This is a genomic window from Pseudomonas sp. NBRC 111143 (genome assembly GCF_001320965.1).
In the GTDB taxonomy this organism is placed as follows: Bacteria; Pseudomonadota; Gammaproteobacteria; order Pseudomonadales; family Pseudomonadaceae; genus Aquipseudomonas; species Aquipseudomonas machongensis.
Genome location: NZ_BCBT01000024.1, coordinates 1 through 55,840 on the forward strand (window position 1 = coordinate 1; position 55,840 = coordinate 55,840).

A 55,840-nucleotide genomic window follows, 5' to 3' on the forward strand; every position below is an offset into this window, starting at 1 on the left:
CTCGGCGGCCAGGCCAAGACCATCCTGATCACCCACCTGCAGCAGACCGGCCGTTTCAACGTGCTGGACCGCGACAACATGGGTGAGATCCAGCAGGAAGCCGCAATCAAAGGCCAGGTCCAGCGCCTGAAGGGCGCCGATTTCGTGGTGACGGGCGACGTTACCGAATTCGGCCGCAAGGAAGTCGGTGACCACCAGCTGTTCGGCATCCTCGGTCGCGGCAAGACCCAGATTGCCTACGCCAAGGTCGCGCTGAACATCGTCAACATCAGCACCTCCGAAGTGGTCTATTCGAGCCAGGGCGCCGGCGAATACGCCCTGTCCAACCGTGAAGTCATCGGCTTCGGCGGTACCGCCAGCTACGACTCGACCCTCAACGGCAAGGTTCTCGACCTGGCCATGCGCGAAGCGGTGAACAAGCTGGTCGGCGCTGTCGAAAGCGGCCAGTGGAAGCCGCAAGCGCAGTAAGACCCTGCAGCAAGACGACAACGACAAGGAAGCACGTAGATGAGCATCACCCGCTCGGCCTGGCGCACTGGCGCCGGGCTCCTGCTGGCCAGCGCCCTGCTGGTCGGTTGCAACTCGCAGAAGCCGCTGTACCAGTGGGAAAGCTACCAGCCGCAAGTGCGCGAATACTTCAACGACCAGTCCAAGGAAGAACAGGTCATCGCCCTGGAACGCGACCTGGAGAAGATCAAGGCCAAGAACGGCGCCGTCCCTCCTGGGTATCACGCGCAACTGGGCCTGCTCTACTCGAGCCTGGGCAAGGACGACCAGATGATCCAGCAGTTCCGCACCGAGAAGGCGCTGTTCCCTGAGTCGGCGGCGTACATGGACTTCCTGATGAAGAACGCCACGCAAGGAGCGAAGCAGTGATCAAGCGCCTTACCCAACTGATCGTCGGCGCCTGCGTGCTGGCCCTGTTCGCCGGCTGTGCCGAGCGCAAGACCACCGACTACGCGGCCTTCAAACAGAGCCGCCCGAAGTCGATCCTGATCGTGCCGCCGCTGAACAACTCGCCGGACGTCAAGGCCAGCTACAGCATGCTCGCGCAGGTCACCTACCCCCTGGCCGAAGCCGGTTACTACGTGATGCCAGTGGCGCTGGTCGCCGAGACCTTCCGCCAGAACGGCATGACCACCCCGGCTGACATCCATGAGCTGCCGATGGCCAAGCTGCACGAGATCTTCGGCGCCGATGCGGCGCTGTACGTGACCGTCAGCGACTACGGCACCCGCTACATGGTGCTGAGCAGCGCAACCATCGTGACCGCCAGTGCCAAGCTGGTCGACCTGAAGTCCGGCACCACGCTGTGGACCGGTACTGCATCCGCCTCCAGCGAAGAAGGCCGGCAGAACCAGGGCGGCCTGATCGGCATGCTGATCACTGCGGCAGTGAACCAGGTCATCAGCAGCGTGCAGGAAGACGCAGGTTACCCGATCGCCGGTATCACCAGTGCCCGCCTGCTGTCGCCGAACCCGAACGGCGGGATCCTGTATGGGCCGCGCTCGCCGAAGTACGGCACGGACTAAGCGGCGACTGCTTCGCGGGCAAGCCCGCTCCCACAGGGGTTTACCGCCGTTGTGGGAGTGGGATTGCCCGTGAACGATCCACCGCCGATCCAATGAAAAAGGCGACCCTCATGGGTCGCCTTTTTCATTACCGGTCCGAGATCAGATCCCGTACTGCGCCCGATAGGCCTCGACCGCCGGCAGGTGCTGCTTGAGCTGAGGATCGTCGGCCAGGAACTCCAGTACCTGGGTCAGCGAAACGATACTGACCACCGGAATGCCGAAATCACGCTCCACTTCCTGGATCGCCGAGAGCTCGCCATTGCCGCGCTCTTCGCGGTTCAGTGCGATCAGTACGCCTGCGGCCTTGGCCTGCTGGCCCTTGATGATCTGCATGACCTCACGGATGGCGGTACCGGCAGTGATCACGTCGTCGATGATCAGCACGTCACCGGCCAGCGGAGCGCCGACCAGGCTGCCGCCCTCGCCGTGGTCCTTGGCTTCCTTGCGGTTGAAGCACCATGGCACGTCGAGCTGATGCTGCTCGGCCAGGGACACCGCCGTGGCCGCTGCCAGCGGGATGCCCTTGTACGCGGGACCGAACAGCACGTCGAAGGGGATCTTGCTGTCGACGATCGCGGCTGCATAGCAGCGCCCCAGCTGGGCCAGGGCCGATCCGCTGTTGAACAGCCCGGCGTTGAAGAAGTACGGGCTAGTACGCCCCGATTTCAGGGTGAATTCACCGAAGCGCAGAACGCCGCGATCGATGGCAAAACGAATGAAGTCGCGCTGATACGGCTGCATGAAAAGTCCCGGACACCACGGATTTAGCTAAATGAGTTGAGCTCGGGTATCATACACGCACGAGATTTTTGGGGCCATTTATGCGGATCATCAGTGTGAACGTGAATGGCATTCAGGCTGCGGCCGAGCGTGGACTGCTCAGCTGGCTGCAAGCCCAGAATGCCGACGTCATCTGCCTTCAGGATACCCGCGCCTCGGCCTTTGAACTCGACGACCCAGCTTTCCAGCTCGATGGCTATTTCCTTTATGCCTGCGAAGCGGAGGTGCCTGCCCAAGGTGGCGTGGCGCTCTACTCGCGGATGCAGCCCAAGGCAGTCATCACCGGCCTGGGCTTCGAGACGGCCGACCGTTACGGGCGCTACCTGCAAGCAGATTTCGACAAGGTAAGCATCGCCAGCCTGCTGCTGCCTTCGGGAATGAACGGCGACGAAGACTTGAACCAGAAGTTCAAGTTGATGGACGACTTCGCCAAGTACCTGGACAAGCAGCGTCGCAAGCGTCGCGAATACATCTATTGCGGCTCGTTCTACGTGGCGCAGCAGAAGCTCGACATCAAGAACTGGCGCGACAGCCAGCAGTCGCCGGGCTTCCTGCCGCCCGAACGCGCCTGGATGGACGCGATCATCGGCGAGATGGGCTATGTCGACGCCCTGCGCGAAGTCAGCCGCGAAGGCGACCAGTACAGCTGGTGGCCGGACAACGAACAGGCCGAGATGCTCAACCTGGGCTATCGCTTCGACTACCAGATCCTCACCCAGGGTCTGCGCCGCTTCGTGCGTAGTGCTCGCCTGCCGCGCCAGCCACGCTTCTCGCAGCACGCGCCGCTGATCGTCGACTACGACTGGACGCTGACCATCTGAAGACCTGCGGGGGCCTTTGATCAGGCCCCCGCATTTCGTTACGGACTCTCCTCCACCTCGCCAGGCAGCTCCTCATCCAGGTGCAGCCAGGGTAGCCGGCTGCCCGTCCAGATATGCCGACTGGCCCTCACCTGTTCTGGCCGGTCCAGCGTCCCCACCGTCACATCGATGCTCAGCGGGCTATGCGTCGTCTCCAGCGCCACATGCGCGCCGCAGTCGCCGCAGAAGAACCGTGTACAACTGGCCGGCGCCACATAGCGCTTCGGCTCGCCCGCCATCCACTGGAAACCCTTGCGCGGCAGGGTAAGCCAGGTCACCACCAGCCCGCCGCTGACCCGTCGACAGATCGAGCAGTGGCAGTGGGCGACATCCGTCAGATCGCCCTCCAGCCGGTAGCGCAAGGCACCGCAATGGCACCCGCCTTCCTGTACGTCATTCATTAAACGACCTCCTGTCGCCTTCATCGAGGCGAAAGCTGGCTGAAAGCTTACCCCCCTAGGATAGCGCCACCACCGGCGACAGACCGGCCAGCCAGGGTGTCGGCATTACGTACGAACCCGGCCCAATCAACAACAACAATGGTGATACCGATGTTTTCCTGTGCCCGCCTTCCTGCAGTACCCCTCCCGCTATTCCATGCACAGCGCCTGACGCGCTGATCCGCCCGAATCGTCCGTCCTTTCGCCGCGCCACGCCTGGAGTACCGCCATGCTGACCTTCCTTGGCTTTGCCATGGTCATCACCTTCATGTACCTGATCATGACCAAGCGCCTGTCGGCCTTGATCGCCCTGATCCTGGTACCGATCATTTTCGCCCTGTTCGGCGGCTTCTCCGCCAAGATCGGCCCCATGATGCTCGAAGGCATCAGCAAGCTTGCGCCCACCGGCGTGATGCTGATGTTCGCCATCCTCTACTTCGCCCTGATGATCGACTCCGGCCTGTTCGACCCGGCCGTGCGCAAGATCCTCAAGCTGGTCAAGGGCGACCCGCTGAAAGTCTCGGTCGGCACTGCCGTGCTGGCTTTGGTGGTCTCGCTCGACGGTGACGGCGCCACCACCTACATGATCTGCTGCGCCGCCATGCTGCCGCTGTACAGCCGCCTGGGCATGAGCCCTCGAATCATGGCCGGTTTGATCATCCTCGCCGGTGGCGTGATGAACATGACCCCCTGGGGTGGTCCGACCGCTCGCGCCGCCAGCGCGCTGCATGTAGACCCGTCGGACATCTTCGTGCCGATGATCCCGGCCATGGCCTTCGGTGTGCTGGCGATCCTCGCCATCGCCTACATGTACGGCAAGCGCGAGCGTGCCCGCCTGGGTGAGCTGCACCTGCCGACCGACGACATCGATCACAGCGAAATCAGCGTGTCGCAGTTCCCCGAAGCGCGCCGTCCCAAGCTGATCTGGTTCAACGGCGCCCTGACCGCTGCCCTGATGGTCGCGCTGATCTCCGGCGTGTTGCCGCTGCCGGTGCTGTTCATGATCGCCTTCAGTATCGCCATGATCGTCAACTACCCCTGCCTGCAGCAGCAGAAGGACCGCATCGCAGCCCACGCCGGCAGCGTGCTGGCCGTGACCGGGCTGATCTTCGCCGCCGGCATCTTCACCGGCATTCTGTCCGGCACCGGCATGGTCGAGGCCATGTCCAAGAGCCTGCTGGCGGTGATCCCGGATGCGCTCGGCCCGTACCTGGCGGCCATCACCGCGATCGTCAGCATGCCGTTCACCTTCTTCATGTCCAATGACGCCTTCTACTACGGCGTGCTGCCGGTACTGGCCGAAGCCGCCAGCCACTACGGCATCACCCCGGTGGAAATGGCCCGTGCGTCGATCGTCGGACAACCGGTACACCTGCTCAGCCCACTGGTACCCTCCACCTACCTGCTGGTAGCCCTGGCGGGGATCGAATTCGGCGATCACCAGCGCTTCACCCTCAAGTGGGCAGTTCTGGTGTGCCTGTGCATAATGCTCGCCGCCTTGCTCATGGGAGTTTTCCCACTGATCAGTAGTCTGTAAGACAAGAGCACCACCCCACCGCGACACGCCCGCTCTCCCGGGCGCGTCGCCTTCACCGTTCGAAGGAATACACATGGAATGGCTGACCAGCCCGGAAATCTGGGTTGCCTTTTTCACCCTGACCGCACTCGAGATCGTGCTCGGGATCGACAACATCATCATGATCTCGATCCTGGTCAGCCGCATGCCCAAGCACATGCAGCCGCGCACACGGATCTTCGGCCTGGCGCTGGCGATGGTCACCCGGATCATGCTGCTGCTCTCGATCACCTGGGTAATGCGCCTGACCGACGACCTGTTCGTGGTCTTCGGCGAGGGCATTTCGGGGCGCGACCTGATCCTGTTCTTCGGCGGCCTGTTCCTGCTGTGGAAAAGCTCCCAGGAGATCTACCACGGCCTCGAGGGTGAGGAGGAAAGCAGCGACGAACCCAAAGGCGCTGGCGGCAAGTTCTTCTACACCATCATCCAGATCGCCATCATCGACATCGTGTTCTCGCTGGACTCGGTGATCACCGCGGTGGGCATGGTCTCGCACGTGCCGGTGATGATCGCCGCGATCATCGTCGCCGTGCTGGTGATGATGCTTTGCGCCGGTACCATCAGCGACTTCATCGACAAGCACCCGTCGCTGAAGATGCTTGCGCTGTCGTTCCTGATCGTGGTCGGTACCGTGCTGATTGCCGAGTCCTTCGACGTGCACGTGCCGAAGGGCTATGTGTACTTCGCCATGGCGTTCTCGCTGGCGGTGGAAGCGATCAACATCCGCATGCGTACTGCAATGGCGCGCAAGGAAGGCAAGGAGCATGATCCGGTGAAACTGCGCAAGGACATTCCGGGTCAGTAAGAATCGGACGTCACTGAAAAGGCCCTCCGGGGCCTTTTTCGTTTGTCTGCACTGGCCCTGAACCACCCAACATGCTTGTGACAGAAATGTTTCAAATAAATGCCCGCCATGCCAAGCTGGCGACAACCGCGCAAAACAACTAAAGCTTCAGTGAGCACTGAATACAACGCCCACCCCCGGGCCAGGCTCACGGCTTCACCCATTGGCCCCGCACTGGGGCGTCGGTAAAAAGGGGGCCTCGAACATGCTCACCCTGCTCAACCTGCTTTCCGCCGTGGCGCTGCTCGTCTGGGGCACGCATATCGTGCGCACCGGCATTCTTCGGGTTTACGGCTCGAACCTGCGCCGCGTGCTCAGCCAGAACATGGACCGTCGTGCGCTGGCCTTCATTGCTGGCATCGTCGTCACCGCCGTGGTGCAGAGCAGCAACGCCACCGCCATGCTGGTCACCTCCTTCGTCGGCCAGGGCCTGATGGCCATGACCCCAGCCCTGGCGATCATGCTCGGTGCCGACGTGGGTACTGCGCTGATGGCGCGGGTGCTGACCTTCGACCTGTCGTGGCTGTCGCCGTTGCTGGTGTTCGTCGGGGTGATCTTCTTCCTGTCGCGCAAGCAGACGCGCCTCGGCCAGATGGGCCGGGTGGCCATTGGCCTGGGCCTGATCATCCTGGCACTTGAACTGATCGTGCAGGCTGCTGCGCCGATCACCCATGCACAGGGTGTGAAAGTGCTATTCGCCTCGCTGACCGGCGATATCCTGCTCGACGCCCTGGTCGGCGCCCTGTTCGCCATGATCACCTACTCCAGCCTCGCTGCCGTGCTGCTCACCGCGACCCTGGCCGGTGCCGAGGTGATCAGCCTGCCGGTGGCCATCGGCCTGGTGGTCGGCGCCAACATCGGCAGTGGAATGCTGGCCTTCATCAGCGCCCGCATGCAGAACGCCGCCGGGCGTCGCGTGGCGCTGGGCAGCCTGCTGTACAAGCTGATCGGCCTGCTGCTGATCATTCCGGTGCTGCACCCGCTGGTGGACTGGATGGACTCGCTGAGTTTCAGCCCGCAAGAGCTGGTGATCGGCTTCCATTTGCTCTACAACACCCTGCGTTGCCTGGTCATGCTGCCCACGGTCAAACCGATGGGGCGTCTGTGCACCACCCTGCTGCCCGAACGCGAAGTCGCCAACGGCCAGGTCAAGCCCCGGCACCTCGACGCCTCGGCGCTGGAAACCCCCAGCCTGGCGTTGGCCAACGCAGCCCGCGAGACCCTGCGCCTGGGCGACATCGTCGACAGCCTGCTCGAGGCCATGCTCGGCGCCCTGCGCGGTAGCCAGACTGCACTGCCACAACAGACCCGCGCCCTGGGCGAGGACGCCGAGGCCCTGTACAGCGCCATCAAGCTGTACCTGGCGCAGATGTCACGCGAGGACCTGAGCGAGCAGGACAACCGGCGCTGGGCCGAGATCATCGAACTGTCGATCAACCTCAAGCTGGCCAGCGACCTGATCGAGCGCATGCTGCGCAAGGTGCAGCAACAGAAGACCTCACAACGCCGGGAGTTCTCCCAGGTCGGCCTGGAAGAACTGACGGGCCTTCAGGAGCAACTGCTGGCCAACCTGCGCCTGGGCCTGTCGGTGTTCCTCAGCGCCGACCCTGAGAGCGCACGCCTGCTGTTGCGCGAGAAACGCCGCTTCCGCGCCCAGGAACGGCGCCTGGCCCACGCCCATGTCAGTCGCCTGCAACGCAAGGTGGTGCAGAGTATCGAGACCAGTTCGCTACACTTGGAGCTGATCGCCGACATGAAGCGGTTGAACTCTTTGTTCTGCAGCAGTGCCTATGTGGTACTGGGCGGCGCGGACACCGGCGGGCTTTTGCTCGACAGCGTGCCGGACGACGCCCGCCTGTCCTGACCCCCGCACACCTGGAGACCGGCCCGGAAGCCCGCCCATGCGTTGCCTGACCTTCGTTTGCCTGATCCTCTGCAGCCTGCCCTCGTTCGCCCTCGACCGCTCGCGGGTCGAAGGCTATCTGTTGCCCAACGGCCTGCAGGTGATCCTCAAGTCGGGGTACGAACGCGACCATGTGTCGATCCGCCTTGTGGTCGGCGTGGGCCTCGACGACTTCGAGTGCAACCAGCGCGAATTGCCGCACCTGCTCGAACACCTGCTGTTCAGCGGCATCGACGAGACCGGCGAAGGCGGCCTGGAAGAGCGCCTGCAGGCGCTGGGCGGGGCTGGAACGCCTTCACCAGCGCCGCCGATACCACCTTCGTCATCGAGGCGCCGGCACGCAACCAGCGCAAGGTGCTCGACCTGCTGCTGGCGGCGGTGCGGGACACGAAGATCGATGCCAAGGCCCTGGCCACCGCCAAGAAAATCATCGAGCGCGAGGACGGCGGCCATTACGGCCACCTGCAGCGCTGGCTGGACCGCCAGGACATCGGCCACCCGGCCAGCGACCAGCTTGCCGTGGAACTGAGGCTCAAATGCCCGGAGCGCTCGGATATCGACGGCATGACCCTCAAACAGGTGCAGGCCATGCGCGAGCATTGGTACGCCGCCAACAACATGAGCCTGATCGTCGTCGGTGGCCTCGACCGCCTGCTGCCGGCCTATCTGGAGCGTACCTACGGCGAGCTGCCAGCCACCGAGCCAGGCGAGCGGCGCAACCTCGACAGCATCAGCCAGCAGGCCGAGCAACGCCGCGACCTGACCCGTGGCTGGCTGGGTGACACCGCCAGGCTGCACTGGCTGTTCATCGAGCCGGTACTCGACAGCAATCACGACCAGACCCTCGAACTGCTCTCGCGCTACCTCGACTGGGCTGCGTACGATCAACTGCGATTGCGCCACGGCCTGGCCTACGGCCCGTCCGTGCGGCGTGAAAGTTTCGGCGACAGTGGCATGCTCAGCTTCAACGCCGATCTCGAACGCCAGGACATCGACGAAGCGGTGAAAGTGCTGCAGGACCTGTTCGAGCACCTGCGCAAGCACGGCCTGGATGCAGACACCTTTACCCGCCTCAAGGAGGCCGCGATTGCCCGCGAAAGCTGGACCACCCAGGGCAACAGCGCACTGGCCGACTATTACTGGGGCGCGCTGAACGACTACGAGGACGGCCGTTTCACAGACCCGATCGGCAAACTGCGCAAGGTCAGCCTGAAGGAGGCCAACGAAGCGCTGCGGTTGTTGCTCAAGGAGCCTGGCTACCTGCGCATCGAGAAGCCACTGCTGGGCTATGACGAGTTGTACGGGTTGGTGGCGCTGGGGTTGGGGCTGATACTCGCCATCGGGCTGATCCGCAAAAGACGCCAGCCGGCGGATCGCCCCAGCGGCGCTACACGGGACAGCTGATTCGGCGGTATCCTGTTTCGGCCTCTTCGCGGGCAAGTCGCAACGGCGAACCGCCGCTCCCACAAGTAGCCGGTGATGCTGAAGCCTGCGGGATACCTGTGGGAGCGGGCTTGCCCGCGAAGAGGCCAGAACAGTCACCCCTTATCGCTGCCCATCCCATGCCTCCCATACCCCACATCGTCCAACGCATCATCGAACTGCTCAAACGCTACCCCGGGGTCATCGCCCTTGGCGGCTTCCTGTCCGGCATTGGCAGTTTCATCCTGGTCGACCGCCAGGCCGGCCTCGCCAGTTGGATCGCCGTGCTGATGCTGATCAGCTGGGTCTGGCTGATGCTCGAGAACACCCTGACGGGACTGTTCGCACGCACGTTCAAGCGCGAAATCCCGCAGCCACTTTTGCGTTACGCCACACAGATGATCCACCAGGAAAGTCTGTTCTTCGTCCTGCCGTTCTTCTTCATCACCACCACCTGGAACAGCGGCCAGCTGGTGTTCACCGGCTTGCTCGGCGCAGCCGGGCTGATCTCCATCGTCGATCCGCTGTACTACAAATGGCTGGCGCCGCGGCGCTGGCTGTTCATGGCGCTGCACACCCTGACCCTGTTCGCCGCGCTGCTTACGGCGCTGCCGATCATCCTGCACCTGACCACCGCACAGAGCTTCAAGCTGGCGCTGATCGCGGCCATGGCGCTGTCATTCCCGAGCCTGGCCAGCAGTTTCCCGATCAACAACTGGCGCCGCGCCGTGGCGCTGGTACTGGTGACCCTGACCGTGGGCGGCGGCGGCTGGCTGCTGCGTTCATGGGTACCACCGGCAACCCTGTGGATGACCGAAGTGGCGGTGACCACCGAATTGCAGGACCGTGTGCCCGGCGATTCGCTGGAGGAGATCGCCGCCAGCCGCATTCGCAGCGCAGGGCTGTACGCCTATACCGCAATCAACGCTCCGCGCGGGCTGAACGAGCGGATCTATCACGTGTGGCAGCAGGACGGCAAAGAGGTCGACCGCATCGCCCTGGACATCCACGGTGGGCGCAAGGAAGGCTATCGGGCCTGGACCCACAAGCAGAACTTCCCGCCCAACCCGGTGGGCAAGTGGCAGGTGCGGGTGCTGACCGAGGATGGCCAGGTGATCGGCGTACTGCGCTTCAAGGTGGTCGAGGATGTACCGGCGGGGTGAGGGTTCGCCGTTGCGACTTGCCCCGCGATTGAAGCCACCGCAGCTGCAACAGGCTATGATCTGACCCACCGCCGTCGTGCAGAGTCAAAAGCATGGAGCCCAGCGCCACCCTCGACACCCGCCAGCACCCCGCGCGCCTGCTGATCGCCGGCGACTGGACCCTGGCCCACTACACCAGCCTCAAGCGCGACAGCGAGCGCCTGCGCGACCAGTACGGTGCCGACACGATCGCCGACCTCAGCCAGCTTGGGCGCCTGGACACCGCCGGTGCCTCGCTGCTGGCCGAGTTGCTGGGCGCCGAGCGCCTGTCGCACTGCACCGACGAGCTCCCCGAGGCCAGCCGAGCCTTGCTCAGGACGGTGTATGGCTCGGTGCAGGACTACTGCATCCCCATCAAGGAAGCCGAACAACCGGTCCTGCTGCAATTGCTCGCACGCATCGGCTGCGCCGTCGACACGCTCTGGCAGGACACCCGGCAACTACTCGGTTTCGTCGGCCTGATCCTCGCCACCCTCGCCACCCGGCTCCTGCAACCACACAAGTGGCGGGTCACCCCGGTGGTCGCGCACATCGAGCAGACAGGCCTGGACGCCGCGCCCATCGTCGCCTTGCTGACCTTCCTCGTCGGCGCTGTAGTGGCCTTTCTCGGGGCCACGGTGCTGGCCGACTTCGGTGCGACGGTCTTTACCGTCGACCTGGTGGCCTTCTCGTTCCTGCGCGAATTCGCCGTGCTGCTCACCGCGATCCTGATGGCCGGGCGCACGGCCAGCGCCTTCACCGCGCAGCTCGGCTCGATGAAGGCCAACGAGGAGATCGACGCCATCCGCACCCTGGGCCTGAACCCCATCGAACTGCTGGTGGTGCCGCGGGTTCTGGCGCTGCTGATCGCCTTGCCGCTGCTGACCTTCGTCGCCATGGTCTGCGGCATCGTCGGCGGCGCGGTGGTCTGTGCGCTGTCGCTGGACATCCCGCCGGCCATGTTCCTCTCGCTGCTGCAGAGCGACATCGGCGTGCAGCACTTCCTGGTCGGCCTGCTCAAGGCGCCGTTCTTCGCCTTCCTGATCGCCGCCATCGGCTGCCTGGAAGGTTTCAAGGTCAGTGGCAGCGCCGAGTCGGTCGGGGCCCACACTACCTCGGCAGTGGTGCAGTCGATCTTCGTGGTCATCGTGCTGGATGCCGTGGCTGCGTTGTTCTTCATGGAGATGGGCTGGTGAGTGGCACACGTGAAGCGGTGATCGAAGCCCGTGGCCTGTGCAACCGTTTCGGTAGTCAGAGCGTGCACGAGAACCTCGACCTGGACCTGTACCGCGGCGAGATCCTCGCCGTGGTCGGCGGTTCGGGGAGCGGCAAGTCGGTGCTGCTGCGCAGCATCGTCGGCCTGCGTCGGCCCAACGAGGGCAGGGTGAAGGTGTTCGGCCAGGACCTGGCCACGCTGAACGACGATCAACGCTCGCAGGTGGAACGGCGCTTCGGTGTGCTGTTCCAGAAGGGCGCGTTGTTCTCGTCACTGACCGTCACCGAGAACGTCGCGCTGCCGTTGATCGAGCATGCCGGGCTGTCACGCGCCGACGCCGAACACCTGGCCGGGGTCAAGCTGGCGCTGGCGGGGCTGCCGATCAGCGCCGCCGACAAGTACCCGGCCTCGCTGTCCGGCGGCATGATCAAGCGCGCGGCCCTGGCCCGCGCGCTGGCACTGGACCCGGACATCCTGTTCCTCGACGAACCCACCGCAGGCCTGGACCCGATCGGCGCAGCGGCATTCGACCAACTGATCCTGACCCTGCGCGACGCCCTCGGGCTTTCGGTGTTCCTCATCACCCACGATCTGGACACCCTCTACACCATCACCGACCGGGTGGCGGTGCTGTCGCAGAAGAGGGTACTGGTCGCAGGCCCGCTGGCCGAGGTCGAACGCACCGACGATCCCTGGATTCACGAATACTTTCACGGCCCGCGCGGACGTGCAGCCGAACAGGCAGCCGCAAGCGCGGGACAGGAGCACTGACGATGGAAACCCGAGCTCATCACGTCCTCATCGGACTGGTCACCGTGCTGGTCGTGGCCGGCGCCATGCTGTTCGGCCTGTGGCTGACCAAGTCCAGCGTCGACGATGCCTTCAAAGATTATGAAGTGGTGTTCAACGAGGCCGTTTCGGGCCTGTCCCGGGGAAGCGCGGTGCAGTACAACGGCATCAAGGTCGGCGATGTCAGCACCTTGCGCCTCGACCCGCAGGACCCGCGCCGGGTACTGGCGCGCATCCGCCTGAGCGCCGACACACCGGTCAAGGAAGACACCCAGGCCAAGCTCACGCTCGCCGGGGTGACCGGCAACTCGTTCATCCAGCTCAGCGGCGGCACGCCGCAGAGCCCATCGCTCAAGGGCAAGGACGGACAGCTGCCGGTGATCGTCGCCTCGCCGTCGCCGATCTCACGCCTGCTCAACGACAGCAGCGACCTGGTGACCAACATCAACCTGCTGCTGCACAACGCCAACCAGATGTTCTCGGAAAACAACATCGAACGCCTGAGCAACACCCTGGCCAACCTCGAACAGACTACCGGTGCCTTCGCCAGCCAGAAGGGCGGCATCGCCCAGGCCATCGAGCAACTCGGTCAGGTCGGCAAGCAGGCCAGCGCCACCCTGGCCGAGACACAGGCGCTGATGCGCAACGCCAATGGCCTGCTCGGCAGCGAGGGCAAGCAAGCCTTTGGCAGCGCGGAGCAGGCCATGCAGTCGCTGGCTCAGAGCACCGCGGCCATCAATGACCTGCTCAAGAACAACCGCGAGGCGCTCGACGACGGCGCCCAAGGCCTCAATCAGCTGGCCCCGGCAATCCGCGAGCTGCGCGAAACCCTCAATGCCCTCAAGGGCATCTCCCGGCGCCTGGAGGCCGACCCCAGCGGCTACCTGCTGGGCCGCGACCCAACCAAGGAGTTCCAGCCATGAGGCCGTCCCTTCGCCTGCTCGCCGCAGGCAGCCTGCTGAGCCTGGCCAGCGCCTGCTCGATCCTGCCACAGGCCGAGCCCACCGATATCTATCGCCTGCCGGTGAACCAGCAGAGCCGCCCGGCGACACCCGTGGATTGGTCGCTGCGCCTGAATAAGCCGCTGGCCAGCGAAGTCTTGGCCGGGCCGCGTATCGCCGTGATTGCGCAAGGCGACGTGATCAGCAGCTACAAGGGCGCGCGCTGGAGCGATCCGGTGCCACTGCTGGTGCGCAATCGCCTGCTCGATGCCTTCCAGCGGGACGGCCGGGTGCAGCGCCTGAGCGCCGATGACAGCAATCTGCAGGCCGACTACGAGCTGGCGGGTGAGCTGCAAGCGTTCCAGAGCGAATACCGCGAAAACGGGGTGCAGGTACTGATCCGCTACGACGCGCGGCTGGTGCAAGGGCGCAGCCAGCGCATCCTTGCCAGCCAACGCTTCGAGGTGCTCCAGCCACTGGCCGACAAGCAGGTGCCGGCAGTGGTCAGCGGCTTTGGCGCTGCCAGCGACCAGCTCGCGCGCCAGGTGGTGGACTGGACAGTCGCCCAGGCCTCACGGATGCAGGCTCAGGCGAAGAACCAGTAGCAGACGAAGATCGCCGCGATCACCCCAGACAGCTCGGCCAGCAGCGCGCAGCCCACTGCGTGGCGCACGCGCTGGATGCCCACGGCGCCGAAGTACACCGCCAGCACGTAGAAGGTGGTTTCGGTACTGCCCTGAATGGTCGCGGCCACTAGCGCAGGGAAGCTGTCGACACCGTGGGTCTGCATGGTCTCGATCAGCATCGCCCGCGCCGCGCTGCCGGAGAACGGCTTGACCAGTGCCGTGGGCAGGCCTTCCACGAAGCGGCTGTCCACGCCCATCCACTCGACCGCATGGCGGATGCCACCCAGCGCCAGCTCGAGCGCCCCGGAGGCACGCAGCACACCCACTGCGACCAGCATCGCGACCAGATAGGGCAACAGGCTCTTGGCGACGTCGAAGCCTTCTTTGGCGCCCTCGACGAAGGCCTCGTAGACCTTCACCTTGCGCAACGCACCGATCACCAGAAACAGCATGATCACGCCGAACAGCGTCAGGTTGCCGAGGATCGACGACAGGCTCGCCAACGCAGCCGCCGACAACGTGCCGAGAAACGCCATGAAGCCACCCAGCAGCAGGGCGCCGGGGATGAAGTAGGCCAGCACCACCGGATCCCACAGGCGCAGGCGCTGCATCACGGCGACCGACAGCAGGCCGACCAGGGTCGAGACGCTGGTCGCCAGCAGGATGGGCAGGAACACCAGCGTCGGGTCGGGAGCGCCTTGCTGGGCGCGGTACATGAAGATGGTGACCGGCAGCAGGGTTAGCGACGAGGCGTTGAGCACCAGGAACAGGATCTGCGCGTTGCTCGCCGTGGTGCTGCTGGGGTTGAGCTCCTGCAACGCACGCATGGCCTTCAGGCCGATGGGCGTGGCGGCGTTGTCCAGGCCCAGGCCGTTGGCAGCGAAGTTCATGGTGATCAGGCCCAGGGCAGGGTGGCCAGGCGGCACTTCCGGCATCAGGCGCGCGAACAGCGGGCCGAGAACCTTGGCCAGCCATTCGACGATACCGGCCTTTTCGGCAATCTTGAGAAAGCCCAGCCACAGGGTGAGGGTGCCGAACAGCAGGACCATGACCTCGACCGACAGCTTGGCCATGGCGAAGATGCTCTCGACCATCGCGGCGAAGATTCCCGCGTTGCCACCGACCAGCCACTGGGCCAGGGCAGAGATGGCCGCTACCACGAAAAAGCCGAGCCAGAGGCCGTTGAGCATCTGCAATCCCCCTGAAAAATGCCCGAATGATAGCGCATAAGGCGCCCTGAATCCGATCCCTGCAAGAGCGGCCGACAGGGGTGGTGTCGGACGCCACAATGCAAAAAGCCCCGACGGGTCGGGGCTCTTGCTTGCAACCAGAGGCTTACTGGTTGACGGTCTTGCCCGCCACCACAGCTTCTTTTTTCTTGCCGTTGGCCTGGAACAGCGAGTTGTAGTACGCCTCGCCCTTGGCGCTGTCGTACATGCCTTGCCACTTGGCGATCACCACGGCGGCCAGGGCGTTGCCCACCACGTTCAGTGCGGTACGGGCCATGTCCATGATGCGGTCGACACCGGCGATGAAGGCCAGGCCTTCCAGCGGAATGCCCACGCTGCCCAGGGTCGCCAGCAGCACCACGAAGGAGACGCCCGGCACACCGGCGATACCCTTGGAGGTGACCATCAGGGTCAGCACCAGCAGCAGCTGTTGGCTGATCGACAGGTCGATGCCGTACAGCTGGGCGATGAAGATCGCCGCGATGCTCTGGTACAGGGTCGAACCGTCGAGGTTGAACGAGTAGCCGGTCGGTACCACGAAGGAGCAGATCGACTTCGGCGCACCGTACTTCTCCATCTTCTCGATCACGCGCGGCAGCACGGTCTCGGAACTGGAGGTGGAGTAGGCGAGGATCAGCTCGTCCTTCATGATGCGCATGATCTTGATGATCGAGAAGCCGAACACGCGTGCCACCAGGCCCAGCACCATGAAGGCGAAGAAGGCGATGGCGAAGTACACCAGCAGCACCAGCTTGGCCAGCGGCAGCAGCGAGGCGAAGCCGAAGTTGGCGACGGTCGCGGCGATCAGGGCGAATACACCGATCGGGGCGTAGTTCATGATCATGTGGGTGACCTTGAACATGGTCTCCGACACACCCTGGAAAGTACGCACCAGCGGCTCGCGCAGGTCGGCGTTGAGGCTCGAGAGGCCCATGCCGAACATGACCGAGAAGAAGATGATCGGCAGCATCTCGCCACGCATCAGCGCTGCGAAGATATTCGATGGGATCAGGTTGAGCAGGGTCTCGATGAACGCATGCTCATGCTGTACCTCGGCCGCCGTGGCCTGGTACTTGGAGATGTCGACGGTGCCCAGGGTGCTCATGTCGATGCCGGCACCTGGGTGGAACACATTGGCCAGTACCAGACCGACGACGATGGCGATGGTGGTCACCACTTCGAAGTAGAGAATGGTCTTCAGGCCGATGCTGCCCAGTTTCTTCGCGTCGCCAACCCCGGCGATGCCCACGATCAGCGACGAAATCACGATCGGGACGACGATCATCTTGATCAGGCGAATGAAGATGTCGCCGGCGGGCTGGAGGACGTTGCTGATCCACCATGCCTTTTCTGCACTGAAATGATTCAGTAGCGCGCCGACTGCAACGCCCAGGACGAGACCGATCACGATCTGCCAGGCGAGGCTCAGTTTTGCCTTCTTCATGTCGTTACCTTTGTTGTAGTGGTCATGGCCAGCAGATCGGAAAAGCGCGTCCCAGAGCCTTTGGCAACGTCACGGGCAGCGATTGGCTTCCGTCTGGCGACCCTGTTCTCAGGTCAACGCCAGCGAGCGAACGAGCGCTCGGGCCAGCTAAAAAGGCGGCAACTATTGCGACGTGGACAGGGTCAGTCTAATGCCGGAAACGACTACCCCATGCCGAATCGGCATAGGAAAAGACCGCAAATCGGCCAATTCAGCGGCCAAAAAATCCAGGCGTTCGGTTTTCCGAACAAGACCAAACCGCCATTTTTTAGGCAGAAACGACAGGATCAGTTGGAGGGTGGTGGGGGGTTGTTCGACAATCCGAATGGTAGAAAACACACCCTGCGCACAGCGCAATCGAGGGGAAAAAAATTCGATATACGGTTACGACAAAATGTGTCTTGAGAGAAAAATCGTACAAGTACGTTCTGGAAGGGAGATTTCTGTAAGGACGCTTCGGAAGCCAGGTCGAGTGTTAGTGCCTTTTCCGACACCACTGACCTGGATCTTCCGATGCTGTCTCTCCTGACCCGGCCCTCGTCGGAGGTACTCCCTGTACCCCTAGGCCACTCCGATCCTGACGCGATCAGAACAGCCCGGCCCCCTGGTCATGTGCTGCCTCTCCTCGAGGCGGCGCATCATGGACGACGCAACGGTAAATACGTTCAACGTCCATATGATTACAGTGCGCGACCGTTGGTCAGTACCAGTTCGGATCGCGCTTGAGCTGCTCCTGCAGCAACTTCTGCATGCCTTCGTCTGGCTTGCCCAACCAGCGGTAGTCCGCATGGCGGGTTGGCGACTTGTCTGAGGGCAGACCTTCGGGAACCTCCACGAGCATCCCGTAGGCTTCATCCTTGTCCCAGCTGAACGCCACGATCAGGCGCTTGTACGTGCAGTTGTTGTCCGACTCGCAGAGAGGGCCGACCAGATACTTGTCGCCGTCCTCGGTCACCGCAGACATCTGCTGCGCAGAGCTGCCGCTGAGGTTGATCACCCACTCGGGCAGGCGTTCTTCATTCTTTATGGTCTTCTGCCAGGTCTGGCGGTATTCCGGGTCCGACCCCAGCAACTGGTTAGCCCGCACCTGACCGTCATTGGCTGCCATCGCCGCCGAGCCGCCGCCCACGAGCAGGGCGGTGACCAGGGCGTTAAAGAGCATCCTGCTCATGGGCGTCCTCTACCGCGTCCGAAGAAGAAGGAAGCGACGAACAGGACCAGGAAGACAATGAACAGGATCTTCGCGATACCCGTTGCGGCGCCGGCGATACCACCGAAGCCCAGCACTGCGGCGACAATGGCGATGATCAGGAATGTGATAGCCCAGCTCAGCATGGTGTTTCTCCTTTCTTTTCGGGATCGGGTTGGTGTGGCACTAGAACACCCAGCGTTCCTGAGGAACGATGTTTTCCAGGGTGGCCGGCGAAGCATTGGCCGAAGGCAGCGGCTGTGCCGCCTTGACCAGGGTGGTGGCGTGATTCGTCTTCAATTGCGTCAACAACGCAGTCTGAGCAGCTACCTGGTCGGCCAGGCGAGCGGTCTGCCAGCTGTGGTAGAACAGGCCGCCGGCGAGGGTCAGTACCAGTGCCATCGCCAGGTACAGAAACTGATGCACGGGCAGCGCTACGTCCTGCGAACGGTTGACTGATTGGCGATTCATGCCGGCTCCTCCTGCTGTATTTGTTATCCAAACCTTGAGGGAGTTATTGCAGCCTGCATGCCAGCTTTTTCATCTCGAAAAAATCTTTATAAATCAGTCAGTTATGCGCAAATGGAAAATGCAGCAAGGACGTATCCTGCACGATGCCTTGCTGCAGGCCGTGCGTTTTGCACGATTCAACCTTCCACTTTGCTCGCCACCTTCAGCAGGTCCGCATCCACGCCCCGTACTCCGAGGATCTGCCCCGCAATCTGCACGGCGATGGTCTTCTGCTCCTGGCTGACCACCTCGCCAGACAGCCGCACCAGGCCCTCCTGGCTTGCCACCTTGATATTCGGCCCGTCGAGATTACGGCTGTAGCGCAAGCTGCTTTGCACCTTGTCGATGATCCAGGCATCGCTGGGCTGCGGCCCTGTCGGAACAGTCGGCGGATTTTCACGGGCCTGGGCCATGGCTGCGGAATCCAGGCTGATCAGGTTGTTGACCAGGTACACACCCTCGCTGGTACGGGCGATGACCCCGGCCAGCTCCTTGGCCTCGACGTTATCGACGCGACCGCGCATGGTCACCACGCCCTCGCGGCTCTCGACCTCGATTGGCGCCTTTTCCGTCACCCGGCTCCAGAGCAGGCGCGCGCGGATGATCGCGGTCAAGGTGGCGTCCTCAAGGCGTTGGGCGTAGGCACGCCGCTCAAGCGGCTGCTCCGCCAGCTCGGCATTGACTTGCAGACGGTTATCCACCCGCTCGATACCGCGGGTGGCCAAGGCGACGCGCTCGGCCAGGTCGCGCTCGACTGGATTTTCCACCTCACCGCTGAGGCGGGCCTGCTGCCCCTCCACCTGTACCTCTATGCGGAACGGATTGAGCACCTTGTTGAGCGAAACCGCAGTCTGCACGGCCCCCTCCAGTCGTGCATCCTGCAACGGGTCGGCGACAACGGGACCGACTGCCAGCAGCAGGCCGGCAGCCAGGGCGCAATGACGTGGGAACAAAGGCATGGCACTTCTCCTTTTTCGTAACAAATCCAACCAAGCTCGCAACCTGCATGCCAGCGTCACGAATGCTGGAAAATCTATTTATTTCAATCTGTTAGCCAATAAACAGAGCAACAGCTAGCATGCACAGGACGGAATCCTTCAGAATCGACCATGCAACTTGCCCGATTTTTCCGACACTAACTGAGATCAATCCCATAGGAGCGCAGGAAAAATGGAACCAGCCCAGGACAAGCAAGGCCGCATTCTGCTGGTGGACGACGAGTCCGCGATCCTGCGCACCTTCCGTTACTGCCTCGAAGACGAGGGCTACAGCGTCGCCACGGCCAACAGTGCCGTTCAGGCAGAGACCCTGTTGCAACGCCAGGTGTTCGATCTGTGCTTCCTCGACCTGCGCCTGGGAGAGGACAACGGCCTAGACGTGCTGGCCCAGATGCGCATCCAGGCGCCCTGGATGCGCGTGGTGATCGTCACTGCACACTCGGCGATCGATACCGCAGTGGATGCCATCCAGGCCGGCGCTGCCGACTATCTGGTCAAACCCTGCAGCCCCGACCAGTTGCGCCTGGCCACCGCCAAGCAACTGGAGGTGCGCCAACTGTCGGCGCGCCTGGAAGCGCTGGAAGGCGAAGTGCGCAAGCCCAAGGACGGTCTCGACTCGCACAGCCCGCAAATGATGGCGGTGCTGGAAACCGCGCGGCAGGTGGCGACCACCGATGCCAATATCCTGATCCTGGGCGAGTCCGGCACCGGCAAGGGCGAACTGGCCCGCGCCATTCACGGCTGGAGCAAACGCGCACGCAAGGCCTGCGTGACCATCAACTGCCCCTCGCTGAACGCCGAGCTGATGGAAAGCGAACTGTTTGGTCACACCCGCGGCGCCTTCACCGGCGCCAGCGAGAGCACGCTCGGGCGGGTCAGCCAGGCGGACGGCGGCACGCTGTTCCTCGACGAAATCGGTGATTTCCCACTGACCCTGCAGCCCAAACTGCTGCGTTTCATCCAGGACAAGGAATACGAAAGGGTCGGCGATCCGGTCACCCGTCGGGCCGACGTTCGCATCCTCGCCGCAACCAACCTCAACCTTGAGGAGATGGTGCGCGAGAGCCGCTTCCGTGAAGACCTGCTGTACCGCCTCAACGTCATCACCCTGCACCTGCCGCCACTGCGCGAGCGCAGCGAGGACATCCTCACGCTCGCCGATCGCTTCCTCGCCCGTTTCGTGAAGGAGTATTCGCGCCCGGCGCGGGGATTCAGCGACGAGGCCCGTGCGGCACTGCTCAACTACCGCTGGCCGGGCAACATCCGCGAACTGCGCAACGTGGTGGAGCGCGCCAGCATCATCTGCCCGCAGGAGCGCGTGGAAATCAGCCACCTGGGGATGGGCGAGCAGCCCACCGGCAACGCCCCGAAGGTTGGCGCAGCGTTGAGTCTCGATGAGCTGGAGCGCGCCCACATCGGTGCCGTCCTGGCAGCCAGCGATACCCTCGACCAGGCCGCCAAGACCCTCGGTATCGATGCCTCCACCCTGTACCGCAAGCGCAAGCAGTACAACCTGTGAAGTGGCCCATGAAGCTGCGCACGCGGCTGTTCCTGAGCATCTCGGCACTGGTGACGGTAGCGTTGCTGGGGTTGCTGCTGGGGCTGATCAGCGTGCTGCAGATGGCAGCGGTGCAGCAAAAGCTGGTGCGTGACACCACCCATACCCTGGAGGTCGGGCTGAAGCTGCGGCAGAACCTGGGCGAGCAGTTGAACCTGATACTCGATGCAGATACCGATCCGAAAAGCTTGGCAAGCCTGCAGGAAAACTTCCAGGCGCTATTGGTGGCAGGCCTCGAACAGGGCGGTGAACGCACCGGATTCAGCAAGGCCAGCAGCAACTACCAGACCTTCCTCCAGGCCTATCGCGACAGCACCTCACCGTCGCGCAGCATGGGCGTCGACGACCCTTTGGGCGCCGCGTTCAACCAGGTCCGTACCGACCTGATCGACTCGCACAAGCAGGCGCTGGAGCACATTTCCCGCAGCGAAGAACATGCTCGCGATCATGCCCTGCTGGTCAGTGGTGCATTGGGCCTGATGGGCCTGGCGGTGGTGGTGCTGGGCTTCATCACCGCGCATAATATCGCGCGTCGCTTCGGCCAGCCGATCGAGGCCTTGGCCAAGGCAGCCGACCAGGTTGGCCAAGGCAACTTCGACGTTACCCTTCCTGTGACCCAAGCCACCGAACTCAACCAATTGACCCGCCGTTTCGGCCTGATGGCCGACGCCCTGCGCAAGCACCAGGCCACCAATGTCGATGAGCTGCTGGCCGGCCAGCAGCGCCTGCAGGCCGTGCTCGACAGCATCGACGATGGCCTGCTGATCATCGATCGCCAAGGTCGCCTGGAACACCTCAACCCCGTGGCCCAACGGCAGTTGGGCTGGAATGCCTCGCGGCTTGGCAGCAGCCTGGCCGAAGCCCTGAACCGCCCGGAGCTGGAGCAACAGATGCGCCAGGTGCTGCGCGGCGGCAGCCTGGACCGGCCACCGGATGACCTGAGCATCGAGGTGGACGAAGAGACCCGTCTGCTGACCTTCAGTCTGACACCCGTCAGCCACCCGCAAGGGCCGATCCTCGGCGCGGTGATGGTGTTGCATGACGTGACCGAACAGCGTGCGTTCGAGCGCGTACGCAGCGAGTTCGTCCTGCGTGCCTCCCATGAACTGCGCACCCCGGTCACCGGCATGCACATGGCTTTCGGCCTGCTGCGCGAGCGGGTCTCGTTCCCGCCCGAAGCGCGGGAAAACGATCTGCTCGACACCATCGGCGAAGAAATGCAGCGTCTGACCCAACTGATCAACGACCTGCTCAATTTCTCTCGCTACCAGAGCGGGCTGCAGAAACTGGAACTGGCGCCCTGCACACTCGATGACCTGCTGGAGCGGGCCCGGGCACGCTTCGCCGAGTCGGCGGCGCACAAGCAGATCGAACTGGTCAGCGAGCTGGAGCCTCCCTTGCCGCACATCCAGGTCGACCTTGCGCAGATCGACCGGGTGCTGGACAACCTGCTGCACAACGCCATCCGCCACACCGCCAGTGGCGGGCACATTCGCCTGCACGCACGGCGGCATGCCGAGCGGGTGATCATCAGCGTCGAGGACGACGGCGAAGGCATTGCCTATGGCCAGCAGGGGCGAATCTTCGAGCCGTTCGTGCAGGTCGGGCGCAAGAAGGGCGGCGCAGGGTTGGGTCTGGCCCTGTGCAAGGAAATCGTGCAACTGCATGGCGGGCGCATGGGCGTGTTCTCGCGGCCGGGGCAGGGGACGCAGTTCTACATGGCCTTGCCGGTCTGAGGCGCCTGTTCAAGGCTCATCATCGATTCGCCGCCCGCCCATCCGCCGTCCGCGCGTGATCAGCTCGGCGAACTGTCGGGCGTTGAGCGGATGGGCGAACAGCCAACCCTGCCCATAGTTGACCCCTTCGCTGTTGAGCAACACGGCCTGGTCCTCGCACTCGATCCCCTCGGCGATCACCCGCAGGTGCAGGTCATGGGCCATGCGGATGATATGCGGGGCGACGCCGCTGCTGGCGGCGTCGTGGCCCAGGGCGTCGATGAACGCCTTGTCGATCTTCAGGCAATCGACCGGCAGGGTCTGCAGGTAGGCCAGGCTGCAGTAGCCGGTGCCGAAATCATCGATCAGTACCTGATGCCCGACCGAGCGCAGGGCCTGCAGGTTGTCGCGGGCCACCACCACATCGATCAGGCCGCGCTCGGTCACTTCGAATGCGATCTGCGTTGCGGACACCCGATGCTGGGCCAGCAACCGCGCTGCGACCCGGCCGATACGCGGCACCATCACATCGCACGCCGCCAGGTTCACCGAGATGTACAAGTGCCGATTGGCCCGCAACAACTGGCCCAGTTGCTCCAGTACCCGCTGCAGGACGAAGTCGGTGATCGGGCGGATCTGCCCGGTGTTCTCGGCAAGCGGGATGAACAGCTCCGGGCTGGTCAGGCTGCCATCCGGTCGGCGCCAGCGCACCAGTGCTTCGGCGCCGACACAACGGCGGCTGTCCAGTTCGAAGATCGGTTGGTAGAGCACCTGCAGCTCGCCACGGCGCAGCGCCTGCTGCAACTCCGAGCTCATCGAGCGCCGCTGCAGGATCAGTTGCAGCACCAGCCAGCCGATGCAGCAGGCGAGCAGCAGGCTACCGGGGAACAACAACCAGAGCATGCCGTTGAGCTTCAGCGGCAGGCTTGCACGGGGGGCGATGAGGACGAGTTGGTAGTCCGGTGACTTGGTCGGCATCCGGTAGACGAGGCGGTCGCTGAGCTCGATCAGCGCCTTGCGTGACGGTGGCGGCCAGTCTGGCGCGGGTGGCCAGGGCTGGGGAGGGCCCAGCACCGGGATCGCCCGGCTGCCGCGGTCGAGCACTACCAGCAGGCTGCCACCGGGCGGGAGATCGACCACGTCGGTCAGGTGGCCGCGTGAGGTGGACACCAGGAAATGGCCACGCCCCAGCATCAACGCCGCAAGATTTTCGTTCGGCTCGGTGGTGGTGTTCAGCCAGTAACTGTAGGTCGGCCCCTGGATGTCGGGGGCGCGCATGGGCCGCATGACCTGCTCCCCACCGCGGCTGGAGCAGGCGATGTCTCCGTCGACATAGACCGCCTCGTAGACAAAGCGGTAGCTCAGGCCCACCTGACGCAGCGCAGACAACATTGCCGCATCGCAGCCGCGCATCGGCAGTGTCTGCAACTGGTCGACCCCCTCGCGCAATTGACCGAACACTTGCTCCAGGCGCTCGAGAAAACGCTCGCCGCGGGCATTCATCTGCGCGCTTTCGCTCTGTTTCATCTGCTGCAGGGTGACACCGACACTGGCGGCCAGCAGCAGCGCAGCACTGGCCAACGCGACCAGAGAGGCCAACAGCCAGGGGCGGTAGAAAATTTGGCGCACAGAGGCGATCAGCGAAGACATGCGCGGCATCCAGTTGAATACCAAAGGTATAGCAACTGGATGAACAGTTGGCGCGGTGCGATAGGCGGTCCTGATTCACCGCATGCTGTTGAGCACCTGCAGTATTGCCGCGGTCTGCGCATCGGGCATGCCGTCGAAGCGCTGCGCGCGGAAATGCATCTGGAAAGCGGCGATCACATGGCGGGTCGAGACATCCAGCTCGCCAGTCTGCTCGATGGCATAGCCGAAGCGGGCCAGTTGTTGCTGATACCAGAGCGGGCTCGGTGGATTGGCCTCGAAATACACCTGCTGGCGCGCCACGGAGGCAGCGTTCGGCCAGATCCCCAGCCCTGCGTCAGCCAGGCGCTTCCAGGGGAACAGCGGCCCCGGGTCGAGCTTGCGCAAAGGCGCGATGTCGCTATGGCCAATGATGTTGCGCGGCTGGATGTTGTAGCGCTGGACGATATCCTTGACCAAGGCGATCACTGCCTCGATCTGCGCTTCGCTGTAGGGGTGCCAGACACGTCCGCTGGGGGTATCGGTATAGCCGGGATTGACGATCTCGATACCGATCGAGCTCGAGTTGAGCCAGGTGCGACCCTGCCACTGACTGTCGCCGGCATGCCAGGAGCGGCGGCTTTCATCCACCAGTTGGTACACCGTGGCATTGCCGTCGCCAACCAGATAATGGCTGCTGACCTCGCCATGGGTCAGCAGCGCCAGCGAGCGCTCCAGCGAAGCGTTGGTGTAGTGCAGGACGACGAACTGGATGCGGCTGTCCTGGTTCGCCGAGGTGTGGCTACGGTCGATACGCAGACCGCTGGAGCAGCCGGCGAGCAGGATGAGGAGAAGGGCAGTAGCGAACGTTTTCATCGGATGGAGGCACGTCATGTGTCGGTATAAGCGCTACAGTATAACGTGCTATCGCCGATTACCCATTCTCAACGATGCCCACTCAGCGGACTGAGCGCACGACCCGTGTCGAAAGCAACAGGGGTTGCTTAGCGGTACTTGCTACCCTTGCTCGACGCGATTGCGCCCCTGGTCCTTGGCGCGGTATAGCGCTTCGTCCGCACGCTTGAGCACCTGGTCGCCACGCTCGCCGGAGCGGAAGGCGCTGACGCCGATGGACGTGGTGATCACCACGCGCTCGCCCTTGAAGTGAAACGGGCAGGCCTCGATCGCCGCACGCAGCGCTTCGGCGACCTGCAGCGCTGCGGGGGGAGATGTCTGGGGCAACAGCAGGACGAACTCCTCGCCACCAAAGCGGGCGATGAAGTCGCGCCCGCGCAAGCGCTTGCGCAACTGGTCGGCAACGATCTTCAGCACCTTGTCGCCAGCCAGGTGGCCATAGCCGTCGTTGATGCGTTTGAAATGATCGAGGTCGAGGATGGCCATGGCCAGGTGGCCGCCATTCTCCTGCCAGTCGGCAAGCTCGCGCTCGACCCGTTCGCTCCAGGCGGCGCGATTGGGCAGCCCGGTCAGCGGATCGACCAGTGCTTTCTGCCGCTGTTCTTCCAGGTGCTCACGGTAGCCAAGCGCCTCCTGCTCCATGCTCGCCACTCGCTCGGCCAGGCCTTGCAGGCGTCCGGCCAGCTCCTGCTCACGGCGGTCGCGTTCGTGCTGGTGGTCATCCATGGTGACCAGCAGGCCCTCGAGCCGGTTGTCCAGCAGGTGCTTGAGGCTGTCGATGTCCACTGCGCCCTGGACGCTGGTTTGCAGGCCATCGACCTGTTCACGCAGCTGACTGTCCAACTCGCGAGCGGCAGTGCTGTTGTCGGCGTGGCCCTCGCTGGCCTCCTGCAGGTGGCTCTGGAAGGTCTCCAGGCGCTCGTTGATCTGCTGCAGGTAGGCTTCGAACTCATGCTGGCCGCTGTCGTTGATTGCCAGCATCAGCACGGCCAGGTCGTCCAGTACCGGGATCAGCTCGTACCAGTTCAGCCCGCGCGCCACCCGCTCGCGCATTTCCAGGGCCTGGGCCTTGTGGCGCTCCGGCAGGCTCAGGTCGTCGAGCAGGCCGATCAGGGTTTCCTCGATGTGCGCGGCGACCTGGCTGTAGGGCGGCTCGACGGCATCAGGCAGGGCGTAAGGGCCGTCTTCACCGACTGGTTGTTCTTCCGGGGGCTCGGTGGCGGGGGCTTCGTCCGCTGGTGTGCTGTCGGCGATGGGCTCCGGCTCGACAGGCTCGGACTCGGCGGGGGGAGCGACTGGCTCGGATTCGACAATGTTCGCCGACTCGCGGGCGTCGTCAACTGGCTCCACCGTCTCGGCAGCACCGGCCAATTGCGCAACCGGCGCCGGGGCCTCGGGGGCGGGCTCGACAGAGCGGGGCGCCGCAGGCAGAGGCTCAAGTTCATCAGCATCGATCGTGCTGTGTGCCGCAGAGGCTGGGCTCGGGGCTGGGGCTGGGGCTGGGGATCGTGGCTCAGGTTCGCGCGCAGGCAACGGTTCGCCCGTTGGCTCGACGGCCTGGCCCTGGGACGTTGCGCGCGAGGGTGCCGGTTCGTGCTCCGGCTCCGGCGCTTCGGCCTGAGCACCCTCTTCGCGACCGCCAAACAAGCGTTGCAGGAAGCCTGGCCGGGCCTCTTCGGTCGCCTTGCGCAGCGACGACAGCGCCCGCCCCTGCAGACCGCTGAGCTCGCCAAGCAGCGGCGGCAACTCACGCGACTGGCTGACACCGCCGTCGAGCTTCTTGGCCAACTTCTTGAGCGGACGGGAAACGTCGCCGGGCAGCTCAAGCCCCTGCAACTGGGAAACCAGCGAGGTCAGCGCATCGCTGACCTGGTTCATCCGCGTTTCGCGACGCTGCTCCGACTCGAGCACGGCCTTTTCCAGTCGTGGGATAAGCCCGGCGAGCCCCGCGTCCATGCTGTCGCTGCGGATGACCTCGCGCATCTCCTTCATGCACTGGTCGACGACCTTGTCGCTACCCTCGGCGGCCAGCGTGCTGCGGACCAGGCCACGGCGCAGCAAGTCGAGGCGAGCTTCCCAGCGACGCTCGAGCTTTTCCTGCCGTTCGATGCTTTTTAGATATTTTTCTTTCCAGCGCTCGGCTTCGTCGGTCATGCCTGGATCCGCAACGGTAATAGCATCAGAGGGTATGTGATTACTGGATTTCGGCGCGAAGCGCGAACTCTTGAGTGTGTCAGCGCACGACCGGCAGGGTATCCACAGTCAAGGCATCCGGCAATCGGATCTCGACCGCCACAGGCAGGTGGTCGGAAATCGGCTGCGACAGCACCTCGACTCGTTCAAGCGTCAGGCTCGGGCTGAGCAGGATGTGATCCAGGCAGCGTTGCGGACGCCAGCTGGGGAAGGTCGCCTCGACCTGTGGGGCGATCAGTCCGAGGTCGCGCAGGGGCGAGCGCTCGAGCAGGTCGTTGGCGTGGGTGTTCATGTCGCCCATGAGGATCTGATGGCGGTAGCCGCCGATCAGCTCACGGATATACCCGAGTTGCAGGGCACGGGTCTTGGCGCCGAGCGCCAGGTGCATCATCACCACGATCAGCGCGTCCTCGCCTTCGCCGAAACGCACCAGGATCGCCCCACGACCGGCCGGACCGGGCAGGGGATGGTCTTCAAGGTGCTGGGGCTTGAGCCGGCTGAGCACGCCGTTGCTGTGCTGGGCGAAACGCCCGAGATTGCGGTTGAGCTGCTGATACCAGTAGGGGAAGGCACCGAGCTGGGCCAGGTGCTCGACCTGGTTGACGTAGCCCGAACGCAGGCTGCCGCCGTCGGCTTCCTGCAGGGCAACCAGGTCGAAATCAGCGAGCAGGTCGCCGATCTTCTGCAGGTTGCCGGCCCGCCCGGTATGCGGCAACAGGTGCTGCCAGCTGCGGGTCAGGTAGTGGCGATAGCGCTCGGTGCTGATGCCGACCTGGATATTGAAGCTGAGCAGCCGCAGGCGACCATCCTCCGGCAGGCCTGGCGCCTGCAGATGATGTTCGTTGACCCGCGGCTGGTGCAGGCCAACACTTCGCGTGTTACGCAAGCGGGCCATGGCTGCGCCGCTTACTTAGCGGCACGCTCCTTGGCGATCAGTTGGTCGGCTACGTTCAGGACGCCTTCCGGCCCGCCAGCGGTACCCAGGTCGAAGCGGTACTTGCCGTTGACCACCATGCTCGGTACGCCGGTGATTTCGTACTTCTTCGCCAGTTCCTTGGCCTGGTTGACCTGGCCCTTGATGGCGAACGAGTTGAAGGTAGCGAGGAACTTGTCCTTGTCCACGCCTTGGGTGGCGAGGAATTCAGCCATGTCGTTCGGGTCGGTCAGACGCTTGCGCTGGTTCTGGATGGCGTCGAAGACCGCGGCGTGAACCTTGTGCTCGACGCCCATGGCTTCGAGGGTCAGGAACATCTGGCCGTGGGCATCCCAAGGGCCGCCGAACATGGCCGGGACGCGCTTGAAGTTGACGTCGGCCGGCAGCTTGTCGATCCAGGGATTGATGGTGGGTTCGAAGTGGTAGCAGTGCGGGCAGCCGTACCAGAACAGCTCGACGACTTCGATCTTGCCTGGCTGCGAGACCGGGACCGGGTTGCTCAGCTCGATATATTCCTTGCCCGCCACAGGCTCGGCGGCCTGCACCGCGGCCATACCGAATACGCTGGCGGCGACCAGCGCAGCGCTGAGAATCAGTTTACGCATGCTTTACTCCTGAGCAATCAATGGTCGCCTCGACACGACCTATGCTGTGACAGGCCATGAAGGGCTCGAGTTCTGTAGTGTAACGGCTGGGACCATAAAAAAGGGCGGCCTACGCCACCCTTTTCATGTTTAGCGATGTTGCATTAACCGAGTGTTAACGCTCGCCTCAATGCAGCCCCTGGATATAGCTGGCCAACGCCTCGATATCCTTGTTGCTCAGCTTGCCGGCGATGGTGCGCATGGTCATGGCATCGCCATCGTTGGTGCGATTACCTTCACGGAAGTCGGTGAGCTGCTTGCTGACATACTGCGAGTGCTGGCCGCTCAGGTGAGGGAAGCCGGCAAGGGCAATGCCTGCGCCGTTAGGCGAGTGGCAACCGGTGCAGGCGGGCATGCCTTTCTCCAGGTCACCGCCGTTGAACAGCGCACGTCCACGCTCGACCAGCTTGGGATCTGCCGCGCCGACACTGCCTTTCTGGCTGGCGAAGTAAGCGGCGATATCGGCCAGGTCCTGGTCATTGAAGGCGGCCAGCATGCCGGTCATTTCCAGCACCGTGCGCTTGCCCGACTTGATGTCGTGCAATTGCTTCTCAAGGTAGCGCTGGCCCTGGCCGGCCAGTTTCGGGAAGTTCGGCGCCAGGCTGTTGCCGTCAGGGTTATGGCAGGCACCACAGACCGCAGTCTTCGCCTGGCCGGCAGCGGCATCGCCTTTGATGGGGTCGGCAGCAGTGGCCGCACCTGCGACACCCATGGTCAACAGCAGACTCACGAATAGTTTGTTCATCAGCTAATCCAACACGGCTAAGGGTGAAATGTTATGTATCGGGACTGCCACTCATCCAAAGGATGACCAATCGGTAGTCCTCGGCACTGCAGTCCATGCACAATCCACGCGGCGGCATAGCCTTGAAACCCTGGGTAACATGCGCCACCAGTACATCCACACCTCGCGCCAGCCTCGGTTCCCAGGCCGCCGCATCGCCCTTCCTGGGGGCCTGTGGCAGCTGACCGGCGTGACAGGCCGCACATGTGCGGTTGTACAACGCCTCGGGATCCTGTGTAGCCTGTGCGCTGAAAAACGGCTGGAACATACCGACCGCCAGCAGCCATTTCGCCATGCGGAACGACCTGACAGGGTTGGGGGCCGCGCTGCGTTCTGATGCGCGAGCTAGTGATCGACACCCCATGCTCGTCCTCCTTCGCTGGGAGAATGAGCACACAAAAACTGGGGCATTATATACTTCCGCCCTCCAAACGGAAACGCGGCCTGGATCAGGCAACACCCACATCGGATATCCCATGCAAGTCAAGAACCCCATCCTCGGCCTCTGCCAGAAAGCCAAATTCGCCCTCAGCGCTGCCAAGGTCGAACAATGCCCGGAAGACCAGGGCTACGAGGTGGCTTTCGCCGGCCGCTCCAACGCCGGTAAGTCCAGCGCCCTCAATACCCTGACCCATGCCAGCCTGGCGCGTACCTCCAAGACCCCGGGGCGCACCCAGCTGTTGAATTTCTTCAGTCTGGACGATGAACGGCGTTTGGTCGACCTGCCAGGTTACGGTTATGCGAAAGTGCCGATTCCGCTCAAGCAGCACTGGCAGAAACACCTGGAGGCCTACCTGGGCGGGCGCGAATGCCTGCGCGGCGTGATCCTGCTGATGGACGTGCGCCACCCGATGACCGACTTCGACAAGATGATGCTCGACTGGGCCAAGGCCAGCGGCATGCCCATGCACATCCTGCTGACCAAGGCTGACAAGCTCACTCACGGCGCGGGCAAGAACACCCTGCTCAAGGTGCAGTCGGAAATTCGCAAGGGCTGGGGCGACGCGGCGTCCATCCAGCTGTTTTCGGCACCCAAGCGCCAGGGGCTGGAAGAGGCCTATCGGGTCTTGGCGGACTGGATGGAGCTGGAAGACAAGCCGGTGGCTTGAAGATCCACCTGCACGCTGTGGCGGCGGGCTGGTCCGCTGCCACAAGCTTCTCCAGCAGCCATGAGGCAAATTCCGGGCAAAAAAAACCCCGGACTTCATATGGGGAGGGGGAAGTTCGGGGTCCAAGTCCGGACCGCTAGGGCGGGGTCCAGATATCTGCCAACACTTAACACAACATAGGAGCATCGAAAGGCTTCACCAGCCATTCAGTTACTCTGAGTTCCGGTTCACCGGTTTAGTTCCGAAGCCTTGAAAACTATTTGCGATAGTTTCATGAAACTTCAGAACCGGGGGCGAGGAGCCCACCCTGCGGATCCGCGACACTACGCCACAGATCCTACTCCTCTTCGCCACGCCGTTTAGTGAGCTTCGTCCCAATTCGAACCAACGCCGACCTCGACCAACAGCGGCACATCGAGCTGCGCGGCGTTGCTCATGTAGGGGCGAATTTCGGCCTTCACCTGCTCGACCAGGTCTTCACGCACCTCCAGCACCAGTTCGTCGTGCACCTGCAGGATCACCCGTGCATCCAGGCCACTGTCGTTCAGCCAGTTGTCTACCGCGACCATGGCGCGCTTGACGATATCGGCCGCGGTGCCCTGCATCGGCGCGTTGATCGCGGTGCGTTCGGCGCCTTTGCGCAGGGCCGGGTTCTTCGCATTGATGTCCGGCAGATACAGGCGCCGCCCGAACAGCGTCTCGACGAAGCCTTGCTCGGCGGCCTGGGTGCGGGTGCGCTCCATGTAGGCCAGCACGCCGGGATAGCGGGCGAAGTAACGGTCGATGTAGTCCTGCGACTGCTTGCGGTCGACGCCGATCTGCTTGGCCAGACCGAAGGCGCTCATGCCGTAGATCAAGCCGAAGTTGATGGCCTTGGCGCTGCGGCGCTGGTCATTGGTGACGGCCTCCAGCGCCACACCGAATACCTCCGCGGCCGTCGCGCGGTGCACATCGAGGTCATTGCGGAAGGCATGCAGCAGGCCTTCATCCTTGGCCAGGTGGGCCATGATGCGCAGTTCGATCTGCGAGTAGTCCGCGGCCAGCAGCTTGTAGCCGGGGCTGGCGACGAAGGCCTGGCGGATGCGTCGGCCTTCGGGAGTGCGTACCGGAATGTTCTGCAGGTTCGGGTCGCTGGACGACAAGCGCCCGGTGGCGGCCACCGCCTGCTGGTAGGAGGTGTGGATACGCCCGGTACGCGGGTTGATCTGCTCCGGCAGCTTGTCGGTGTAGGTACTCTTGAGCTTGCTCAGCGAGCGGTATTCCATCAGCACCGTTGGCAGCGGATAGCCTTCGGCGGCCAGGTCCGCGAGCACGGCTTCGGCCGTGGAGGCCTGGCCCTTGGCGGTCTTGCTCAGTACCGGCATGCCCAGCTTGTCATAGAGGATCACCCCCAGCTGCTTGGGTGAGCCCAGATTGAACTCCTCGCCCGCCAGCTCGAACGCCCGACGTTCGAGCTCGGCCATCTTCACGCCCAGCTCACCGCTCTGCACCTTGAGCAGCGCAGCGTCGACCAGCGCGCCCTGGCGCTCGATCCTGGCCAGCACCGGCACCAGCGGCATCTCGATATCCATCAGCACCGGCTGCACGCTGGGGGTTTTCGCCAGGCGTGCCTGCAGTGCGTGGTGCAGGCGCAGGGTGATATCGGCATCTTCGGCGGCGTACGGTCCAGCCTTGTCCAGATGGATCTGGTTGAAGGTCAGCTGCTTGGCGCCCTTGCCAGCAATATCCTCGAACGCAATGGTGCTGTGGTCGAGGTATTTCTGCGCAAGGCTGTCCATGTCGTGGCGCGTAGCAGTGGAGTCGAGCACATAGGACTCGAGCATGGTGTCATAGGCCACGCCGCGCATCTGGATCGGCAGCGAAGCGTTGGCCAGGATATTGATGTCGTACTTGGCGTTCTGCCCGACCTTGGCCTTGGCCGGGTCTTCCAGCAGCGGCTTGAGCGCCGTTAGCACCGCGTCGCGGTCCAGCTGCGTCGGAGCACCTTCGTAGTCGTGGGCCAGCGGCACATAGGCCGCTTCATGGGGCTCGACCGCGAACGACAGGCCGACCAGCTCCGCACGCTGGGCATCCAGGCCGGTGGTCTCGGTGTCGAAGGCGAACAGCGGCGCCTGGCGCAGCTTCTCGAGCCAGACATCAAAACGCGCCTGGTCGAGGATGGTTTCGTATTTCGCCTCGACCTGGGCCGCAGGCTCCTCGACCGGAGCAATGGTGTCACCCTCCCGGGCGGCGTCGCGCTGTACCTCGGCGATCCAGCTCTTGAACTCCATTTCGGTGTACAGCGCCAGCAATGCTTCGCGGTCCGGCTCGCCGCATACCAGGGCATCGACTTGGACATCCAGCTCGACATCGACCTTGATGGTCGCCAGCTCATACGACAGGAACGCCGCGTCGCGGTGCTCCTCGAGCTTGGCCGGCAGGGTCTTGGCGCCGCGAATGGCCAGGCCCGGAACCTTGTCGAGGTTCTGGTACAGGTCACGCAGACCGCCACCGATACCGGTCAGCAGGCCCACTGCGGTCTTCTCGCCGACCCCCGGAACACCGGGGATGTTGTCGACCTTGTCACCCATCAGGGCCAGGAAGTCGATGATGTGCTCAGGGCCCACGCCGAACTTCTCGTGCACGCCTGCCACGTCGAGCACCGTGCCGGTCATGGTGTTGACCAGGGTGATATGGCCGTCTACCAGTTGCGCCATGTCCTTGTCGCCGGTCGAGATGATGACCGGACGCCCGGCTGCCGCACTGCTGCGGGCCAGGGTACCGATCACGTCGTCGGCCTCGACACCCTCGACGCACAGCAGCGGGTAGCCCAGGGCCCTGACGCTGGCGTGCAACGGTTCGACCTGCACACGCAGATCGTCGGGCATGCTCGGGCGGTTGGCCTTGTACTCGGCGAACATGGCGTCGCGGAAAGTGCCGCCCTTGGCGTCGAAGACCACCGCGAACAGGCTGTCCGGGTACTGCTTGCGCAAGCTCTTGAGCATGTTCAACACGCCCTTGACCGCGCCGGTGGGCATGCCTTTGGAGGTGGTCAGCGGCGGCAGGGCGTGAAAGGCGCGGTAGAGGTAGGACGAACCGTCCACCAGGACGAGAGGCGCTTGGCTCATGAGGAGAATCAACCTTTTCGACGGGTCCGGAGCTAGAATAGCCGGATCAGTGACGACAAAAGGACTTAGGTTATCATGCGTACACCCATTCGCCTGTTACTGCTCAGCCTGCTGGCCACCATGCCGGTCATTACGCTGGCGGCGGACGACGCCCCATCGGCAGATCCCGATGTGACCATTCGCACGGAAGGCGACAGAACCATCCAGGAGTACCGCCAGAACGGTTTCCTGTATGCGATCAAGATCACGCCGAAAAACGGCAAGCCTTATTTCCTGGTACGCGCCGATGGCTCCGATGGCAATTTCATTCGATCCGACCAGCCGGACATGCTGATTCCGTCCTGGAAAATCTTCGAATGGTAAGCTAGTAACGCGTATCGTTCTTATCAACCAGGCACCTCCTCCAGGAGGTGCCCGTATGGGCAACTTTTCAACATGTCAGTCTTCACCCCTGTGTCCCGGCCTGAGCTGGAAACCTTTCTGGCGCCGTACGAGCTGGGCCGTCTGCTCGACTTCCAGGGCATTGCCGCCGGAACCGAAAACAGCAATTTCTTCGTAAGCCTGGAAAAAGGGGAATTCGTCCTGACGCTGATCGAGCGGGGGCCGGCCGAAGACATGCCGTTCTTCATCGAACTGCTCGACGTCCTGCATGACGCCGACATGCCCGTTCCCTATGCTGTGCGCGATCGCGACGGCAAGGGCCTGCGCGAACTGTGCGGCAAGCCGGCACTGCTGCAGCCACGGCTGTCGGGCAAGCACGTCAAGGCGCCGAACAACCAACACTGCGCCCAGGTTGGCGAGCTGTTGGCGCATATCCACCTGGCGACCCGCGAGCGCATCATCGAGCGCCGCACCGATCGGGGCCTGGACTGGATGCTGGCCTCAGGCGCCGACCTGCTGCCGGGCCTGAGCACCGAACAGGCGCAGCTGCTGCAACCCGCACTGGACGAAATCGCCGCGCACAAGGCGCAGATCCTGGCACTGCCCAGGGCCAACCTGCACGCCGACCTGTTCCGCGACAACGTGATGTTCGAAGGCACCCACCTGACCGGGCTGATCGACTTCTACAACGCCTGCTCCGGGCCGATGCTGTATGACATCGCCATCACCATAAACGACTGGTGCCTGGACGCCGACGGCGGCATCGATCTGCCGCGCGCCCAGGCGCTGCTGGGGGCGTACGCGGCGCTGCGGCCGTTCACTGCAGCCGAGGCAGAGCTGTGGCAGGTGATGCTGCGCGTGGGTTGCGTACGCTTCTGGTTGTCGCGCCTGATCGCGGCGCGGGACTTCGCCGGCATGGACGTTACGATCCATGATCCGAGCGAGTTCGAGGTGCGCTTGGTGCAGCGTCAGCAGGTGGCTTTGAAGTTGCCATTCGCGCTGTAAGCGCGGCGGCCCTATCGCGGGGCAAGTCGCAGCGGCGAACTGCCGCTGCGACTTGCCCCGCGATAGGGCCGGGTCAGCCGCTAGAGATGCTCCAGGCAACCCACCAGGTCGTTGCCCAGCTTCTCCAACAAACGCTCGTAGCCCTTGCCATCCACCGGATCGTTCCCACCCAGTGCATCCAGCTCCGCCAAGGTCACCGGCAGCCCGGCCACCAGTGTTTCGGCCAGGCGCGGGCGGATCGGCGGCTCGCTGAACACGCAGGTCGGGCCAACTTCCTGCAGACGCTTGCGCATGGCCGCGACATGCTGGGCACCCGGCTGCACTTCGGCGGCGACGCTGAACACGCCGGTATGACGCAGCCCGTACTCGGCTTCGAAATAATCGAACGCTTCGTGGAACACGAAGTAAGGCTTGCCTGCAATGCCGGCCACACGGGCCTTGATCCGCTGGTCGAGCGCGTCCAGACGCTCGACGAAGGCCTTCTGGTTGGCCTGATAGCGCGCCGCATTGGCCGGATCCGCCGCCGCCAGGTCGCTGGCCATTTTCGCCGAAATCACCCGAGCATTGACCGATGACAGCCACAGGTGCGCATCGAGCGATCCAGGCTGGTGGTCATGGTCGTGATCGTCGTGGTCTTCTTCATGCGAGTGGCTGTCCTCGCCAAAACGACGCAGCTTCATGTCCGCCAGCGTCTGCACGGCGATGGTCGGCTTGCTGCGGTTTTTCAGCACGCGCGGCAGGAAGCTCTCCATGTCCGGTCCGATCCAGTACAGCAGGTCGGCATCGCCCACCTTCCGTACGTCGGATGGGCGCAAGGCGTAATTGTGCGGCGAGGCGCCGGGCGGCAGCAGCACTTCGGGGCTGCCAACACCGTCCTGAACCGCGGCAGCGATCTGCTGCAGGGGCTTGATGCTGGTCAGCACACGCACGTCGGCCTGGGCCGAGAAGGTGATGAAAGCGACAAAGAGAGCAAGGAATCGGGACACAGTGGATACTCGGCTCGTCAGAAACAGGTAACATAATAACGTCTCCATCGATAACCGTCGCCGCCCATGTCAATCACGCCGCTGGCTCACCGTCCCCACGATCATTCCCATTGCGTCCACAGCGCCTTGGCCGAAGCCGACGCCCTGTGCGTCCGCCAGGGTCTGCGCCTGACCGCGCTGCGCCGCCGTGTGCTGGAGCTGGTGTGGCAAAGCCACAAGCCGCTGGGCGCCTACGACATCCTCGCCGTGCTCAGCGAACAGGACGGCCGCCGCGCCGCACCACCGACCGTGTACCGCGCCCTGGACTTCCTGCTCGAGAACGGCCTGGTGCACCGCATCGCCTCGCTCAACGCCTTCATCGGCTGCAGTCACCCTGAACACAAGCACCAGGGCCAGTTCCTGATCTGCCGCGAATGCCACGTGGCCATCGAACTGGAGCAGGAGAGCATCAGCGGCGCCATCGTCGCCAGTGCCAAGGCCGTGGGCTTTGCCGTCGACACCCAGACCGTCGAAGTGGTCGGCCTTTGCAGTAACTGCCGGGGCGCCGCATGAGCGACGCGCTGATCCGCCTGGAGCAGGTCGGCGTCACCTTTGGCGGCGAAGCGGTGCTCGACAGCATCGACCTGTCGGTAGCACCACGCCAGATCGTCACCCTGATCGGCCCCAACGGTGCCGGCAAGACCACACTGGTGCGCGCCGTGCTCGGTCTGCTCAAGCCGAACAGTGGCAAGGTCTGGCGCAAGCCGCGCCTGCGCATCGGCTACATGCCGCAGAAGATCCAGGTAGACGCCACCCTGCCGCTTTCGGTACTGCGTTTCCTGCGCCTGGTGCCGGGCGTGGATCGCGCCGCGGCGTTGTCGGCATTGCAGGAGGTGGGCGCCGAACACGTCATCGACAGCCCGATCCAGACGGTCTCCGGGGGCGAGATGCAACGGGTATTGCTGGCGCGGGCGCTGCTGCGCGAGCCTGAACTGCTGGTGCTCGACGAACCGGTACAGGGCGTCGACGTGGTTGGCCAGACCGAGCTGTACAACCTCATCACCCGCCTGCGCGACCGCCATGGCTGCGGTGTGCTGATGGTCTCCCACGACCTGCACCTGGTGATGAGCGCCACCGACCAGGTGGTCTGCCTGAACCGCCACGTGTGCTGCTCCGGGCACCCGGAGCAGGTCAGCAACGACCCGGCCTTCGTCGAGCTGTTCGGCCAGAACGCTCCAAGCCTTGCGGTCTACCACCACCATCACGATCACAGCCACGATCTGCACGGCGCGGTGATCGCCCCTGGCGCCCATGTTCACGGAGAGCACTGCAAGCATGGCTGATTTTCTTCTGTACGCCTTGCTTGCCGGTCTTTCCCTGGCGCTGGTGGCCGGCCCACTGGGCTCCTTCGTGGTCTGGCGGCGCATGGCCTATTTCGGCGACACCTTGTCCCATGCCGCGCTGCTGGGCGTGGCGCTGGGCTTCGTGCTGGACGTCAGCCCCACGCTCGCGGTAACGATCGGCTGCCTGCTGCTGGCGATCCTGCTAGTGACCCTGCAACAGCGCCAGCCGCTGGCCTCCGACACCCTGCTCGGCATCCTCGCACCCAGCACCCTGTCGCTTGGACTGGTGGTGCTGAGCTTCATGCACGATGTGCGCATCGACCTGATGGCCTACCTGTTCGGTGATCTGCTGGCGATCAGTACCACCGACCTTTCATGGATTCTCGGCGGCAGCGTGCTGGTGCTGGGCTTGCTCGCGGTGCTCTGGCGCCCGCTGCTGGCAATCACCGTGCACGAGGAGCTGGCGATGGTCGAGGGCCTGCCAGTGGCGGCCCTGCGTATGGCGCTGATGCTGCTGATCGCGGTGGTGATCGCAGTGGCGATGAAGATCGTCGGCGTGCTGCTGATCACCTCGCTGCTGATCATCCCGGCCGCTGCGGCACAGCGTCACGCGCGCTCGCCCGAGCAGATGGCCCTGGGCGCCAGCTTGCTGGGCGTGGCAGCGGTTTGCGGGGGGCTGGCGATGTCCTGGTTCAAGGATACGCCTGCTGGTCCATCGATCGTGGTCTGTGCCGCAGTGCTATTCTTGCTGAGCCTGGCATTGCCCAAGCGCTGAAATTTCAGGGTGCGCATTGACGCACCCTGCAACCTTTGCGCCCGTAAAGGGTCTGTAAGACTTGTTTTCGAGCGTGCGCACCTGGGTGTAGACTTGCTCGCTTTTTGCGCAAATAGAGAGTCGCAGGAATGAAGCCGTTCGCCTCCCGTTATCTGCTTGTTGCCGCGTTTTCCCTGTTACTGGCCGCCTGTTCCAGTGCCCCGGTCGAGCAGCCGGTCGCGCCTGCGCAGCCGGACGCCTGGCAGCAGTTGCAACAGAACATCGCCAGCAACGAGCTGGCCACTGCCGAAGACCAGCTCGCCAACCTGCAGGCACAGTCGCCGAACGATGCGCGTATCGAGCAATACCAGCGCCAGATCGCCGAAGCCTACCTGCAACGCAGCCAGATCGTCCTGCAGAAAGGCGACGTCAATGCGGCCGCCACTGCGCTGGCCCGTGCCCGTGCACTGATGCCCCAGGCACCCGCGCTGACCGGCGGTGATGCCGTCGCCCATGCTCGCCAGGCCGAGCTGGACAAGGCTGAAGCCGCGCTGAAGGCTGCAGAATCCAAGCCACAGGCACGGGTCATCGACCCGGCGGCACCGAGCACGGTGATTGCACTGAAAACCACGGACATTGCAGCCATGCGCAAGCAACTGGATAACATCGCCGCCGATGTGGTGAATTACCAGTGCGAAGTGGTGTTCCAGGTGCCACGCACCCAGGATGCACCGTGGCTCAAGACCCTGCTGCAGAAGCGGGTGAAGCGGATCGATGCGGACTTTGCGCTGAAGCAGAAGCACGAGATCCAGCGGGCATTGCCAGCACAAGTGGTGCTGGTGCCGCATCAGCGCTGAGACAGCGTCGACATCTTCGCGGGTAAACCCGATCCCACAGATGCGTCGATATCTCAGCGGGTAAACCCGCCCCCACAGATGCGTACATAACCTGTGGGAGCGGGTTTACCCGCGAACAGATGCTACGGCATCAAGCCGGAATCGCTTCTGCAGCGGCCTCCCGCTCCCATACCCGGTGCCCTTCGACCGCCTTCACGAAAGCTTCCACGGTCTTCTGGTCATCCCCAAGCAGCAACCCCTTGTCCTCCTTGAGCCCCAGCGCCCCCAGGAGCGCCTTGCCATCATTGGCCAGAGCGATCGCCTTGAGGTGCTTGTAGCCCTCGAGCAGGAAGTGCTTGGCCACCCCGCTGGCCGCCAGTGCATCCAGCGAGGCCTTGCCAGCGGGCACCAGGACCCCGTCGAACATGACCGAGGGCATGCCTTCCATTGAAGCATCCACCGCCAGCGCCTTGCCGCCAGAGGTCTTCACCGGCGCCGAGGTTGGCCCCAGCAGCATAGGGCGTGCGCTGTGAGCCTCCAGCGCCTTGACCAGCCTGTCGACGCTTTCGTCATCCACGCCATTGGCCACCAGCAACGCGATCTTGCGCCCCTTGATGCCCACATCGCCCGGATGATTCATCTGGCTCAGGGCCGGCGACGCCTTGAGTTTCGACTCCTTACCCTTGACCGTCCCGCTGTTGGGCGCCGGCAAACCAAGATTCTGCGCGACCGCCGCCGCAAGCTTCAGGTCGATATTGGCCAGAATCTCATTAACCTCTCGCGCACGAATATGCTCGCGCTCGACCTTGCCCAGCTCGAAGCTGTAGGCCTTGATGATGTGCTGTTGTTCGGTGTCGCTCATGCTGTGGAAGAACAGCCGGGCTTGCGAGAAGTGATCGCCGAACGACTCGCTGCGCTGGCGAATCTTGTGCGCGTCGACGCGCTCCTGGTAGCTCTCGAAGCCACCGTCCTGCGGCGCTGCTGGGGTTTCTTTCGGCCAGCCAGCATCGATCGAGTTGGGCTCGTAGGCGGCGCGGCCCTTGTGAATGGTGTGACGGTGCATCGCATCGCGCTGATTGTTGTCATTGCGCACCACCGGCCGGTTGATCGGGATCTCGTGGAAGTTCGGACCGCCCAGGCGGCTGATCTGCGTGTCGGTGTAAGAGAACAGCCGGCCTTGCAGCAGCGGGTCATTGGTGAAGTCGATGCCCGGCACGATATGCCCCGGGCAAAAGGCGATCTGTTCGATTTCGGCGAAGAAGTTGTCCGGATTGCGGTTGAGCACCATCTTGCCCAGCGGCGTCACCGGCACCAGTTCTTCGGGAATTATCTTGGTCGGGTCGAGCAAATCGAAGTCGAACTTGTGCTCGTCTTCCTCCGGCACGATCTGCACGCCCAGTTCCCACTCGGGATAGTCACCGGTCTCGATGGCCTCCCACAGATCGCGGCGATGGTAGTCGGTGTCCTTGCCCGCCAGCTTCTGCGCTTCGTCCCACAATACCGAGTGCACGCCCTGGCGCGGCTTCCAGTGGAACTTGACGAAATTGGCTACGCCCTCGGCGTTGATCAGCCGGAAGGTATGCACACCGAAGCCTTCCATCATCCGCAGGCTACGCGGAATGGCGCGGTCGGACATGGCCCACATCACCATGTGCGCCGACTCGGGCACCAGCGAAACGAAGTCCCAGAACGTATCGTGGGCCGAGCCGCCGGTTGGTATTTCGTTGTGCGGCTCAGGCTTCACCGCGTGGACGAAGTCGGGAAACTTGATCGCATCCTGGATGAAAAACACCGGCATGTTGTTGCCAACCAGGTCAAAGTTGCCTTCATCGGTATAGAACTTGACGGCAAATCCACGGACATCACGCACTGTATCACCTGAGCCACGCGGCCCCTGCACCGTGGAGAAACGCACGAACACCGGGGTGATCTTCTCGGCATCCTGCAGGAAGCCGGCTTTGGTCAGGGCGCTGTGATCGCCATAACTCTGGAAATAACCATGGGCACCGGTACCTCGGGCGTGCACGATGCGCTCCGGGATGCGCTCGTGGTCGAAGTGGGTGATCTTCTCGCGCATGATGAAGTCTTCGAGCAGCGAAGGCCCGCGCGCGCCCGCCTTGAGGGTGTTCTGATTGTCGGCGATACGTACGCCCTGGTTGGTACGCAACGCCTGGCCGGTGGCGTCGTTACGGTCCTGTTCGAGGCTCTGCAGCTTGGCATTGGTGTTGGCGCGGTCGGGCGTCTGGGTACCGGCCAGTTCGCTCTGCTTGGGCGCATCCGTCCTGTTGCTCGACATCTTGGCTCTCCTCATCAGTCTTCAGGCTGCCCGTTCGGGCTTGTAGAAGTAATGACTGGACCGTTTCGCCAAGCGTTCCATCGGGATTACCGGTTGTCGCGTTATGCCGGATCGATTGGTCGATTACGAAATAAATGCTAAGAACAACTATGGGAAAAGGCTAAAATGCGCCACCGCAGCTCACCGCTGCCCCCAATTTCCATGCGCCCCACAAGGTTCGCTACGTGATCGAGTTCCAACGTGTGCACAAGACCTACCGCGTCGCCGGTAGGGACATCCCCGCCCTGAATCCGACCAGCCTGACCATCGAAAATGGCCAGGTGTTCGGCCTGATCGGCCACTCCGGCGCTGGCAAGAGCACCATGCTGCGCCTGATCAACCGCCTCGAAGCGCCGTCCGGCGGCAAGATCATCGTCGACGGCGAAGACGTCACCGCCTTCGACGCCAACCAGCTGCGCCGCTTCCGCCAGCAGGTCGGCATGATCTTCCAGCACTTCAACCTGCTCGCCTCGAAAACCGTCGCAGACAACGTCGCCCTGCCACTGGTGCTGGCCGGCGAGCTGTCGCGCGCAGAGATCGACAAGCGCGTCAGCCAGTTGCTGGCCCGCGTCGGATTGTCGGACCACGCGAAAAAATACCCGGCACAACTGTCGGGCGGCCAGAAACAACGCGTGGGCATCGCCCGGGCGCTGTCGACCAACCCGAAAATCCTGCTGTGTGACGAGGCCACCAGCGCCCTCGACCCGCAGACCACCGCCTCGGTGCTGCAACTGCTGGCCGAGATTAACCGCGAGCTGAAGCTCACCATCGTGCTGATCACCCACGAGATGGATGTGATCCGCCGAGTCTGCGACCGCGTGGCGGTGATGGACGCCGGGGTGATCGTCGAGCAGGGGCCGGTGGCGGACGTGTTCCTGCACCCGCAACACCCGACCACCAAGCGCTTCGTACAGGAAGACGAGCAGGTCGACGAGGGCGAGCAGCGCGACGACTTCGCCCACGTGCCGGGCCGCATCGTGCGCCTGACGTTCCAGGGCGACGCTACCTACGCGCCGCTGCTGGGTACCGTGGCCCGAGAGACCGGGGTGGACTACAGCATCCTGGCCGGCCGTATCGACCGCATCAAGGATGTCCCCTACGGCCAACTGACCCTCGCCGTCACCGGCGGCAACATCGACGCAGCGTTTGACCGCTTCAAGGCGGCTGACGTACACATGGAGGTCCTGCGCTGATGGACGCCCTGAATTTCTTCGCCAACGTCGACTGGGCCGAGATTTCCCTCGCCACCGGCGACACCCTGATCATGCTGTTCGGCTCGCTGCTGTTCACGGTGCTGCTCGGTCTGCCACTGGGCGTGCTGCTGTTCCTCTGCGGGCCCCGGCAGATGTTCGAGCAGAAGGGCGTCTACGCGCTGCTGTCGCTGATCGTCAACATCCTGCGTTCGCTGCCGTTCATCATCCTGCTGATCGTGATGATTCCGATCACCGTGCTGATCACCGGTACCTCGCTGGGCGTGGCCGGTGCCATTCCGCCACTGGTCGTGGGCGCCACGCCATTCTTCGCGCGCCTGGTCGAGACCGCACTGCGCGAGGTGGACCGCGGCATCATCGAAGCCACCCAGTCGATGGGCGCCACCACCCGCCAGATCATCACCAACGCCTTGCTGCCGGAGGCCCGTCCGGGCATCTTCGCGGCCATCACCGTCACCGCCATCACCCTGGTGTCCTACACCGCGATGGCCGGTGTGGTCGGCGCGGGCGGCCTCGGCGACCTGGCCATCCGCTTCGGCTACCAGCGTTTCCAGACCGACGTAATGATCGTCACGGTGGTACTGCTGTTGGTACTGGTGCAGATTCTGCAGAGCGTCGGCGACAAGCTGGTCGTACATTTTTCCCGTAAGTAAGCCTAACAGGGTCCGCCCGGCCGTCCCATTCGGGGGCCGTCGCGGCCCTCACAAGGAGTGATCGATGAAAAAGCTGTTCGCTGTCGTCGCCGCCGTCGCGGCCTTCTCGGCCAATGCCGCCGAAACCCTGACCGTCGCCGCCACCCCGGTGCCGCACGCCGAGATCCTCAACTTCGTCAAACCACAGCTGGCGAAGGAAGGCGTGGAGCTGAAGGTCAAGGAGTTCACCGACTACATTCAACCGAACGTGCAGGTCGCGGAAAAACGCCTGGACGCCAACTTCTTCCAGCACCAGCCTTACCTGGATGAATTCAACAAGGCCAAGGGCACCAAGCTGGTCAGCGTTGCCGGCGTGCACATCGAGCCACTGGGCGTCTACTCGGCCAAGATCAAGAAGCTCGACGAACTGCCATCGGGCGCCACCGTGGTCATCCCCAATGACGCCACCAACGGCGGCCGCGCTCTGCTGCTGCTGGACAAGGCTGGCGTGATCAAGCTCAAGGACAACACCAACATCCTGTCCACCGTGAAGGATGTGGCTGAAAATCCGAAGGGTGTGAAATTCCGCGAACTGGAAGCGGCCACCATCCCGCGCGTGCTGACCCAGGTCGATGCAGCGCTGATCAACACCAACTACGCCCTGGAAGCCAAGCTCAATCCAGAGAAGGACGCCCTGGCCATCGAAGGCAGCGACTCGCCGTACGTGAACATCCTGGTGACCCGTGAGGACAACAAGGACGCGGACGCGGTGAAGAAGCTGGTGCAGGCTCTGCACTCGCCTGAGGTGAAGCAGTTCATCAACGAGAAGTACAAGGGCGCCGTGGTGCCGGCGTTCTAAGCCGAACGATCGCGCTGGATTCTTCGCGGGCAAGCCGGAACGCCGACTTGCCCGCGAAGCTTTTGGGGCTTCATCAATCCCGCTTGACCAGCCCCGGCAACTGCGCCACCAGCTTCTGGTTGTTGAACGGCGCACGAATGAACCCGCGCTGACGCCCGTCCGGCCCGACCACCGCCAGGTTGCCACTGTGATCGACGGTGTACCCTGGCTTGCTGGTGTCCGCCGGGATGAACGGAATGCTCAGGGCATTGGCCAGCTTCTGGGTATCCTCGATGGAACCTGCCAGCCCCACGAAATCCTTGTCGAAATAGCCCAGGTACTGCTTGAGCTGCTGAGCCGTGTCGCGGTTCGGGTCGACGCTTACCAGTACCACCTGCAAACGGTCGATTGCCTCCTTGGGCAACTCGCTCTTCACCTGGCGCAACTGCGCCAACGTGGTTGGGCAGATGTCCGGGCAGTAGGTGTAGCCGAAGAACAGCAACGACCACTTGCCCTTCAACTGATCCAGCGCCACTGGCTGGCCGTTCTGGTCGTTCATGGTCACATCCGGCACGCTGCGGCTCTGCGGCAGGAGGATGATGCCGGCATCGATCAGCTCGGCCGGGTTGGCCTCGCTACGGCCATTGAGCACCTTGTTGACGGTCAAGCCCATGATCAGCGCGACCAGGGCAACGAGGATGAAGACGGTTTTCTGGGTTCGGGTCATAGGTTCAGCAACAGGTAGTGGTCAACGAGCAGGGCGATGAACAGCAGGAACAGGTACGCGATAGAGTACTTGAAGGTGCCGATCGCCGCGTGCGGCCGGGTGCCACGGTACAACACCCAGGCCCACTGGACAAAGCGCAGCCCCAGCAACAGGGCGCAGGCCAGGTAGAGCGGGCCGCTCATGTGGATGGCGTAGGGCAGCAGGCTCACCGCCAGCAGCACCAGGCTGTAGAGCAGGATGTGCAGCTTGGTGTAGTGCTCGCCGTGGGTCACCGGCAGCATCGGTATCTCGGCCTTGGCGTATTCCTCCTTGCGGTGGATGGCCAGGGCCCAGAAGTGCGGTGGCGTCCAGGCAAAGATGATCAGCACCAGCAACAGCGGCTCCGCGCTCAGGTGGCCGCTGACCGCGACCCAACCCAGCAACGGCGGGGCGGCGCCCGCCAGGCCGCCGATCACGATGTTCTGCGGCGTGGCGCGCTTGAGAAAGCCGGTGTAGACGACCGCATAGCCCAACAGGGAGGCGAGCGTGAGCCAGGCGGTGAGCGGATTGGTGAAGGCCAGCAGCAACGCCATCCCGGCGATTGCCAAGGCCAGGGCGAACGCCAGCGCCGGCAGGGGCGCAACCCGTCCCTTGGCCACCGGGCGCTTGCAGGTGCGCGCCATCAAGGCATCGATGCGCCGGTCCAGCACATGGTTGACCACCGCCGCGCCGCCGGCGCACAGGGCGATGCCCAGATTGCCGAACAGCAGCACCGTCCACGGCACACCCGCGCGGGTGGCGAGGAACATGCCTACCAGCGAGGTGATCAGCATCAGCACCACCACCTTGGGCTTGGTCAGCTCCAGGTAATCGCGCCAGCCAGCGCGCTGCCGCCCTTGGCTCAGAACCGTCGCCACGTGTCGTTCCTCAGATGATGGGAAACGCCGCCAGGCGTGACCGGCCGCAGGCGCCAGCCCAGGCCGACACGCACCTTGTCGACCACCCTAATGCGGTAGTTCACCAGCACCATGGTCAGCAGCAACAGGGCGCCCCCGGCGTTGTGCGCCACGGCAACCCCCAGCGGCAGGTGCAGCAGCACGTTGCTGATCCCCAACCCCACCTGCAGCGCCAAGGCAGCAAGCACCAGCCGGGCCAGGCCGGACAGGCCATTGCGGTGCAGCTTCCAGCTCAGCATCAACAGCACTGTCACGACCATCAACGCGCCCAGGCGATGGCTGATGTGGATGGCCGTACGCGCGTCACTGTCGAGCTGCCCACCCAGGTAGTTGGGGCCGACGTGCTGGGTGAGATGGAAACCGTTGCTGAAGTCTGCCGCAGGCCACCATTGACCATGGCAGGTCGGCAAGTCGATGCAGGCGACTGCCGCGTAGTTGGCACTCACCCACCCGCCCAGGGCGATCTGCCCAATCACCACCAGCAGTGCCAGCGCAGCCACCCGACGCAGACTCAACGGCAGCTTGGGCGGTGGCGCAAAGGCCCGGGATAGACGCAGGGATAACAGGAACAGCAAGCTCAGGGTGGTGAAGCCTCCGAGTAGATGCGCCGTGACCACCTGCGGCCAGAGTTTGAGGGTCACCGTCCACATACCGAACGCTGCCTGTGCCAGCACCACGGCCAGCAGCAGCACAGGCAACCGGTAGGGCCCGCCGTCGCGGCCATGACGACGTACCGCACCTATCGCCAGCCAAGCGATGACCAGCGCCAGGGTGCCGGCAAAATAACGATGCACCATTTCCGCCCAGCCCTTGGCTTCTTCCACTGGATGCTCGGGGAAGTGCAACTCGGCATGGGCCAGTTGCGCATCGGTCTGGGGCACGCCGATGAAGCCATAGCAGCCGGGCCAGTCGGGGCAGCCGAGGCCGGCGTGAGTCAGGCGCGTGTAGGCGCCGAGCAGCACGACGACCAGTGCCAGCAGGGTGGCGAACACAGCGAGTCGGTAACCGGGTCTGGCCATGCTGGCCTCCTAGCCGATGTTGGACAGCTTGAGCAGGTGGCGCAGGTCGTCGAGCACATGCTTGCCCTTGACCTTGGCGTCGTAGCGCAGCACCAGGTTGCCGTGGGGATCGACGATCCACAGTTGCGCGCCGGGCTCGACGACCTTTGTGCGATAGCGGTCGGCATCCAGCGGATAGCGCTGCAGTTGCGGATACTCGCGCTCGAGCAGCGCCTGGTAGTCGCCACTCACGGGCGTCGCGGTTGCCAGCGCATGGCTGGCGCGGCTGGCATCGCGGCCAAGGCCGACCTGGATCTGTCGGGCGAGGTAGACCAGTTGCTGGCAGTCCTCGGTGCAGGCATCGGGCGTGCTGACCAGCAGTTGCCAGCGCTCGTCCTGAGCCTGGATGCCGATATCGGCGCGGCCTTGGCCATTGCCGATCATCACGCCATGGTAGCTGCGCCCCTCCGGCACCCAGAACTTGAGCTTGTACATGCTGGTGGCGAGGATCATCGGTCCGAGGGTCACCAGCAGGATCAGGATCAGTTGCAAGCGCCCGCGGGTGCGGGACTTGCGCCCTTCAGGCACGTCCAGTGGACTCGTGGCGGCGGCCATGGCGTTTCTCCTTGTTGTCGTTGTGCCAGCCGAAATACAGGTACAGCAGCACCAGCGCCGTGCTCAGGGCGAACCACTGCACGGCATAGCCGAGGTGTTTTTCCGGGCCCATGGCAACGACCGGCCAATCCAGCCGATAGCTGGCAGGGCCTGGTTCCAGGCGCAGTTCATGGGCGAAGCCTTCGCGCGCCAGCTGCTGCCAGAGCTGCGCGGGATCGACAGCGGTCAGCAGGTGCGGCCACTGGCCGCCGGGCGGGTCGGGGTGCAGCTGAAAGGTGCTGCCTGGCGGCACATAGACCGTGGCCTGCAACGCCAGGGGCTGGGCCGGGGTGTCGAAACGCACAGGCACGCGGCGGTCCGGCCAGGGCAACCAGCCGCGATTGACCAGCAACCACTGGCCGCTGGCCTGGTCGTGGAAGGGTTGCAGCAGCTCGACACCGGCCTGGCCGTCGCGCAGGCGGTTGTCCAGCAGCAGGCTGTGCTCGGGGTCGAACTGACCGAACAGGCGCACACGGTAGAAGGCCGGGTCAGGCAGTTGCACAAGCTGCGCCACGGCCACCGGCGCCTCGATGCGCCGCTCGGCGTAGCTGTCGAGCAGTTGGCGCTTTTCTTCGGCCCGACGCAGTTGCCAGCAGCCAAGCGCGATCAGCCCCGGCAGCAGTGCGAACACCACCAGGGTCGGGACCAGCCCTGGGCGAAATGGCCTCACCGCGGCCTCGCCCTGTCGATCGCTATACTTGTCCACATCACTGCATCCCCCCGGAGTTTCGCCATGCTCAAGGCCGCGATTGTCCTGATGCTGTTGGCCACCATCGCCAGCCTGTTCAGTGGCCTGGTGTTCCTGGTCAAGGACGATGACCACTCGACCCGCTTGCTCAAGGCCCTGACCGTGCGCGTCATCCTGGCCGCCCTGACCGTCGGCCTGGTGGCCTGGGGCTTCATCAGTGGGCAGCTGGTTTCGCACGCGCCGTTCTGAATCACCCCACCCACAGGGTCCACCTTGCGGCTAAAGCACATACACGAAGATGAACAACCCCACCCACACCACATCCACGAAGTGCCAGTACCAGCTGGCCGCCTCGAACCCGAAATGCTTGTCCGGGTTGAAATGCCCGCGCAGCACGCGCACGAACATCACGATCAGGATCAAGGTGCCGAGCGTGACGTGCGCACCATGAAAACCGGTGAGCATGAAGAAGGTCGCGCCGTAGATCCCCGAGCCCAGGGTCAGGCCAAGGTGCACGTAGGCCTCGTAGTATTCGTAGGCCTGCAGCGCCAGGAACGATAGCCCCAGCAGGATGGTCAGCCCCAGCCACAGTTTCAGCGCGCCGCGATGGCCCTTGCGCAGAGCATGGTGGGCGATGGTGATGGTGACGCTGGAGCTGACCAGCAGGAGGGTGTTGATCAGCGGCAGGTGCCAAGGGTTGATGATGTCCTTGGGCGGCGGGAACAGCTTCGGATCGGGCGTGTGCAGCAACGGCCAGACGAACTCGAAGCTGGGCCAGAGCATGTGCGTCACGCCCTTGGCACCTTCGCCGCCGATCCAGGGTCCGGCCAGCACCCGCACATAGAACAGCGCCCCGAAGAAGGCCATGAAGAACATCACCTCCGAGAAGATGAACCAGCTCATGCCCCAGCGGAACGAGCGGTCCATCTGCGCGCTGTACAGCCCGGCGTGGCTCTCCTTGACCACTGCACCGAACCAGCCGAACAACATGTAGGCCAGAAACAGCGCACCGACGAAGAAGATCAGCGGCCCGTGGGATTCCGGGTGTCCGGCCTTGAGGTCGTTGAACCAGGTACCCAGGCCGAACACCGTGATGAACAGCCCGATAGTGGCGATGATCGGCCACTTGCTCTGCGCCGGAACGTAGTAGTGCTCATGACTTGCCATTGCTGTTCTCCTTCCCTCAGCGGGCGCCCTGAACGTCCTGTACCGCGGCATGGGCGACCGGCGGGTGACGCGCAGTGATGTCGAACAAGGTGTAGGCCAGGGTCAGGTGCTTCACATTGCCCGGCAGGTCGCGGTCGACGATGAAGCGCACCGGCATCTCGATGCGCTCGCCCGGCTGCAGCACCTGCTGGGTGAAACAGAAGCACTCGGTCTTGTGGAAATACGCGGCCGCTTCGGCCGGGGTGATGCTAGGAACGGCCTGCGCACTCATCGGCCGGTCGGTCGGGTTGTGCGCGACGAACACCATCTGGTTCACCGCACCCGGATTCACTTCGAGCTGGTCAGCGGTGGAGTAGAAGTCCCAGACCATGTCGCTCGCGTTGGTCGACATGAACTGCACCCGCACCGTGCGCGAGGGGTCGCTGACCTGGCTGCCCTCGTACTGCCCGCCCGTCTTGCCGTTGATACCAAAGGCCTTGCACATCACGTCGTAGATCGGCACCAGGGCAAAGCCGAAGGCGAACATCACCACCGTCAGCATCAACAGGCGCAGCACCAGGCGTTGGAGCGACAGGCCGGTCATCGCGTCAGCCTCCTATTTCACTTCCGGCGGGGTCTGGAAGGTGTGGTAGGGCGCAGGCGAGGGCACCGACCACTCCAGCCCGTCGGCGCCATCCCACGGCTTGGCCGGAGCCGGCTCGCCGCCACGGATGCACTTGATGACGATGAACAGGAAGAAGACCTGCGTGGCGCCGAACATGAACGCACCGATGGAGGAGATCATGTTGAAGTCGGCGAACTGCAGGTTGTAGTCCGGAATCCGTCGCGGCATCCCGGCCAGCCCGACGAAATGCATGGGGAAGAAGGCCAGGTTCATGCCCACGAACGACAGCCAGAAATGCAGCTTGGCCAGGGTTTCGTCGTACATGTGCCCGGTCCATTTCGGCAGCCAGTAGTAGGCCGAAGCGAAGATCCCGAAGATCGCGCCAGGCACCAGCACGTAGTGGAAGTGGGCGACCACGAAATAGGTGTCGTGGTACTGGAAGTCCGCCGGGGCAATGGCCAGCATCAACCCCGAGAAGCCGCCGATGGTGAACAGGATGACGAAGGCGATGGCGAACAGCATCGGCGCCTCGAAGGTCATCGCGCCCTGCCACATGGTGCTGACCCAGTTGAACACCTTCACCCCGGTGGGCACGGCGATCAGCATGGTGGCATACATGAAGAACAGCTCGCCCACCACCGGGATGCCGACCACGAACATGTGGTGTGCCCAGACGATGAACGACAGGAAGGCGATCGCGCCGGTGGCATAGACCATCGAGGTGTAGCCGAACAGCGGTTTGCGCGAGAACGCCGGGATGATCGAGCTGACCGCGCCGAAGGCCGGCAGGATCATGATGTACACCTCCGGATGGCCGAAGAACCAGAACACGTGCTGGAACAGCACCGGGTCGCCGCCACCCGCCGCGCTGAAGAAGCTGGTGCCGAAGTGGATGTCCATCAGCATCATGGTCACCACGCCCGCCAGCACCGGCATCACCGCGATCAGCAGAAACGCAGTGATCAGCCAGGTCCAGACGAACAGCGGCATCTTCATCAGGGTCATGCCCGGCGCACGCAGGTTGAGGATGGTGGCGATGACGTTGATCGCGCCCATGATCGAACTGATACCCATCAGGTGGATGGCGAAGATGAAGAAGGTCACGCTGGCCGGGGCATAGGTGGTCGACAACGGCGCGTAGAAGGTCCAGCCGAAGTTCGGCCCGCCACCGGGGCTGAACAGGGTCGAGACCAGCAGCAGGAAAGCTGCCGGCAGCAGCCAGAAGCTGAAGTTGTTCATCCGCGGCAAGGCCATGTCCGGCGCGCCGATCATCAGCGGGATCATCCAGTTGGCCAGGCCGACGAACGCCGGCATCACCGCGCCGAACACCATGATCAGCCCGTGCATGGTGGTCATCTGGTTGAAGAACGCCGGCTCCACGATCTGCAGGCCCGGCTGGAACAGCTCGGCGCGGATCACCATGGCGAACGAGCCGCCAAGCAGGAACATGGCGAAGCTGAACCACAGGTACATCGTGCCGATGTCCTTGTGGTTGGTGGTCAGTACCCAGCGCATCAGGCCCTTGGCCGGACCATGCGCATGGTCATGGCCGTGGTCGTCGATCACTGCACTCATGTCCTGTCTCCTGCAATCCGCTGATTGCCACGGCTAACCCGGTTCATTGCGCGTCCGCCTGCTTGAGCGCCAGCACGTCCTTCGGCGTGACCATGTCGCCCTTGTTGTTGCCCCAGGCGTTGCGTTCGTAGGTGACCACCGCGGCGATGTCGACCTCCGACAGTTGCTTGCCAAACGCCGCCATGGCGGTGCCGGGCTTGCCATGGAAGACGATGCCCAGGTGGGCTTCCTTGGGCCCTGTGGCGATCTTCGAGCCCTTGAGCGCCGGGAACATCGGCGGCAAGCCCTGGCCTTCGGCCTGGTGACAGGCCACGCAGGTGGTGTGGTAGACCTTGTCGCCGCGCTCGACCAGCTCTTCGAGCGTCCACTCCTTGCTGGTCAGCTCCTTGAGCTTGGCCGCTTCGGCCTTGCGCTCACCGAGCCAGGTGTCGTAGTCGGCCTTGGACTTCACCTCGACCACCACGGGCATGAAGCCGTGGTCCTTGCCACACAGCTCGGTGCACTGGCCGCGGTAGATGCCCGGCTTCTCGATGCGCGTCCAGGCTTCGTTGACGAAACCGGGAATGGCATCACGCTTGACCGCAAAGGCCGGCACCCACCAGGAATGGATCACGTCGGCGGCGGTCACCAGGAAACGCACCTTGGCCCCGACCGGCAACACCAGCGGCTGATCGACCTCGAGCAGGTAATGCTCGTCCTTGGGCGCCTGGTTGCGGATCTGCTCGGAAGGGGTGGCGAGGTTGCTGAAGAATTCGACGTCCTGGCCCAGGTACTTGTAGTGCCATTTCCACTGGTAGCCGGTGACCTGGATATCGATGTCCGACTCGCTGGCGTCGTAGATGTCGATCAGGGTCTTGGTGGCCGGGATGGCCATGGCGACGAGGATGAGGAACGGGACGACCGTCCACATGATCTCGACCCAGGTGTGCTCGTGGAAATGCGCAGGCTGCTGCCCGGTGGAGCGGCGATGGATGACCATCGACCAGAACATCGCGCCGAACACCACGACGCCGATAACCACGCAGATCCAGAAGATGGTCATGTGCAGGTCGAACACGGCGTGGGAGACTTCCGTCGCCCCCGGAGACATGTTCACGGTCCAGGCAGCGTGTGCCTGACCGAACACCGTCCACAACAGGAGGCCCATCCAGACATGTGGATGTCGCATCATTGCGGGTTCCCCTTATCGTTCTTGTAGTCCCGGAGGCGTGGACGACGTTTTCTACGACATAAGGGGGGGAACGGGGGTCAAGACTGCCTGGCTTCGACGACCGAGCCCCCTGCAAACGGCAGTCGGGCCTCATCAACGAATCACGTTCAAGCGGAGTATAGACAGCGGCCAATGGCACGCAACGCGTGATGTGAAAACAACTTCACGCACTGGCTGAAATTGCTGAAAGGATTATTCCAGAGCGTTCGGGGCACAATGATGGCACATTGATATAACTCAGCGGAACAAGTGCCCTGTTGTTATAACAAATGCGTCTTAGCAATCTACGCAGCCGAGCTAACTTAGTGTCTTCCGTTTGTAACGCCTTGTCCCTGGAGTTGTCATGAACATCGCAGCTGTACGCGAGCAGATCGAACACGCCCATCAACATGAGAGCCGCACAGGCCAACTGAAGCAACGCCTCGAACAACAACTGCCTCACCTGCATCCTTCGATTCAACTGCCCCCGCAGGACGCCCAGGGTACCTTGACGCGTTTCGTCCGCGCCTACATCGACCAGGTTCCGGAGTTGCTCGAAGCGGCCAACGCCGTCGCCCGCGAGGCCGGCATCGAGTCGCAGATCAAGCCGGTGCTGAAAATCGCCGAAGCCTATTTCCTGCAGCCCCCGGAGGTGATGCAGGGACACGTCGGCCTGGATTGCCTGCTCGATGAAGCCTATCTGGCCCATCGTCTGGTCGAGGAGGTCAACGACCTGTATATCCGCCACTTCCAGCAGCCGCTGATTCCGGTGGACACCACCGTGGCCAACCTCATCGCCCACCAGTTGATCGGCGAGGACTTCGCCAACCAGCTGGATGAAGTGGTGCATCACTCGGTCGAAGAAATGCTCGATGACGAAAGCTTTGCCGTGGAGTCGGTCGAAGCCTATCGCAACACCCTCAGCAGCCCCGAGACCGGCGCAGCCTGGAAGCGCTGGCCGTGCCTGTCGCGCCAATTGAGCGTGGAGCTGGCGCTGTAACACGACGATTCGATCATTGACGGGGCGCAATGCGCCCCTTGATGGTTGCGGGCGCTTTCGGATCGATCGCCAATAGTGGCAAAATGCCTCAACCCCTTGTTTGAGGCATGGATGCTGAAGCCTTCCCTTTTTTCCCTGCGCCAGGCGCTGTTCGGCCTGTCAGTCGTACTGATCGCGTTGCTCGACCCCTTCGGTATCGCCAGCTCGACCGACGATGCCTCGTCGCGTTGGCTCAACCGCCTGTTGGCAGCTACCTACGCCGACAAGGGCCAGCAACAGGTCGTGGTGGTCTTGATCGACGATGACTATCTGCTGCGCAACGACACCTACTGGCCGCTGCCGTACAACGAGCAGAGCAAGCTGTTCAAACGCCTGCTGGCCTATGAGCCGGCGGCGGTGTTCGTCGACCTGCTCTACAGCCACGACCACTCGCGTGAAATCCCCGGGCAGCCCCCGCGCATGGAAAGCCAGCTGCTGGCCAATGTGTTCGAACGCTATCGCCAGCAGGATATCCCGCTGTACCTGGCCGATACTGGCCTGCCGAGGGCAAGCGAAGGCGCGGTCAACACCCTGCCGCGCCTGGCCGAGGTCGGCACGCCGGCGCTGGTGAGCTGGAGCGACTTCGGCAACCAGTACCCGCTCGCCGTGAAGACGCCCTTGGGCACGCTGGAAACTCCGGCCCTGCGGCTCTACCGCGACTATTGCCGCCACCAGGCATGTACAGACCTGCCCGCAGACCCCGCCAGCGCTGCCGAGCTTGCTCCGATGACCGTGCAATGGGGCGTGTACCGTTCGCCCGAGCAGGAAAAGGTCGCCGATGTCAGCACCTGCGATATTCCGGGATTGTTCGAGCAACTGAAGCAGGCGGTGTTCTGGAAGCTGGGCAAACAGGCACGGGCGACCTGCGCGTACACCCTGACGCTGTCGCCTACCGACCTTGAGGTCACCGACCCGGACGACCGCAAGCTGCTCGAATCACTGCTGCGCGGGAAGCTGGTCCTGGTCGGCGCGCAGATCGCTGGCACCGGCGACCTCACCCAATCTGCGCTGCACGGCAAGATTCCCGGCGTCTACTGGCATGCCATGGCCCTGGACAACCTGATCAACTGGGGCATGAACTACTACCGGGCCACGCCCAGCCTCGCCGACCTCGGCATTCCGGCAGGCTCCGTCGATGTACTGGATATCCTCGAACTGCTCCTGCTGGGCGGCATCACCCTGCTCAAGGGCAGCCTGGACGCCCCGCTGTTCACCCGCGCGCTGTTCATCCAACGGCGTCGCCCAAGGCTGCGACCACTGGCTGCCTGGGCCCTGGTACTCGCCGCCATCGTCCTGCTCAGCTGCGGGCTTTGGCACTACAACTACACGCCGGCCAACGTGCTCGGCCTGTTGCTGTTGTCGCTCACGTTGTTCAGCGCAAGGATCCAGGCCCTGTTCGCCAACAGGGCCTGACACCCGGAATTTCTCTATCAAAGGACCCCAGAGATGATCAAGAGCTCCCTATTGCTGCTGTCGCTGCTGGTCAGCCAGAGCGTGATGGCCACCCCCGAGCCGGTAGTCGAAGCCTGGCTGCGCAAGTCGGTGGCAGTGCTGGACGACCAGGGCAAATCGCTGCGCCAGGTCGACAGCAGCAGCCTGCCAAAAGCGCCCAAGGTGCTGCAGTACAACAAGGAGCTGGACATCATCCAGGTAGGCCTGCCCGAGGGTAACGTCTGGATGGACACCATGGCGGTGCGGGTAAACCCGCCGTTGAACATCGTCAAGTTCCCCTGCCAGACCCTGCAAAGCGGCTATTCCGACGACCACCAGAACAACTCGACCATCGGCTACGGCGCCGGGTGCAAGAAATGAGTACGG

General features: G+C 63.5%; 56 protein-coding genes and 1 pseudogene (1 of these 57 cut by a window edge). 30 read left to right on the forward strand and 27 right to left on the reverse strand.

What is annotated here, in order from left to right; genetic code table 11:
- The 3 genes from APH44_RS14630 to APH44_RS14640 form a co-directional block, all read left to right on the forward strand.
- On the forward strand, positions 1-468 hold a 468-nt coding region (locus APH44_RS14630; RefSeq protein ID WP_054893325.1), incomplete at its 5' end, for a CsgG/HfaB family protein.
- A 39-nt stretch (positions 469-507) separates the two neighbouring features.
- Entirely contained in the window at positions 508-876 is a 369-nt protein-coding gene (locus APH44_RS14635) for a DUF4810 domain-containing protein (RefSeq protein WP_054893326.1), read from the forward strand.
- Between the two features lie 17 nt (positions 877-893).
- Positions 894-1,532: a DUF799 domain-containing protein gene (locus APH44_RS14640; protein ID WP_232233654.1), complete on the forward strand. Its 639-nt coding sequence runs from the start codon at positions 894-896 to the stop codon at positions 1,530-1,532.
- Between the two features lie 141 nt (positions 1,533-1,673).
- Here the strand turns inward: APH44_RS14640 and pyrE are convergent, their stop codons facing one another.
- Positions 1,674-2,315: an orotate phosphoribosyltransferase gene (gene pyrE, locus APH44_RS14645; protein WP_054893328.1), complete on the reverse strand. Its 642-nt coding sequence runs from the start codon at positions 2,313-2,315 to the stop codon at positions 1,674-1,676.
- A gap of 80 nt (positions 2,316-2,395) precedes the next feature.
- On the opposite strand from pyrE, the gene APH44_RS14650 reads away from it, so the two are divergent.
- Positions 2,396-3,175: an exodeoxyribonuclease III gene (locus tag APH44_RS14650; RefSeq protein WP_054893329.1), complete on the forward strand. Its 780-nt coding sequence runs from the start codon at positions 2,396-2,398 to the stop codon at positions 3,173-3,175.
- Between the two features lie 38 nt (positions 3,176-3,213).
- Here the strand turns inward: APH44_RS14650 and APH44_RS14655 are convergent, their stop codons facing one another.
- Positions 3,214-3,615 (reverse strand): GFA family protein, encoded by a 402-nt coding sequence (locus tag APH44_RS14655; RefSeq protein WP_054893330.1) that lies wholly within the window; start codon positions 3,613-3,615, stop codon positions 3,214-3,216.
- Between the two features lie 268 nt (positions 3,616-3,883).
- Between APH44_RS14655 and APH44_RS14660 the strand changes: the two genes are divergently transcribed.
- The 9 genes and pseudogenes from APH44_RS14660 (at position 3,884) to APH44_RS14700 (ending at position 14,131) form a co-directional block, all read left to right on the forward strand.
- Entirely contained in the window at positions 3,884-5,191 is a 1,308-nt protein-coding gene (locus APH44_RS14660; protein WP_054893331.1) for a CitMHS family transporter, read from the forward strand.
- A gap of 73 nt (positions 5,192-5,264) precedes the next feature.
- Positions 5,265-6,035, forward strand: a complete 771-nt coding sequence (locus APH44_RS14665; protein WP_054893332.1) for a TerC family protein — start codon at positions 5,265-5,267, stop codon at positions 6,033-6,035.
- A 244-nt stretch (positions 6,036-6,279) separates the two neighbouring features.
- Positions 6,280-7,938, forward strand: coding sequence for a Na/Pi cotransporter family protein (locus tag APH44_RS14670; RefSeq protein WP_054893333.1), 1,659 nt, complete (start codon positions 6,280-6,282; stop codon positions 7,936-7,938).
- A gap of 37 nt (positions 7,939-7,975) precedes the next feature.
- Positions 7,976-9,381, forward strand: a pseudogene (locus APH44_RS14675) (M16 family metallopeptidase).
- Positions 9,382-9,539: 158 nt separating this feature from the next.
- Positions 9,540-10,562: a DUF5924 family protein gene (locus APH44_RS14680; protein WP_054893334.1), complete on the forward strand. Its 1,023-nt coding sequence runs from the start codon at positions 9,540-9,542 to the stop codon at positions 10,560-10,562.
- Positions 10,563-10,654: 92 nt separating this feature from the next.
- A complete protein-coding gene (locus tag APH44_RS14685) occupies positions 10,655-11,776 on the forward strand; it encodes an ABC transporter permease (RefSeq protein ID WP_054893335.1) in 1,122 nt (373 codons plus the stop codon).
- Positions 11,773-12,567 (forward strand): ABC transporter ATP-binding protein, encoded by a 795-nt coding sequence (locus APH44_RS14690; RefSeq protein WP_054893336.1) that lies wholly within the window; start codon positions 11,773-11,775, stop codon positions 12,565-12,567. Before APH44_RS14685 ends, APH44_RS14690 begins: the two co-directional genes overlap by 4 nt.
- Before the next feature lie 2 nt (positions 12,568-12,569).
- A complete protein-coding gene (locus APH44_RS14695; RefSeq protein ID WP_054893337.1) occupies positions 12,570-13,508 on the forward strand; it encodes an MlaD family protein in 939 nt (312 codons plus the stop codon).
- Positions 13,505-14,131, forward strand: coding sequence for an ABC-type transport auxiliary lipoprotein family protein (locus tag APH44_RS14700; protein WP_054893338.1), 627 nt, complete (start codon positions 13,505-13,507; stop codon positions 14,129-14,131). The genes APH44_RS14695 and APH44_RS14700 overlap by 4 nt, the downstream gene beginning before the upstream one ends.
- Here the strand turns inward: APH44_RS14700 and APH44_RS14705 are convergent.
- From APH44_RS14705 to APH44_RS14725, 6 genes are all read right to left on the reverse strand, one after another.
- Complete coding sequence (locus APH44_RS14705; RefSeq protein WP_054893339.1) at positions 14,113-15,342, reverse strand: nucleoside recognition domain-containing protein; 1,230 nt, start codon at positions 15,340-15,342, stop codon at positions 14,113-14,115. The two genes, APH44_RS14700 and APH44_RS14705, sit on opposite strands and share 19 nt — an antisense overlap.
- A gap of 145 nt (positions 15,343-15,487) precedes the next feature.
- Entirely contained in the window at positions 15,488-16,825 is a 1,338-nt protein-coding gene (gltP, locus tag APH44_RS14710) for a glutamate/aspartate:proton symporter GltP (protein WP_054893340.1), read from the reverse strand.
- A gap of 739 nt (positions 16,826-17,564) precedes the next feature.
- The gene (locus APH44_RS14715) at positions 17,565-18,035 is read right to left on the reverse strand and encodes an inhibitor of vertebrate lysozyme family protein (RefSeq protein ID WP_054893341.1); all 471 of its coding nucleotides are present in this window, start codon (positions 18,033-18,035) and stop codon (positions 17,565-17,567) included.
- Positions 18,032-18,199: a DUF1328 domain-containing protein gene (locus APH44_RS29150; RefSeq protein WP_028695791.1), complete on the reverse strand. Its 168-nt coding sequence runs from the start codon at positions 18,197-18,199 to the stop codon at positions 18,032-18,034. The genes APH44_RS14715 and APH44_RS29150 overlap by 4 nt, the downstream gene beginning before the upstream one ends.
- Before the next feature lie 40 nt (positions 18,200-18,239).
- Positions 18,240-18,524 (reverse strand): hypothetical protein, encoded by a 285-nt coding sequence (locus APH44_RS14720; protein WP_054893342.1) that lies wholly within the window; start codon positions 18,522-18,524, stop codon positions 18,240-18,242.
- 176 nt (positions 18,525-18,700) lie between these two features.
- Positions 18,701-19,522 (reverse strand): BON domain-containing protein, encoded by an 822-nt coding sequence (locus tag APH44_RS14725; RefSeq protein ID WP_054893343.1) that lies wholly within the window; start codon positions 19,520-19,522, stop codon positions 18,701-18,703.
- A 211-nt stretch (positions 19,523-19,733) separates the two neighbouring features.
- Here APH44_RS14725 and algB point away from each other — a divergent pair, with 211 nt between their 5' ends.
- Entirely contained in the window at positions 19,734-21,080 is a 1,347-nt protein-coding gene (gene algB, locus APH44_RS14730; protein ID WP_054893344.1) for a sigma-54-dependent response regulator transcription factor AlgB, read from the forward strand.
- Positions 21,081-21,088: 8 nt separating this feature from the next.
- Positions 21,089-22,855 (forward strand): KinB sensor domain-containing domain, encoded by a 1,767-nt coding sequence (locus APH44_RS14735; protein WP_054893345.1) that lies wholly within the window; start codon positions 21,089-21,091, stop codon positions 22,853-22,855.
- 9 nt (positions 22,856-22,864) lie between these two features.
- On the opposite strand, the gene APH44_RS14740 is transcribed toward APH44_RS14735, so the two are convergent.
- The 7 genes from APH44_RS14740 to APH44_RS14770 all read right to left on the reverse strand — a co-directional run bounded on the left by APH44_RS14740 (position 22,865) and on the right by APH44_RS14770 (position 30,225).
- Positions 22,865-24,484 carry an EAL domain-containing protein gene (locus tag APH44_RS14740; protein WP_054893346.1) on the reverse strand — a complete coding sequence of 540 codons (1,620 nt, stop codon included), beginning with the start codon at positions 24,482-24,484 and terminating at the stop codon, positions 22,865-22,867.
- Positions 24,485-24,559: 75 nt separating this feature from the next.
- Positions 24,560-25,336 carry an N-acetylmuramoyl-L-alanine amidase gene (locus APH44_RS14745; protein ID WP_054893347.1) on the reverse strand — a complete coding sequence of 259 codons (777 nt, stop codon included), beginning with the start codon at positions 25,334-25,336 and terminating at the stop codon, positions 24,560-24,562.
- 141 nt (positions 25,337-25,477) lie between these two features.
- Positions 25,478-27,529 carry a GGDEF domain-containing protein gene (locus tag APH44_RS14750; protein WP_054893348.1) on the reverse strand — a complete coding sequence of 684 codons (2,052 nt, stop codon included), beginning with the start codon at positions 27,527-27,529 and terminating at the stop codon, positions 25,478-25,480.
- A 79-nt stretch (positions 27,530-27,608) separates the two neighbouring features.
- The gene (locus APH44_RS14755) at positions 27,609-28,463 is read right to left on the reverse strand and encodes an endonuclease/exonuclease/phosphatase family protein (RefSeq protein WP_054893349.1); all 855 of its coding nucleotides are present in this window, start codon (positions 28,461-28,463) and stop codon (positions 27,609-27,611) included.
- Between the two features lie 11 nt (positions 28,464-28,474).
- Positions 28,475-29,107, reverse strand: coding sequence for a thiol:disulfide interchange protein DsbA (dsbA, locus tag APH44_RS14760; protein ID WP_054893350.1), 633 nt, complete (start codon positions 29,105-29,107; stop codon positions 28,475-28,477).
- 166 nt (positions 29,108-29,273) lie between these two features.
- Complete coding sequence (locus tag APH44_RS14765) at positions 29,274-29,891, reverse strand: cytochrome c (RefSeq protein WP_054893351.1); 618 nt, start codon at positions 29,889-29,891, stop codon at positions 29,274-29,276.
- Positions 29,892-29,922: 31 nt separating this feature from the next.
- Positions 29,923-30,225 (reverse strand): cytochrome c5 family protein, encoded by a 303-nt coding sequence (locus APH44_RS14770; RefSeq protein WP_054893352.1) that lies wholly within the window; start codon positions 30,223-30,225, stop codon positions 29,923-29,925.
- A gap of 181 nt (positions 30,226-30,406) precedes the next feature.
- Between APH44_RS14770 and yihA the strand changes: the two genes are divergently transcribed.
- A complete protein-coding gene (yihA, locus tag APH44_RS14775; RefSeq protein ID WP_054893353.1) occupies positions 30,407-31,039 on the forward strand; it encodes a ribosome biogenesis GTP-binding protein YihA/YsxC in 633 nt (210 codons plus the stop codon).
- A gap of 359 nt (positions 31,040-31,398) precedes the next feature.
- On the opposite strand, the gene polA is transcribed toward yihA, so the two are convergent.
- Positions 31,399-34,146, reverse strand: coding sequence for a DNA polymerase I (gene polA, locus APH44_RS14780; RefSeq protein ID WP_054893354.1), 2,748 nt, complete (start codon positions 34,144-34,146; stop codon positions 31,399-31,401).
- Positions 34,147-34,221: 75 nt separating this feature from the next.
- Here polA and APH44_RS14785 point away from each other — a divergent pair, with 75 nt between their 5' ends.
- Positions 34,222-34,509, forward strand: coding sequence for a DUF2782 domain-containing protein (locus APH44_RS14785; protein ID WP_054893355.1), 288 nt, complete (start codon positions 34,222-34,224; stop codon positions 34,507-34,509).
- Positions 34,510-34,581: 72 nt separating this feature from the next.
- Entirely contained in the window at positions 34,582-35,532 is a 951-nt protein-coding gene (locus APH44_RS14790) for a homoserine kinase (protein ID WP_054893356.1), read from the forward strand.
- Between the two features lie 80 nt (positions 35,533-35,612).
- Here APH44_RS14790 and APH44_RS14795 read toward each other — a convergent pair whose 3' ends face one another.
- Positions 35,613-36,566, reverse strand: coding sequence for a zinc ABC transporter substrate-binding protein (locus APH44_RS14795; RefSeq protein ID WP_371105625.1), 954 nt, complete (start codon positions 36,564-36,566; stop codon positions 35,613-35,615).
- 18 nt (positions 36,567-36,584) lie between these two features.
- Between APH44_RS14795 and zur the strand changes: the two genes are divergently transcribed.
- The 4 genes from zur (at position 36,585) to APH44_RS14815 (ending at position 39,451) form a co-directional block, all read left to right on the forward strand.
- The gene (gene zur, locus APH44_RS14800; RefSeq protein ID WP_054893358.1) at positions 36,585-37,070 is read left to right on the forward strand and encodes a zinc uptake transcriptional repressor Zur; all 486 of its coding nucleotides are present in this window, start codon (positions 36,585-36,587) and stop codon (positions 37,068-37,070) included.
- The gene (gene znuC / locus APH44_RS14805; protein WP_054893359.1) at positions 37,067-37,840 is read left to right on the forward strand and encodes a zinc ABC transporter ATP-binding protein ZnuC; all 774 of its coding nucleotides are present in this window, start codon (positions 37,067-37,069) and stop codon (positions 37,838-37,840) included. The genes zur and znuC overlap by 4 nt, the downstream gene beginning before the upstream one ends.
- Positions 37,833-38,615 carry a zinc ABC transporter permease subunit ZnuB gene (gene znuB, locus APH44_RS14810; RefSeq protein ID WP_054893360.1) on the forward strand — a complete coding sequence of 261 codons (783 nt, stop codon included), beginning with the start codon at positions 37,833-37,835 and terminating at the stop codon, positions 38,613-38,615. The genes znuC and znuB overlap by 8 nt, the downstream gene beginning before the upstream one ends.
- A gap of 128 nt (positions 38,616-38,743) precedes the next feature.
- Positions 38,744-39,451: a PA5502 family lipoprotein gene (locus APH44_RS14815; protein ID WP_054893361.1), complete on the forward strand. Its 708-nt coding sequence runs from the start codon at positions 38,744-38,746 to the stop codon at positions 39,449-39,451.
- 130 nt (positions 39,452-39,581) lie between these two features.
- On the opposite strand, the gene katE is transcribed toward APH44_RS14815, so the two are convergent.
- Positions 39,582-41,726 carry a catalase HPII gene (gene katE / locus APH44_RS14820; protein ID WP_054893362.1) on the reverse strand — a complete coding sequence of 715 codons (2,145 nt, stop codon included), beginning with the start codon at positions 41,724-41,726 and terminating at the stop codon, positions 39,582-39,584.
- A gap of 224 nt (positions 41,727-41,950) precedes the next feature.
- Here katE and APH44_RS14825 point away from each other — a divergent pair, with 224 nt between their 5' ends.
- The 3 genes from APH44_RS14825 to APH44_RS14835 all read left to right on the forward strand — a co-directional run bounded on the left by APH44_RS14825 (position 41,951) and on the right by APH44_RS14835 (position 44,467).
- Positions 41,951-42,958 (forward strand): methionine ABC transporter ATP-binding protein, encoded by a 1,008-nt coding sequence (locus tag APH44_RS14825; RefSeq protein WP_054893363.1) that lies wholly within the window; start codon positions 41,951-41,953, stop codon positions 42,956-42,958.
- Positions 42,958-43,629 (forward strand): methionine ABC transporter permease, encoded by a 672-nt coding sequence (locus tag APH44_RS14830; protein ID WP_054893364.1) that lies wholly within the window; start codon positions 42,958-42,960, stop codon positions 43,627-43,629. The genes APH44_RS14825 and APH44_RS14830 overlap by 1 nt, the downstream gene beginning before the upstream one ends.
- Before the next feature lie 64 nt (positions 43,630-43,693).
- Positions 43,694-44,467 (forward strand): MetQ/NlpA family ABC transporter substrate-binding protein, encoded by a 774-nt coding sequence (locus APH44_RS14835; protein ID WP_054893365.1) that lies wholly within the window; start codon positions 43,694-43,696, stop codon positions 44,465-44,467.
- 73 nt (positions 44,468-44,540) lie between these two features.
- On the opposite strand, the gene APH44_RS14840 is transcribed toward APH44_RS14835, so the two are convergent.
- The 5 genes from APH44_RS14840 to APH44_RS14860 are packed head-to-tail and all read right to left on the reverse strand — an operon-like array spanning position 44,541 to position 48,430.
- Positions 44,541-45,173, reverse strand: coding sequence for an SCO family protein (locus APH44_RS14840; RefSeq protein WP_054893366.1), 633 nt, complete (start codon positions 45,171-45,173; stop codon positions 44,541-44,543).
- The gene (cyoE, locus tag APH44_RS14845; protein WP_054893367.1) at positions 45,170-46,069 is read right to left on the reverse strand and encodes a heme o synthase; all 900 of its coding nucleotides are present in this window, start codon (positions 46,067-46,069) and stop codon (positions 45,170-45,172) included. Before cyoE ends, APH44_RS14840 begins: the two co-directional genes overlap by 4 nt.
- Positions 46,054-47,127, reverse strand: a complete 1,074-nt coding sequence (locus APH44_RS14850) for a heme A synthase (protein WP_054893368.1) — start codon at positions 47,125-47,127, stop codon at positions 46,054-46,056. Before APH44_RS14850 ends, cyoE begins: the two co-directional genes overlap by 16 nt.
- A gap of 9 nt (positions 47,128-47,136) precedes the next feature.
- Positions 47,137-47,721: a hypothetical protein gene (locus APH44_RS14855; RefSeq protein WP_054893369.1), complete on the reverse strand. Its 585-nt coding sequence runs from the start codon at positions 47,719-47,721 to the stop codon at positions 47,137-47,139.
- Positions 47,687-48,430: an SURF1 family protein gene (locus APH44_RS14860; protein WP_054893408.1), complete on the reverse strand. Its 744-nt coding sequence runs from the start codon at positions 48,428-48,430 to the stop codon at positions 47,687-47,689. The genes APH44_RS14855 and APH44_RS14860 overlap by 35 nt, the downstream gene beginning before the upstream one ends.
- A 63-nt stretch (positions 48,431-48,493) precedes the next feature.
- On the opposite strand from APH44_RS14860, the gene APH44_RS14865 reads away from it, so the two are divergent.
- The gene (locus APH44_RS14865; protein ID WP_054893370.1) at positions 48,494-48,697 is read left to right on the forward strand and encodes a twin transmembrane helix small protein; all 204 of its coding nucleotides are present in this window, start codon (positions 48,494-48,496) and stop codon (positions 48,695-48,697) included.
- A gap of 30 nt (positions 48,698-48,727) precedes the next feature.
- Here APH44_RS14865 and APH44_RS14870 read toward each other — a convergent pair whose 3' ends face one another.
- From APH44_RS14870 to coxB, 4 genes are read right to left on the reverse strand one after another with little or no spacing between them, the layout of a single operon-like run.
- Positions 48,728-49,615, reverse strand: a complete 888-nt coding sequence (locus APH44_RS14870) for a cytochrome c oxidase subunit 3 (RefSeq protein ID WP_054893371.1) — start codon at positions 49,613-49,615, stop codon at positions 48,728-48,730.
- A 16-nt stretch (positions 49,616-49,631) separates the two neighbouring features.
- Positions 49,632-50,198 carry a cytochrome c oxidase assembly protein gene (locus APH44_RS14875; protein WP_054893372.1) on the reverse strand — a complete coding sequence of 189 codons (567 nt, stop codon included), beginning with the start codon at positions 50,196-50,198 and terminating at the stop codon, positions 49,632-49,634.
- Between the two features lie 12 nt (positions 50,199-50,210).
- On the reverse strand, positions 50,211-51,794 hold the full coding sequence (gene ctaD / locus APH44_RS14880; RefSeq protein ID WP_054893373.1) for a cytochrome c oxidase subunit I: 1,584 nt from the start codon (positions 51,792-51,794) through the stop codon (positions 50,211-50,213).
- 43 nt (positions 51,795-51,837) lie between these two features.
- The gene (gene coxB / locus APH44_RS14885; RefSeq protein WP_054893374.1) at positions 51,838-52,965 is read right to left on the reverse strand and encodes a cytochrome c oxidase subunit II; all 1,128 of its coding nucleotides are present in this window, start codon (positions 52,963-52,965) and stop codon (positions 51,838-51,840) included.
- A 382-nt stretch (positions 52,966-53,347) separates the two neighbouring features.
- Here coxB and APH44_RS14890 point away from each other — a divergent pair, with 382 nt between their 5' ends.
- The 4 genes from APH44_RS14890 to APH44_RS14905 all read left to right on the forward strand — a co-directional run.
- Positions 53,348-53,983 (forward strand): hypothetical protein, encoded by a 636-nt coding sequence (locus APH44_RS14890; protein ID WP_054893375.1) that lies wholly within the window; start codon positions 53,348-53,350, stop codon positions 53,981-53,983.
- A gap of 111 nt (positions 53,984-54,094) precedes the next feature.
- Positions 54,095-55,435, forward strand: coding sequence for a CHASE2 domain-containing protein (locus APH44_RS14895; RefSeq protein ID WP_054893376.1), 1,341 nt, complete (start codon positions 54,095-54,097; stop codon positions 55,433-55,435).
- A gap of 33 nt (positions 55,436-55,468) precedes the next feature.
- Positions 55,469-55,834, forward strand: a complete 366-nt coding sequence (locus tag APH44_RS14900; protein WP_054893377.1) for a hypothetical protein — start codon at positions 55,469-55,471, stop codon at positions 55,832-55,834.
- Positions 55,831-55,840 carry the 5' portion of a M48 family metallopeptidase gene (locus tag APH44_RS14905; protein WP_054893378.1) on the forward strand. The gene runs 1,568 nt beyond the window's last position, so 10 of the gene's 1,578 nt are visible here — the first part of the coding sequence; its start codon is at positions 55,831-55,833; the stop codon falls past the right edge of the window. The genes APH44_RS14900 and APH44_RS14905 overlap by 4 nt, the downstream gene beginning before the upstream one ends.

Bases quoted from the DNA above. Each gene is read 5' to 3' on its own strand.
- APH44_RS14635 (WP_054893326.1), top strand. From the start codon at position 508: ATGAGCATCACCCGCTCGGCCTGGCGCACTGGCGCCGGGCTCCTGCTG.
- pyrE (WP_054893328.1), bottom strand. From the start codon at position 2,315: ATGCAGCCGTATCAGCGCGACTTCATTCGTTTTGCCATCGATCGCGGC.
- APH44_RS14650 (WP_054893329.1), top strand. From the start codon at position 2,396: ATGCGGATCATCAGTGTGAACGTGAATGGCATTCAGGCTGCGGCCGAG.
- APH44_RS14655 (WP_054893330.1), bottom strand. From the start codon at position 3,615: ATGAATGACGTACAGGAAGGCGGGTGCCATTGCGGTGCCTTGCGCTAC.
- APH44_RS14660 (WP_054893331.1), top strand. From the start codon at position 3,884: ATGCTGACCTTCCTTGGCTTTGCCATGGTCATCACCTTCATGTACCTG.
- APH44_RS14665 (WP_054893332.1), top strand. From the start codon at position 5,265: ATGGAATGGCTGACCAGCCCGGAAATCTGGGTTGCCTTTTTCACCCTG.
- APH44_RS14670 (WP_054893333.1), top strand. From the start codon at position 6,280: ATGCTCACCCTGCTCAACCTGCTTTCCGCCGTGGCGCTGCTCGTCTGG.
- APH44_RS14680 (WP_054893334.1), top strand. From the start codon at position 9,540: ATGCCTCCCATACCCCACATCGTCCAACGCATCATCGAACTGCTCAAA.
- APH44_RS14685 (WP_054893335.1), top strand. From the start codon at position 10,655: ATGGAGCCCAGCGCCACCCTCGACACCCGCCAGCACCCCGCGCGCCTG.
- APH44_RS14695 (WP_054893337.1), top strand. From the start codon at position 12,570: ATGGAAACCCGAGCTCATCACGTCCTCATCGGACTGGTCACCGTGCTG.
- APH44_RS14700 (WP_054893338.1), top strand. From the start codon at position 13,505: ATGAGGCCGTCCCTTCGCCTGCTCGCCGCAGGCAGCCTGCTGAGCCTG.
- APH44_RS14705 (WP_054893339.1), bottom strand. From the start codon at position 15,342: ATGCTCAACGGCCTCTGGCTCGGCTTTTTCGTGGTAGCGGCCATCTCT.
- gltP (WP_054893340.1), bottom strand. From the start codon at position 16,825: ATGAAGAAGGCAAAACTGAGCCTCGCCTGGCAGATCGTGATCGGTCTC.
- APH44_RS14715 (WP_054893341.1), bottom strand. From the start codon at position 18,035: ATGAGCAGGATGCTCTTTAACGCCCTGGTCACCGCCCTGCTCGTGGGC.
- APH44_RS29150 (WP_028695791.1), bottom strand. From the start codon at position 18,199: ATGCTGAGCTGGGCTATCACATTCCTGATCATCGCCATTGTCGCCGCA.
- APH44_RS14720 (WP_054893342.1), bottom strand. From the start codon at position 18,524: ATGAATCGCCAATCAGTCAACCGTTCGCAGGACGTAGCGCTGCCCGTG.
- APH44_RS14725 (WP_054893343.1), bottom strand. From the start codon at position 19,522: ATGCCTTTGTTCCCACGTCATTGCGCCCTGGCTGCCGGCCTGCTGCTG.
- algB (WP_054893344.1), top strand. From the start codon at position 19,734: ATGGAACCAGCCCAGGACAAGCAAGGCCGCATTCTGCTGGTGGACGAC.
- APH44_RS14735 (WP_054893345.1), top strand. From the start codon at position 21,089: ATGAAGCTGCGCACGCGGCTGTTCCTGAGCATCTCGGCACTGGTGACG.
- APH44_RS14740 (WP_054893346.1), bottom strand. From the start codon at position 24,484: ATGTCTTCGCTGATCGCCTCTGTGCGCCAAATTTTCTACCGCCCCTGG.
- APH44_RS14745 (WP_054893347.1), bottom strand. From the start codon at position 25,336: ATGAAAACGTTCGCTACTGCCCTTCTCCTCATCCTGCTCGCCGGCTGC.
- APH44_RS14750 (WP_054893348.1), bottom strand. From the start codon at position 27,529: ATGACCGACGAAGCCGAGCGCTGGAAAGAAAAATATCTAAAAAGCATC.
- APH44_RS14755 (WP_054893349.1), bottom strand. From the start codon at position 28,463: ATGGCCCGCTTGCGTAACACGCGAAGTGTTGGCCTGCACCAGCCGCGG.
- dsbA (WP_054893350.1), bottom strand. From the start codon at position 29,107: ATGCGTAAACTGATTCTCAGCGCTGCGCTGGTCGCCGCCAGCGTATTC.
- APH44_RS14765 (WP_054893351.1), bottom strand. From the start codon at position 29,891: ATGAACAAACTATTCGTGAGTCTGCTGTTGACCATGGGTGTCGCAGGT.
- APH44_RS14770 (WP_054893352.1), bottom strand. From the start codon at position 30,225: ATGGCGAAATGGCTGCTGGCGGTCGGTATGTTCCAGCCGTTTTTCAGC.
- yihA (WP_054893353.1), top strand. From the start codon at position 30,407: ATGCAAGTCAAGAACCCCATCCTCGGCCTCTGCCAGAAAGCCAAATTC.
- polA (WP_054893354.1), bottom strand. From the start codon at position 34,146: ATGAGCCAAGCGCCTCTCGTCCTGGTGGACGGTTCGTCCTACCTCTAC.
- APH44_RS14785 (WP_054893355.1), top strand. From the start codon at position 34,222: ATGCGTACACCCATTCGCCTGTTACTGCTCAGCCTGCTGGCCACCATG.
- APH44_RS14790 (WP_054893356.1), top strand. From the start codon at position 34,582: ATGTCAGTCTTCACCCCTGTGTCCCGGCCTGAGCTGGAAACCTTTCTG.
- APH44_RS14795 (WP_371105625.1), bottom strand. From the start codon at position 36,566: ATGGAGACGTTATTATGTTACCTGTTTCTGACGAGCCGAGTATCCACT.
- zur (WP_054893358.1), top strand. From the start codon at position 36,585: ATGTCAATCACGCCGCTGGCTCACCGTCCCCACGATCATTCCCATTGC.
- znuC (WP_054893359.1), top strand. From the start codon at position 37,067: ATGAGCGACGCGCTGATCCGCCTGGAGCAGGTCGGCGTCACCTTTGGC.
- znuB (WP_054893360.1), top strand. From the start codon at position 37,833: ATGGCTGATTTTCTTCTGTACGCCTTGCTTGCCGGTCTTTCCCTGGCG.
- APH44_RS14815 (WP_054893361.1), top strand. From the start codon at position 38,744: ATGAAGCCGTTCGCCTCCCGTTATCTGCTTGTTGCCGCGTTTTCCCTG.
- katE (WP_054893362.1), bottom strand. From the start codon at position 41,726: ATGTCGAGCAACAGGACGGATGCGCCCAAGCAGAGCGAACTGGCCGGT.
- APH44_RS14830 (WP_054893364.1), top strand. From the start codon at position 42,958: ATGGACGCCCTGAATTTCTTCGCCAACGTCGACTGGGCCGAGATTTCC.
- APH44_RS14835 (WP_054893365.1), top strand. From the start codon at position 43,694: ATGAAAAAGCTGTTCGCTGTCGTCGCCGCCGTCGCGGCCTTCTCGGCC.
- APH44_RS14840 (WP_054893366.1), bottom strand. From the start codon at position 45,173: ATGACCCGAACCCAGAAAACCGTCTTCATCCTCGTTGCCCTGGTCGCG.
- APH44_RS14850 (WP_054893368.1), bottom strand. From the start codon at position 47,127: ATGGCCAGACCCGGTTACCGACTCGCTGTGTTCGCCACCCTGCTGGCA.
- APH44_RS14855 (WP_054893369.1), bottom strand. From the start codon at position 47,721: ATGGCCGCCGCCACGAGTCCACTGGACGTGCCTGAAGGGCGCAAGTCC.
- APH44_RS14865 (WP_054893370.1), top strand. From the start codon at position 48,494: ATGCTCAAGGCCGCGATTGTCCTGATGCTGTTGGCCACCATCGCCAGC.
- APH44_RS14870 (WP_054893371.1), bottom strand. From the start codon at position 49,615: ATGGCAAGTCATGAGCACTACTACGTTCCGGCGCAGAGCAAGTGGCCG.
- APH44_RS14875 (WP_054893372.1), bottom strand. From the start codon at position 50,198: ATGACCGGCCTGTCGCTCCAACGCCTGGTGCTGCGCCTGTTGATGCTG.
- ctaD (WP_054893373.1), bottom strand. From the start codon at position 51,794: ATGAGTGCAGTGATCGACGACCACGGCCATGACCATGCGCATGGTCCG.
- coxB (WP_054893374.1), bottom strand. From the start codon at position 52,965: ATGATGCGACATCCACATGTCTGGATGGGCCTCCTGTTGTGGACGGTG.
- APH44_RS14890 (WP_054893375.1), top strand. From the start codon at position 53,348: ATGAACATCGCAGCTGTACGCGAGCAGATCGAACACGCCCATCAACAT.
- APH44_RS14895 (WP_054893376.1), top strand. From the start codon at position 54,095: ATGCTGAAGCCTTCCCTTTTTTCCCTGCGCCAGGCGCTGTTCGGCCTG.
- APH44_RS14900 (WP_054893377.1), top strand. From the start codon at position 55,469: ATGATCAAGAGCTCCCTATTGCTGCTGTCGCTGCTGGTCAGCCAGAGC.